The sequence below is a fragment of the Oryzomonas japonica genome (assembly GCF_008802365.1).
GTDB classification, from domain to species: domain Bacteria; phylum Desulfobacterota; class Desulfuromonadia; order Geobacterales; family Pseudopelobacteraceae; genus Oryzomonas; species Oryzomonas japonica.
On sequence record NZ_VZQZ01000009.1, the window covers coordinates 115,343 to 163,276 of the forward strand.

At 60.1% G+C, this 47,934-nt stretch carries 45 protein-coding genes, 1 tRNA gene, 1 rRNA gene and 2 riboswitches; of the genes, 18 read left to right on the forward strand and 29 right to left on the reverse strand.

Annotated elements, in window-relative coordinates:
• Positions 1 to 282: 282 nt before the first annotated feature.
• The 4 genes from F6V25_RS13960 (at position 283) to F6V25_RS13975 (ending at position 5,014) form a co-directional block, all read left to right on the forward strand.
• Entirely contained in the window at positions 283 to 1,707 is a 1,425-nt protein-coding gene (locus F6V25_RS13960) for an efflux transporter outer membrane subunit (RefSeq protein ID WP_246167054.1), read from the forward strand.
• On the forward strand, positions 1,704 to 3,887 hold the full coding sequence (locus F6V25_RS13965; RefSeq protein ID WP_151129166.1) for an FUSC family protein: 2,184 nt from the start codon (positions 1,704 to 1,706) through the stop codon (positions 3,885 to 3,887). The genes F6V25_RS13960 and F6V25_RS13965 overlap by 4 nt, the downstream gene beginning before the upstream one ends.
• Positions 3,877 to 4,077: a DUF1656 domain-containing protein gene (locus tag F6V25_RS13970; RefSeq protein WP_149308822.1), complete on the forward strand. Its 201-nt coding sequence runs from the start codon at positions 3,877 to 3,879 to the stop codon at positions 4,075 to 4,077. Before F6V25_RS13965 ends, F6V25_RS13970 begins: the two co-directional genes overlap by 11 nt.
• A gap of 133 nt (positions 4,078 to 4,210) precedes the next feature.
• On the forward strand, positions 4,211 to 5,014 hold the full coding sequence (locus F6V25_RS13975) for an efflux RND transporter periplasmic adaptor subunit (RefSeq protein ID WP_246167049.1): 804 nt from the start codon (positions 4,211 to 4,213) through the stop codon (positions 5,012 to 5,014).
• A gap of 239 nt (positions 5,015 to 5,253) precedes the next feature.
• Here F6V25_RS13975 and F6V25_RS13980 read toward each other — a convergent pair whose 3' ends face one another.
• The 3 genes from F6V25_RS13980 to F6V25_RS13990 all read right to left on the reverse strand — a co-directional run bounded on the left by F6V25_RS13980 (position 5,254) and on the right by F6V25_RS13990 (position 8,405).
• The gene (locus F6V25_RS13980; RefSeq protein ID WP_246167050.1) at positions 5,254 to 5,916 is read right to left on the reverse strand and encodes an acetate uptake transporter; all 663 of its coding nucleotides are present in this window, start codon (positions 5,914 to 5,916) and stop codon (positions 5,254 to 5,256) included.
• Between the two features lie 17 nt (positions 5,917 to 5,933).
• Positions 5,934 to 7,529, reverse strand: a complete 1,596-nt coding sequence (locus tag F6V25_RS13985; protein ID WP_151129170.1) for an acetyl-CoA hydrolase/transferase C-terminal domain-containing protein — start codon at positions 7,527 to 7,529, stop codon at positions 5,934 to 5,936.
• A 171-nt stretch (positions 7,530 to 7,700) separates the two neighbouring features.
• Positions 7,701 to 8,405: a GntR family transcriptional regulator gene (locus tag F6V25_RS13990; protein ID WP_151129172.1), complete on the reverse strand. Its 705-nt coding sequence runs from the start codon at positions 8,403 to 8,405 to the stop codon at positions 7,701 to 7,703.
• Between the two features lie 301 nt (positions 8,406 to 8,706).
• Positions 8,707 to 8,783, forward strand: a riboswitch (cyclic di-GMP riboswitch).
• Between the two features lie 146 nt (positions 8,784 to 8,929).
• Positions 8,930 to 9,006: riboswitch (cyclic di-GMP riboswitch) on the forward strand.
• A 121-nt stretch (positions 9,007 to 9,127) separates the two neighbouring features.
• Here F6V25_RS13990 and F6V25_RS13995 point away from each other — a divergent pair.
• From F6V25_RS13995 to F6V25_RS14005, 3 genes are all read left to right on the forward strand, one after another.
• A complete protein-coding gene (locus F6V25_RS13995; RefSeq protein ID WP_151129174.1) occupies positions 9,128 to 10,447 on the forward strand; it encodes a L,D-transpeptidase family protein in 1,320 nt (439 codons plus the stop codon).
• Positions 10,448 to 10,526: 79 nt separating this feature from the next.
• Positions 10,527 to 10,829 (forward strand): Lpp/OprI family alanine-zipper lipoprotein, encoded by a 303-nt coding sequence (locus tag F6V25_RS14000; RefSeq protein WP_149308834.1) that lies wholly within the window; start codon positions 10,527 to 10,529, stop codon positions 10,827 to 10,829.
• Between the two features lie 225 nt (positions 10,830 to 11,054).
• Positions 11,055 to 11,966, forward strand: coding sequence for a L,D-transpeptidase family protein (locus F6V25_RS14005; RefSeq protein WP_246167051.1), 912 nt, complete (start codon positions 11,055 to 11,057; stop codon positions 11,964 to 11,966).
• Positions 11,967 to 12,092: 126 nt separating this feature from the next.
• On the opposite strand, the gene F6V25_RS14010 is transcribed toward F6V25_RS14005, so the two are convergent.
• From F6V25_RS14010 to F6V25_RS14100, 19 genes are all read right to left on the reverse strand, one after another.
• Entirely contained in the window at positions 12,093 to 13,046 is a 954-nt protein-coding gene (locus tag F6V25_RS14010; RefSeq protein WP_151129178.1) for a helix-turn-helix domain-containing protein, read from the reverse strand.
• A gap of 403 nt (positions 13,047 to 13,449) precedes the next feature.
• A tRNA-Asn gene (locus F6V25_RS14015) sits at positions 13,450 to 13,525 on the reverse strand.
• A gap of 137 nt (positions 13,526 to 13,662) precedes the next feature.
• Entirely contained in the window at positions 13,663 to 14,283 is a 621-nt protein-coding gene (locus F6V25_RS14020; protein WP_151129180.1) for a V-type ATP synthase subunit D, read from the reverse strand.
• Positions 14,280 to 15,602: a V-type ATP synthase subunit B gene (locus F6V25_RS14025; RefSeq protein WP_151129182.1), complete on the reverse strand. Its 1,323-nt coding sequence runs from the start codon at positions 15,600 to 15,602 to the stop codon at positions 14,280 to 14,282. Before F6V25_RS14025 ends, F6V25_RS14020 begins: the two co-directional genes overlap by 4 nt.
• A 25-nt stretch (positions 15,603 to 15,627) precedes the next feature.
• Complete coding sequence (locus F6V25_RS14030) at positions 15,628 to 17,244, reverse strand: V-type ATP synthase subunit A (RefSeq protein WP_151129183.1); 1,617 nt, start codon at positions 17,242 to 17,244, stop codon at positions 15,628 to 15,630.
• Between the two features lie 67 nt (positions 17,245 to 17,311).
• Positions 17,312 to 17,635 carry a V-type ATP synthase subunit F gene (locus F6V25_RS14035; RefSeq protein WP_149308846.1) on the reverse strand — a complete coding sequence of 108 codons (324 nt, stop codon included), beginning with the start codon at positions 17,633 to 17,635 and terminating at the stop codon, positions 17,312 to 17,314.
• Positions 17,632 to 18,594 carry a V-type ATPase subunit gene (locus F6V25_RS14040; RefSeq protein ID WP_151129185.1) on the reverse strand — a complete coding sequence of 321 codons (963 nt, stop codon included), beginning with the start codon at positions 18,592 to 18,594 and terminating at the stop codon, positions 17,632 to 17,634. The genes F6V25_RS14035 and F6V25_RS14040 overlap by 4 nt, the downstream gene beginning before the upstream one ends.
• 3 nt (positions 18,595 to 18,597) lie before the next feature.
• Positions 18,598 to 19,161 carry a V-type ATP synthase subunit E gene (locus tag F6V25_RS14045; RefSeq protein WP_151129187.1) on the reverse strand — a complete coding sequence of 188 codons (564 nt, stop codon included), beginning with the start codon at positions 19,159 to 19,161 and terminating at the stop codon, positions 18,598 to 18,600.
• A 155-nt stretch (positions 19,162 to 19,316) separates the two neighbouring features.
• Entirely contained in the window at positions 19,317 to 19,529 is a 213-nt protein-coding gene (locus F6V25_RS14050; RefSeq protein ID WP_149209253.1) for an ATPase, read from the reverse strand.
• A gap of 51 nt (positions 19,530 to 19,580) precedes the next feature.
• A complete protein-coding gene (locus F6V25_RS14055; protein ID WP_246167052.1) occupies positions 19,581 to 21,470 on the reverse strand; it encodes a V-type ATP synthase subunit I in 1,890 nt (629 codons plus the stop codon).
• A gap of 1 nt (position 21,471) precedes the next feature.
• Positions 21,472 to 21,792 (reverse strand): hypothetical protein, encoded by a 321-nt coding sequence (locus F6V25_RS14060; RefSeq protein ID WP_151129189.1) that lies wholly within the window; start codon positions 21,790 to 21,792, stop codon positions 21,472 to 21,474.
• Positions 21,793 to 21,862: 70 nt separating this feature from the next.
• On the reverse strand, positions 21,863 to 22,252 hold the full coding sequence (locus F6V25_RS14065) for a hypothetical protein (protein WP_151129190.1): 390 nt from the start codon (positions 22,250 to 22,252) through the stop codon (positions 21,863 to 21,865).
• A gap of 29 nt (positions 22,253 to 22,281) precedes the next feature.
• Positions 22,282 to 23,598, reverse strand: coding sequence for a Ni/Fe-hydrogenase cytochrome b subunit (gene hybB, locus F6V25_RS14070; protein ID WP_151129192.1), 1,317 nt, complete (start codon positions 23,596 to 23,598; stop codon positions 22,282 to 22,284).
• Positions 23,599 to 23,600: 2 nt separating this feature from the next.
• A complete protein-coding gene (gene hybA, locus F6V25_RS14075) occupies positions 23,601 to 24,518 on the reverse strand; it encodes a hydrogenase 2 operon protein HybA (protein WP_151129194.1) in 918 nt (305 codons plus the stop codon).
• 35 nt (positions 24,519 to 24,553) lie between these two features.
• A complete protein-coding gene (locus tag F6V25_RS14080) occupies positions 24,554 to 26,275 on the reverse strand; it encodes a cytochrome b/b6 domain-containing protein (protein ID WP_191966200.1) in 1,722 nt (573 codons plus the stop codon).
• Positions 26,276 to 26,550: 275 nt separating this feature from the next.
• Positions 26,551 to 27,978, reverse strand: a complete 1,428-nt coding sequence (locus tag F6V25_RS14085; RefSeq protein ID WP_151129198.1) for a sigma-54-dependent transcriptional regulator — start codon at positions 27,976 to 27,978, stop codon at positions 26,551 to 26,553.
• Between the two features lie 229 nt (positions 27,979 to 28,207).
• Positions 28,208 to 29,485 carry an acetate kinase gene (locus tag F6V25_RS14090; RefSeq protein ID WP_151129199.1) on the reverse strand — a complete coding sequence of 426 codons (1,278 nt, stop codon included), beginning with the start codon at positions 29,483 to 29,485 and terminating at the stop codon, positions 28,208 to 28,210.
• 78 nt (positions 29,486 to 29,563) lie between these two features.
• Positions 29,564 to 30,898: a dicarboxylate/amino acid:cation symporter gene (locus tag F6V25_RS14095; protein ID WP_151129201.1), complete on the reverse strand. Its 1,335-nt coding sequence runs from the start codon at positions 30,896 to 30,898 to the stop codon at positions 29,564 to 29,566.
• 89 nt (positions 30,899 to 30,987) lie between these two features.
• Positions 30,988 to 31,503, reverse strand: coding sequence for a MarR family winged helix-turn-helix transcriptional regulator (locus F6V25_RS14100; RefSeq protein ID WP_151129203.1), 516 nt, complete (start codon positions 31,501 to 31,503; stop codon positions 30,988 to 30,990).
• A 248-nt stretch (positions 31,504 to 31,751) separates the two neighbouring features.
• Here F6V25_RS14100 and F6V25_RS14105 point away from each other — a divergent pair, with 248 nt between their 5' ends.
• The 5 genes from F6V25_RS14105 (at position 31,752) to F6V25_RS14125 (ending at position 34,924) form a co-directional block, all read left to right on the forward strand.
• Positions 31,752 to 32,171, forward strand: coding sequence for a QcrA and Rieske domain-containing protein (locus F6V25_RS14105; protein ID WP_151129204.1), 420 nt, complete (start codon positions 31,752 to 31,754; stop codon positions 32,169 to 32,171).
• A gap of 16 nt (positions 32,172 to 32,187) precedes the next feature.
• Positions 32,188 to 33,291: a cytochrome b gene (locus F6V25_RS14110; RefSeq protein ID WP_151129206.1), complete on the forward strand. Its 1,104-nt coding sequence runs from the start codon at positions 32,188 to 32,190 to the stop codon at positions 33,289 to 33,291.
• Positions 33,292 to 33,308: 17 nt separating this feature from the next.
• A complete protein-coding gene (locus F6V25_RS14115; RefSeq protein WP_151129208.1) occupies positions 33,309 to 34,106 on the forward strand; it encodes a cytochrome c3 family protein in 798 nt (265 codons plus the stop codon).
• Between the two features lie 196 nt (positions 34,107 to 34,302).
• Positions 34,303 to 34,581 (forward strand): type II toxin-antitoxin system RelE family toxin, encoded by a 279-nt coding sequence (locus F6V25_RS14120; protein WP_151129210.1) that lies wholly within the window; start codon positions 34,303 to 34,305, stop codon positions 34,579 to 34,581.
• Positions 34,550 to 34,924: a helix-turn-helix domain-containing protein gene (locus F6V25_RS14125; protein WP_151129211.1), complete on the forward strand. Its 375-nt coding sequence runs from the start codon at positions 34,550 to 34,552 to the stop codon at positions 34,922 to 34,924. Before F6V25_RS14120 ends, F6V25_RS14125 begins: the two co-directional genes overlap by 32 nt.
• 219 nt (positions 34,925 to 35,143) lie before the next feature.
• On the opposite strand, the gene F6V25_RS14130 is transcribed toward F6V25_RS14125, so the two are convergent.
• The 3 genes from F6V25_RS14130 to cobO form a co-directional block, all read right to left on the reverse strand.
• Positions 35,144 to 35,860 carry an SDR family oxidoreductase gene (locus tag F6V25_RS14130; protein ID WP_151129213.1) on the reverse strand — a complete coding sequence of 239 codons (717 nt, stop codon included), beginning with the start codon at positions 35,858 to 35,860 and terminating at the stop codon, positions 35,144 to 35,146.
• A gap of 161 nt (positions 35,861 to 36,021) precedes the next feature.
• Positions 36,022 to 36,426 (reverse strand): cobalamin B12-binding domain-containing protein, encoded by a 405-nt coding sequence (locus tag F6V25_RS14135; protein WP_151129215.1) that lies wholly within the window; start codon positions 36,424 to 36,426, stop codon positions 36,022 to 36,024.
• A gap of 92 nt (positions 36,427 to 36,518) precedes the next feature.
• Positions 36,519 to 37,046 (reverse strand): cob(I)yrinic acid a,c-diamide adenosyltransferase, encoded by a 528-nt coding sequence (gene cobO / locus F6V25_RS14140; RefSeq protein WP_151129217.1) that lies wholly within the window; start codon positions 37,044 to 37,046, stop codon positions 36,519 to 36,521.
• Positions 37,047 to 37,263: 217 nt separating this feature from the next.
• On the opposite strand from cobO, the gene F6V25_RS14145 reads away from it, so the two are divergent.
• From F6V25_RS14145 to F6V25_RS14155, 3 genes are all read left to right on the forward strand, one after another.
• A complete protein-coding gene (locus F6V25_RS14145) occupies positions 37,264 to 40,239 on the forward strand; it encodes an NAD-glutamate dehydrogenase domain-containing protein (protein WP_151129219.1) in 2,976 nt (991 codons plus the stop codon).
• Between the two features lie 161 nt (positions 40,240 to 40,400).
• Complete coding sequence (locus tag F6V25_RS14150) at positions 40,401 to 40,646, forward strand: YtxH domain-containing protein (RefSeq protein ID WP_149308891.1); 246 nt, start codon at positions 40,401 to 40,403, stop codon at positions 40,644 to 40,646.
• Positions 40,647 to 40,790: 144 nt separating this feature from the next.
• Positions 40,791 to 42,053, forward strand: coding sequence for a lactate racemase domain-containing protein (locus F6V25_RS14155; protein WP_151129221.1), 1,263 nt, complete (start codon positions 40,791 to 40,793; stop codon positions 42,051 to 42,053).
• Positions 42,054 to 42,166: 113 nt separating this feature from the next.
• On the opposite strand, the gene F6V25_RS14160 is transcribed toward F6V25_RS14155, so the two are convergent.
• On the reverse strand, positions 42,167 to 43,402 hold the full coding sequence (locus F6V25_RS14160; RefSeq protein WP_151129223.1) for an OmpA family protein: 1,236 nt from the start codon (positions 43,400 to 43,402) through the stop codon (positions 42,167 to 42,169).
• A gap of 262 nt (positions 43,403 to 43,664) precedes the next feature.
• Between F6V25_RS14160 and hemB the strand changes: the two genes are divergently transcribed.
• Entirely contained in the window at positions 43,665 to 44,639 is a 975-nt protein-coding gene (gene hemB, locus F6V25_RS14165) for a porphobilinogen synthase (RefSeq protein ID WP_151129225.1), read from the forward strand.
• Here the strand turns inward: hemB and F6V25_RS14170 are convergent, their stop codons facing one another.
• Together F6V25_RS14170 and F6V25_RS14175 are read right to left on the reverse strand one after the other, a co-directional pair.
• The gene (locus F6V25_RS14170; RefSeq protein WP_151129226.1) at positions 44,640 to 45,071 is read right to left on the reverse strand and encodes a hypothetical protein; all 432 of its coding nucleotides are present in this window, start codon (positions 45,069 to 45,071) and stop codon (positions 44,640 to 44,642) included.
• A 38-nt stretch (positions 45,072 to 45,109) separates the two neighbouring features.
• Positions 45,110 to 45,991, reverse strand: coding sequence for a L,D-transpeptidase (locus F6V25_RS14175; RefSeq protein WP_151129228.1), 882 nt, complete (start codon positions 45,989 to 45,991; stop codon positions 45,110 to 45,112).
• Between the two features lie 167 nt (positions 45,992 to 46,158).
• On the opposite strand from F6V25_RS14175, the gene F6V25_RS14180 reads away from it, so the two are divergent.
• Positions 46,159 to 47,226 carry a threonine aldolase family protein gene (locus F6V25_RS14180; RefSeq protein ID WP_151129230.1) on the forward strand — a complete coding sequence of 356 codons (1,068 nt, stop codon included), beginning with the start codon at positions 46,159 to 46,161 and terminating at the stop codon, positions 47,224 to 47,226.
• A 25-nt stretch (positions 47,227 to 47,251) separates the two neighbouring features.
• On the forward strand, positions 47,252 to 47,410 hold the full coding sequence (locus F6V25_RS17050; protein WP_191966201.1) for a hypothetical protein: 159 nt from the start codon (positions 47,252 to 47,254) through the stop codon (positions 47,408 to 47,410).
• A 158-nt stretch (positions 47,411 to 47,568) separates the two neighbouring features.
• Here F6V25_RS17050 and rrf read toward each other — a convergent pair.
• Positions 47,569 to 47,685: ribosomal RNA gene (gene rrf / locus F6V25_RS14185) — 5S ribosomal RNA — on the reverse strand.
• Between the last annotated feature and the right edge of the window lie 249 nt (positions 47,686 to 47,934).

Below are 47,934 nucleotides of genomic sequence, written 5' to 3' on the forward strand. Positions count from 1 at the left end.
TATCATATTTTAAGCAACATATTGCAATAAAATTAGCAGCATATTGCTACCACGGGGCAGCATAACAACGTAAAATCTTGATATTGTTTATATTTATGTTTTGGCACGATTATAGCTTTAGCATATAAGCGATATACCCGATGTTGCGATTTTTTGCCCCCGAGACTGAAACAGCCTCGTTACCGATTAAAGAGATGTATCAACCTTCAAGAGCTTTAGGAGATCAGTCTGTTTTTCCATCGAAACAAAATTTGCGTAGCCAATTGCTTGAAAGCGGCACTGGTGCTTATCATCGGCGGCTGTGCCAGCTTACCCCACAATACTCCCAATACCTCACCGCGTTCACGCATGCTCGATCCCAATCAGCTGAATGCAGGCAGCACGCTGAAATCGGCCGCAAAACAGCCGACCCCGTGGCCGTCGCAGCAATGGTGGAAGGCGTATGCCGATCCGCAGCTTGACCGTCTGGTCGAGGAGGCAACCTCCGGGAACCCGAGCATACGCATGGCGCAGGCCCGCGTTGCAAAAGCACAGGCACTGAGCGGGATTGCGGGATCGGCCCTGCTCCCCTCCCTCCAGGCCGACGCCGCCTTCACCCGGGAGCAGTTCACGGAGCATCAATTCATTCCGCCGCCCTATGCCGGCAATTGGTCGTGGAACAATCGGGCGACACTCGATCTCTTCTACGAACTCGACCTGTGGGGGAAAAACCGCAAAACACTGGCAGCATCCCTGGATTACGTCCAGGTGGCAACGGCCGAAGCCCAGGAGATTCGCCTGGCCCTCCAGACAACGATGGTACGGTTTTACGTGCAGCTGTCGCTCCAGCATGTGTTGTTGGACATCGCCCGCTCGACGCTGCGCCAACGCCAGAATATCTTTGATATCACCCGGAAGCGCCTGACCGCGGGGCTCGCGACGGAACTCGACCTGAGGCAGACGGAAACGCCGTTGCCGGCGGCACGGGCGGAGATCGAGCGTATTTCCGAGTCGATCGAGTTGTTGCGCAATCAGTTGAGTGCGCTTACCGGCAAAGGGCCGGGTGATGGGGAGAGTATCCACCGGCCATCCCTGTCCCTCAACGTGCCGATCGGCCTGCCGGCCGTCCTGCCCGCCGATCTGCTGGGACGCCGGCCCGACGTGGTAGCCCAATGCTGGCTGGTTGAGGCGGCCGGTAACGGGATCGACGTCGCCAAGGCGGCGTTCTACCCGAACATCAACCTTACGGCTTTTGCCGGGTGGCAGTCCCTCAGCTTTGCCCAATTCCTCTCCCCGGGGTCATTGATCGCAGGCTTCGGCCCGGCAATTTCACTGCCGATCTTCGAAGGCGGGCGGCTCCGCAGCCAGCTTGCCGTTTCAACTGCCGATTACGACATCGCGGTGGAATCGTACAACAGCACCCTGATCCGGGCCCTGGAAAACGTCGCCAATCAGATTGTTACCCTGCGCTCCCTGGAAACGCAGCGCAGGGAGTCGAACAATGCCCATGATCTTGCAAATCGCACCTACGACATAGCGCTCCAGGCCTTCCGTTCCGGGATGACCGATTACTTCAATGTCCTCAATGCCCAGAACCAGACACTGATCGAAGCCCAGCGCAAGGCGCAGGTGGAGGCGCGCTTTCTCGACGCATACGCCGCCTTGATGCAAGCGATCGGAGGAGGAATACCGGTCACGCCGCCACAGGCGAAGGGGATGCAGCAATGAGCGCTTTCGGGGCGGATGCCGTGAAATCATCGTTCGGCACGGTATGGCGGGAACTGGTCTTTTGGGGCAGGAGCGACGGCTTGGATTGGATATTCGTGTTCAAGATCATCCTGGCCGCTTTCCTGGCGATGTGGATATCCATGCAACTACGGCTCGATCAGCCGCGCACGGCCATGATGACCGCGGTCATCGTCATGCAGCAACAAACCGGCCTGGTTCTGGTGAAGAGCATCTATCGCATCGGCGCCACGATTGCCGGCATTCTCGTCGGTCTCCTGCTTTTGAGCCTGTTCGCCCAGGAGCCGGTGCTCTACGTACTCGGGCTGGCCGTGTGGGTCGGGCTCTGTACCGCCGGCTCGGCTTTCTACCGCAATTTCAGGTCCTATGGATGCGTCCTGGCCGGGTATTCGGCGGCCATGATGGGCCAATTTTCCATACCGGAGCCCACGGCATTCTTCTCCATCGCCTCCACCCGGCTTACCGAGATCACCCTGGGCATCCTGTGTGCCGGCGTCGTCAGCGACGTCGTCTTCCCGCGGCGCCTTTCCGATGCCATTACCAGTAACGTCCAGAACCGCTACAGGGAATTCATCGCTTTCATCCGGGCATCGCTCTCCGGCGCGGCCGGACGCGCCGAGCTCGATAGTATGCGACTCCGACTGGTCGGCAATGTGCTTTCGCTCGAATCGATCCGCAGCAATGCGGTCCTGGAAGACCCGGAGATACGGGGCCGCGATCTCAGGCTGCGGAAGCTCAACAGTGAATTCATGGCGGTAACCACCACCTTCAGTTCCTTCCAGCACCTTTTGAAGAGGCTGACGAAAAACGCAACCCCGGCGGGCCAAGCTCTCACCAGCCTGTGGGAATCATTCGGCGAGACGGTCGTTACCAAGGGCGAGATCCCGGCGAATGCCGATGCGGCGCATCAGGCCGCACGACGAATCGCCGCTTTCCGCGCAGTGCTGGGACGCCGCATCGAGGAAGTGCGGAAAAACATCGCGGCTGATGGTGACCCCCAAACAGTGCTGGATTTTGCGACAGCCGTGGAACTTCTGCATCGCTTCCTGCGAGAGCTGCATGCTTACACCAGAACCTATGCCACACTGCCAAACGCTGAAAACGAACCGAATACCCCGGACGATATCGACTTTTCCGTTCGAACTGACCCGGTAGTCGCTCTCTTGTCGGGGGGAAGGGCCTTTGTCGGGATCATCGTGATCGGGTGGTTCTGGATCGCTTCCGCATGGCCCTATGGTACCAGTGCCCTCACCTTTGTCGCCATCGCAAGCGCCCTGTTCGCCTCGGCCCCCGATCCATCGAGAAACACCAACCGGATGTTCATTGGCCACCTGGCCGGCCTCGTTGCCGCATTCGTGTACAAGTTCCTTGTCATGCCCGACATGGACGGATTTGCACTCCTCTGCGCAAGCATGCTTCCTTTTCTGATGGTCGGGCTGTATATCCGCACCCGACCCGGCCTCGTCGATATCGGCTTCGGTTACACCGTTTTTTTCATCCAGATGACAAACCCCAGCAATACCATGCAATTCAACCCGGTGGACTTTATCAATGACGGTTGTGGCGTTCTCGTGGGGGTGGTGGTGGCGGGGGTCATGTACCGCACGATGATACCCGTGGCCGGTTCCTGGCTCAAACGGCGCTTGGCCCGCCAGATTCGTCATCAGGTGATCATGGCCTGCTTCGATCCCCTGGCCGGTCTCGGGAATCGCTTCGAAAGCAGCACTCGTGATTTGCTGCATAAGCAGGCTGCCGTGCAAAAAATAGAGAACGAGCAAGACCGGCGACTGCTGACCCTGATGTTCTCGGTCGTCGAAATCGGCCGGGCCGTAATCCATCTGCGCCAGGATGCCGTGGCTCTTCGGATGCCTCAACCGCTGGCCGACAGCGTGCAGGAAAGTCTGTCCGCCACGGCGCTGTTTTTCAGACGGCCGTCTGCAACCTTTCATGATGCCGCCCTTGACCGCGTGACCAACGCCATCAAAACGATCTGCCTCGAAACAGAATCAGCAGCATGTGCGTGCCCCCAGAATGTTCTGAATCGCATGCTTACTTCGCTGCACCTCATCCGGACTGCGCTGCTGGACGAGGATGTCCTTGTCGCCGTTACGACCGACGGTCCGTCGACCAACCTTTTAGGAGTAATTCCCCATGCCGCGTGAATTTGCCCTGCTTGACGCACTTGTGCCCACCCTGTTCCTCGCATTTCTGGTGAGCGTCGTTTCCCATACCTTACTGGACAGGATCATGGGGCGATGCGGAGTCTATCGGCATGTTTGGCATCCACCGTTATTCCGGCTCAGCGTCTTTGTCTGCATCTTCGGCGCGTTCGGGCTGCTGATCCTCCGCTAAGGCCGCGGTGCGTTACGACACAATTTAATTAAAGAGGTTTCCCATGAAGCTAAGGCCGTTGTTTCAACTTACGTGCACGATTCTCATTCTTGCTGCAGCCGTGCTGTTCAGCAGAGCGTTGTGGAATAGATACATGAACTCCCCCTGGACCCGCGACGGAAGGGTTCGCGCCGACGTGATCAAGGTCGCGGCCGACGTGTCCGGCATTGTTGTGCATGTTGCTGTCAAGGATAACCAGTTGGTTCACAAGGGGGACCTCCTGTTCACCGTTGACCGGGAACGCTACCGCTTGGCATGGGACAGGGCCAATGCCGTCCTTGCGGCCCGCAAAGCGGATATGTCGATGCGACAGCAGGAAGCGCGGCGACGCGAGGGCTTGGAAAACGTCGTAGTTTCCACCGAAATCCTTGAAAATTCCAGGTCTCAGGCCGATTCTGCCGCGGCGCTGTATCAGGAGGCCCTGGTGATGGCGGAAACGGCAAAACTGAACCTCAACCGTACGGAAGTGCGCTCACCGGTGGAGGGCTACATCACGAACCTGGGCGTTCATCCCGGTGACTTTGCGACGGCAGGGGAGGCAAAGCTGGCCGTTATCGACAGGAATTCGTTCTGGGTCTACGGCTACTTCGAGGAGACAAAACTCCACCTGCTGCACCTGGGGGATCAGGTCGATATCCGTCTTCTGGGCAACGCACCGGTTCTGAAAGGACATATCGAGAGCCTGGCCCGCGGCATCTCCGACCATGATAATCCCACGAGCCGCGAACTCCTCTCCGACGTAAATCCTGTTTTCAACTGGGTGCGGCTGGCACAGCGGCTCCCGGTACGGATCCGGCTCGATCCGCTTCCCGCGGGAGTTCAGATCGCAGCCGGCATGACCTGTACCGTCATCGTGTGCCCCACCCTTCCTCCCCAAAAGGCCGCATCGTCCCACTAGCATTCTGTTCGGATGATCCGCGGGCTCCTCTCGTAGCGGCCAGTTTCCCCATCGGGCAACTGGCCGCGAAATTCTTGTATATTCATGGTATGCCCTTCCTTGAGGAACATGCCGCAACAACCGGATGACAAGGTAATAATCTGCCGTCAAAGGCCCCAATGACGCGAAAGCCTTCTCGTTATGACACCACGAGAAGGCTTTGGAATTCGGCATGAAGAAGGACCCGACGAACTGCGATTTTAGCCCGGTTGCCGGACCAGTCCAAGAGGGGCGACCGTTCTGCCATAGACCTCGTTAATCACCTGCGCCAGTCCGGCGTACACGGCAGATATGCCGCAAAATATTCCTTCGCAGCCGGCAATGAATTTAATCATGTGATTTCCGGTCATATCTCCGGCCGCAAGGAGAAAAAACAGTACCGTCAACGAACCGAACACGACCTGCATGGCCCGGTTCATTCGAAAGGTGCCGATAAAGAGAACGCCGGTAAAAACACCCCACATCACGAGGTAGGCGGTCATTGCCGAGTCGCCAGGCGCCTGGATGCCTCCCGTCTTGGGCAGGATGATCAGGGCCACCAGGGTCAGCCAGAAAAGGCCGTAGGATGTAAATGCGGTCGCACCAAAGGTATTGTTTTTCTTCCATTCCATAATGCCGACAATGATCTGACCGAGGCCTCCGTAAAAGATGCCCATACTGAGTATCATGGAATCCATGGGAAACAGCCCCGCATTGTGCAGGTTAAGCAGAATGGTCGTCATGCCGAAGCCGAGCAGTCCGAGGGGGGCCGGATTTGCCGTAGTGTCGTTGATTGCAACAACGTTGGCAGCATCTTGCGTGTTTGCGGTCATATCAATGAGTCTCCCTTTATGTCGTTGTTGTGCGAAGTCCTGCTTGACCATCCATCCGTGCCCTGATCTTATTCACACAAATCTATTTTCACGTCCCAGTTCTTTATTTTCATGGTGCCGTTTTGGGCCAGATTCAGCTGCATCTTGAAGGCCTTATCCCACAACTGGGGTTCATGGCCGACTTTCCGTGCGATACAATCTTTGGTCGCAATCTCCAGGTACTCGGAGAGGATCGGCTTATAGTCGGGATGGGCGCATTTTTCGATGATGCGTTTTGCCCGCTCTTTCGGAGCCATCCCCCGCACATCGGCCAGTCCCTGCTCGGTTACCACACAGTCGAGATCATGTTCGGTGTGGTCGATATGGGAGCAGTGGGGCACAACGCAGGTGATACCGTTCGGATCGGTTTTTGATGGCCGGCTGGACGGGGTATGCATGATCTTCAGGAAACCGTTGCGCAGAAAATCGCCGGAACCGCCGATCCCGTTGATCATCCTGGTTCCGCCGACCAAGGTGGAGTTGGCGTGGGCGTAGATATCGATCTCCACCGGGGTATTCATGGCGATGACCCCCAGGCGCCGGATCGGTTCCGGTGCGTTGGAGACCGCAAGCGGCCGCAGGAGGATCTTCCCGGAATATTTGTCCATGTTGGCAAAGAAGCGCGGGAAGCCTTCATCTTTTGAGAGGGAGAGCGAACAGGATGAAGCGCAATCCAGCTTGCCCGAGTCGATCAGATCCAGCATGGTGTCCTGCAACACTTCGGTGTAGACACTGAGGTTGGTGAACGGCCCCTTGGCCAAGCCGCCGATAACCGCATTGGCGATGGACCCGACCCCGGACTGGAGCGGCAGGAGGTTCTTTGGCAGCCGCCCTGCCTTTACTTCATGGGTAAAGAAGTCAATGATATGGTTTGCTATCGCCTCGGATGTCGTGTCCTGTTCGGAAAAGGCGCGCCCGTTGTCGCGATATCGTGATTCCACGACCGCAATGATCTTGGCCGGATCACACGGGACGTAGCTGGTGCCGATCCTTGAATCCGCCCTGGTGATATCGAGGACCTGACGGTGCGGGGGGGTGTTGCAGACGATGTTGTCATGCATACCCTCAAAGGACGGTTGCCCCAAATTGACCTCGACGATGACGCGATCACACGCCATGAGGATTTCCGGGATAACCCCGCCGGATGATGTCGGTACAAGCCCGCCATCTTCCGTGATGGCGGAGACCTCGATAATGGCCAGGTCCAACTTTCCGCTTTGAGTATCCTTGGTATAAAACCCATAGCCGAGATCCTGGGCAAACAGGGAGAGGTGTTTGTCGCCCATCCGGATACGCCCCTCATTGATGCCCGCCGCAATGTTCTTGCCGGTCTGGTAGGGCCAGCGCCGGTCAATCATATCGAGGGTCGCCCAGCGGTCCTCCGTTTCCGCACCGACGGATGCGCCGCTGAAGATACTAAACCGCATTTTACCCTGAAGATTGTTCTTTTCCACATGGTCCGCAAGGGCGATCGGTACCGCCTTGGGATAGCCTGCCGGGGTGAAACCGGACCAGCCAAGACTCATCCCATCCTTGAAAAACTGGATGGTTTCCTCCGGTTTCATCACCCGGTCCAACAGCGATCTACAGCGTACCCGTTCTTGCAACGTCCCGTATTCAGGCATGTTTCGCCTCCCGTTCTATTTTGGTGTATACAACAAAGCAACTAATAAACTGCGGCTGAATTCAAGCAGATCAATATGCTGGTGCATCGGCGGAAATCCTCAATCATCCGCTTGCGTGTTTGTTGTTCTGAGGCGATTGCCCGCCTGAAAAGGTTCCCCGCGGAGTTTTGATCAGCCTTTGTCCGCCCCCTTGGTCATCGCATTCTTGTGCCGTTCCTCAACGTTTATGCGTGCGGTTCTTATGTGGCGACGCATCAGGAGGTCGGCAAGCTCGGAATCCCGCTCTTCGATTGCATCAACGATGCGGCGATGCTCTTTCAAGGCCAGATAGGGCCGGGGACTTGCCGTGCTGAACTGATACCGGTACATGCGGATCAACTGGTAAAGACCGCCATCGAGGATGACGAGAAGTTTTTTGTTGCGGCTCCCCTGCAAAATCCGGTAATGGAAGTCAAGCTCGCCTTCTTTCTGATAATAGGAGAGCCCATGGTCCTCCTCGATACTCTTCTCATGCTCATCAAGAAGCCTTCTCAGCTCTCCGATTTCATCCCCCGTCATGTTTTGGGCGGCGAGACTGCACGCCAACCCTCCCAGAACTTCACGGATCTGGTAGGTATCAATCAGTTCCTCATAAGAAAACGATATGACCCTTGCCCCATGGTTTGGCGACCGAACGATGAGATGCCGTTCTTCAAGGCGGCTCAAAGCTTCGCGTAAGGTCCCGCGACTGACACCATACGCCTTGGCCAGTTCCGGTTCTGAAATTTTGCTCCCCGCGGGGATCTCTCCCTTGATTATCGAATCCTGCAGCAGATCAAAAATACGATCGGTCAGGGGGGCTGATAGCGGGCTCGTTTCGTTACTTAACGTGGTCATACTGTCGACACCTCTCTCTTTTAAGAAATACTATACCTCAAAAAACGTCTTATCAAGACAATTATGTCGACACTTTTATTTTAAATAAAAAAATATGTTTTTGTTGAATTTGCAAGGTGAACTCCTGGCCGCGATCCAGGAGTCATCCGGCGGACCGGTGGCGAGAGAGATGGCCACTATCCGAAAGATAAGGATATTTTGGTTACCGACGTTTACGGCGGGTGCGTCAAATAAACCTTATTCTTAGAATAAAATTGACAACGCCCCATGGAACTGGTAGAAAGGCCCAAATTTTAGAGATAGACGATAATACTTAACCATTCGCAAGGATGGGGCGGAAAGCCTATAGGGTCTTACTGAGACAGCCGGGTTGCCGAAATATCACGAGATATTCGGCAACCCGGCTTTTTTTTGTCATCAAAACAGCACTGGAGGTCGAGTCAACACGAGGTGCATCTTTATAGGGCGTCGTCGTATGCCGGTTCGCGTCGGTGGCGGAAAACGGCATACACCTGCTTGGTGGTACACGATAATACTCAACCATCCGCGAGGATGGGGCGGAAAGCCTACAGGGTCTCACTGAGACAGCCGGGTTGCCGAAATTCACCTCTTTTCCGGCCCCGGCTTTTTTGTGCCCGGACCCGGACATTGCGGCCTTCCCCCCAAGGGGAAGCTGTTGTCAGCATAACGTATAGACCAGTGAGAAAGGTATCATATTACCCATGCGCCGAATCGTTGCCCCGTCACTCTTACCCCAGTGGTTTCGCCTTATAGCTCTATGGTTATTCATCGTAGCTCTCCAGGGATGTGCGGCGGTAAAAGCTCCCCAGGAGGACTCATGGCTTGCCCCGGACCACATGGAAAAGGAGATCGAACGAAACAGGTTTCCGGTCGCCAAAGGGGACGACGTCATTGGCCGGCTGGCGGTCGTCAGACTTGAAAAGGGGGATACGCTGCCGGATATCGCCCGCCACTTCGGCTTGGGGCTCAATGCCGTCAGCGCCGCCAATCCGGGGGTGGATGTCTGGGCGCCCGAGGCCGGTGTGCGTACCATGTTACCCCTGAGCTTTATCCTGCCGAACGCTCCGAGAAAAGGCATTGTGGTCAATCTGGCCACCATGAGGCTCTTTCAGTATAGGGGGGATGGCACGTCGCCGGTGGTGGTCACCTACCCGGTCGGGGTCGGGACCAGAGAACGCCCCACCCCCCAAGGCCCCATGCGCGTGGAGCGCAAGGCAGCCCGGCCGACCTGGCATGTGCCCGCTTCGATTGCCGCGGATCATAGAAAAAAAGGGGACATCCTGCCCGCGGCAGTCCCGCCGGGACCTCAGAACCCCTTGGGAGAATACGCGCTCTATCTCAGCAAATCGGGTTACCTGATCCACGGCACCAATAAACCGGCCAGCATCGGCCTCAAGGCGACCAACGGCTGCATGAGGCTCTACCCGGAAAACATCAAGACGCTCTTCAGCGACACCCCGGTTTCTACACCGGTCGTCATTGTCAATCAGCCCTACCTCCTTGGCCAACGCAATGGCGTGCTGTACCTGGAAGCCCATACGCCCCAGGAGGACTCGGGCGCCGCAGAGTTGCAGAAAATCTATGAAAAATTGAAAACCATTGAAAAAAAGTCGGCGCGACCGCTCGACTGGGAAAAGATCAAGAAGGTACAGGCCGAAGCCAGGGGGATTCCGGTTCCCATCTTCGAAATGAGCCCAGGGAGTGAAGAAGGGATTCCCAAACTGGTGGAGGTCGAGCACCCGGCAAAACTGTACGGCAAGCCGGAACCGCCGGAGCTGAACATGGCAGCATGGTATGTGCTGGCGGCCGATGTGCCTGACGAGATCGACGCCCGGAGAATGGCCGCCATTATCAACCACCAGGGACCGCCAATCCCGGCGCAGGTTATACCAAAGAGCAACAGTTACCGTGTTATCGCCGGTCCCTTCAACACCGCCGGCGAGGCCAGGGAGGCGACCAGACGCCTGAAGCTTGATCTGGATATGGACGGTATCGTGATTGAGCCGGTCAGGAAGATGTGAATCGTGTTTATGGAGCAGGGCCTTGTTTTGAAGTCACATATTGAAACAGGGCAAACCAACGAAAGGGAGGTAATGGGAGATGAAGAAAAGTATTTTACTGGTGGCAATGATGTTTTTCCCCGCGATAACGTTGATGAGTTGTGCCACAACCGGTGACCTGGAGAAAATGCAGGCCCAGCAAAAACTGATTGATGCGAAGGCTGATCAGGCATTGCGGGATGCGCAGGCTGCCAAGGCGGCGGCCGATGCGGCCAAGTTAAATGCAGATGCCGCCGCAGCCCGCGCCGATGCAGCGACCAAGGAGGCTGAGGCACGGGAAAAGATCGCCGACGAGAAGGCCAAAAAAGCCGACGCGGTGTTCCAGAGATCCATGAGGAAATGAGTCGATTCCAGATGACTGCTTAGGATGATGAAGCGGCAGGGTCTCCCCCCCTGCCGCTTCATCATTCGCCATGTACGCGTATCGGGACAGGATGGTCCGTTGTATCCGCCCGGGGGTGAAAAGATGGGGCAACCGAGAGCCTGCCAAATCATACAGTCTGCGGTTTTCAGACGTTCTTCGGCATCTGGGGCCGGGAAACAGGGGGAGAGGAATGGACGCCTTTTCTTGTTCCTTGTCTGCATCGTACTGACGCCGATGCTCATGGTCGGATGCAGCGGCATGAAGGGAGGATTTCACGACAAGGCCGCCTTCGAAGAAGCCAATGATCTCTTCAGCCAGGGGAAGTACCAGGCATCCCTGGACAAATACGAGCACTTGATAGAAAAAGAGCCCACAGCGAGAGACCGGGTCCTGTTTGAAATGGGTATTATTTATTCCCACCCCAAGAACGAACACAAGGATTATGCGAAATCTCTGGACTGTTTCCAAAAGCTCATCACGGGATATCCGGGGAGTGACTACCGGCCAAACAGCGAAATGATGGTCTTTACCATCAACAATGTTATTTTCAAGGACCGATTGATTGCCGAGCAGCAGGCACAAATAGGGGTTCTCCATCAAGAGGCAAAAGGCAAGGATAATGAAGTAGCTACGCTGCACCAGCGGATAATGGCGCTCGAGCAGAATGTTCTGGATTTTGCCACCCGGAAGAGATCGGTGGACAGGATCGTGATAGAAAAAAAAGAACGGCGGCTGATGCTGATCTCAACGGGCGAGGTGCTCAAAACCTACAAGATCGCCCTGGGGGGAAATCCGGATGGCCCCAAGGAGCGGCAGGGGGATAACAAAACCCCCGAAGGGACCTACGTCATCGATGGGAAGAACAAGAACAGCCAGTACCACCAAGCCCTCCATGTCTCCTATCCAAACGAGCGGGACAAAAAGCGGGCAAAGGAGCTGGGCGTTTCTCCGGGCGGCGACATCATGATCCACGGGATCAAGACAGGTTTCTCGTGGGTTGGCGATCTTCAGGCAAACAAGGATTGGACGAAAGGGTGCATCGCTGTAACCGACGAAGAGATAGAGGAGATCTACAAGCTGGTGCCGCTCAATACGGTTGTTGAGATACGGCCGTAGGGGGCTGTACCAGGGTGATCGGATTGAAACAGAACGAGAAACACCCGGAATCGGTGATAAAGATCACAGCCATTCCGGGACGGCCGAGCCGAATAGTGATCACCACATTTGGCTCGCAGCCTGGATTCATCTAATCCGAAGTTCCGATTCGTCCAATACAAACTCGTCGTATATCCCAAGTTTCTTCATTATTACCGGCAGCACTTGGTGAATCACTCTCATACCGCAGAGGAGTTCATTCATGTAAATATCTGGGTGTACACGCGAGGAGTTAAACCCGAAGCTCTCTGCTTCTGCCTCATGCCCAAGCTCGTCATGGGACTTATAGACTAACTCGAGAAGCTCTGCCCTTAGTGGAATGCCGACGCGGAAGGCTGTCTCTTTGACAAAGTTGATCCATTCTTCATAATCCTTCATAATATGATGTTTGAACTCCCTAAACTTAGACGCCAATCCTTTATCGTCTTCAATCTTACAAGCAGCCAATTGCATGAGACAAGGCTCAATATTGTCAGCTGCTGTCCCTACTAACTCATCGTCACTCAGCATGTCGGAGAGGTACGCAGCGTAGAACCCATAGGTATCATTTAGAGATTTATATATACTGTAAATAAGTGACGAATAGGGGTTCTCCTCAAGTAAAACTGTCATTACATCTTCATGGTCAACCTCATCGCTCTCATAGTCAATGTTGAGTTGTTTGGGGAATTTTTTAGGCAACTCAACGCCCATCTCCCTGAGAACAGAGAATGTCTCCCTGCACAAAAGACCCACTTCGTCATGAAGTGGATAGGTGTCATATCCTGTTTCAGCATTATCTATTGCCACCTCAGCCAAGAAATGAATGAGCTTTTCCCACTTGTCCGCATCTTGAACGGAGCCTGCCCACAACACGAATCCAGGGTTTCTATCACCGATCTTCACGATTTTACGAATCTTTTCTTCCATCTCGGCTGACATGTGTTCTCCTTTCTTCCACTTGCTAATTTGCGTCGGTGAAACTCCGAGGCGAAGAGCAAGTTCCTTCTGACTGCATGACAAATTTTCCAACGCGAGTTGCACCAAAGCTTCGCTGTCCATATTCAATACTCCTTCAAGGTAGTTTAGTAAAATCATGAGACCATTTAGGTTAGTTAATTTTAGCCATAATTTAGTATAATGCAATAATATTTAGTAAATTTTTTTTAGCATACACCATCACTGTGTTTCTCGCCTTGCCAACATTTTATCCTAATGGCTGGCGAGAGATGTACATCGAGGTGCTGATGCATGGATGGGGAGTTCACCGCTGATCCATTTGGTCTCTGCGAAAAATAGCTGGGCCGGCGCGAGCGCTGAAAGCCAGGGTTCGATGACGCAAACCAGATTCGAACTTTGCAAGTGGCTAGAATTGCGAAGATTAGATCGGAAGGAGTTGGGACGTAATTTTGTGATGCAATAGAAAAGGGTCGATTTTCTGGAGAAAATCGACCCTTGTTTTGTTTGGCTCCCCAACCCGGACTCGAACCAGGGACAAGGTGGTTAACAGCCACCTGCTCTACCAACTGAGCTATTGGGGAATAGCGATGTAGAGCCGATTTTTTAGCATGGAATTATCGGCTGTGTCAACTCAAAATGTACGCAAAAAAATTACCGCTCGGAGGTCACGGTCAAAGCAATTGATATCATGTTATTTATCCCGCGTGCCCCGCCCGGCTCATCCACTCCGCTGTTCCTTGAAACGCTTCAGGCGGTAGAAGGATTCCCGCTCCCGCTCGCCGATATAGTGGGCGATATCCTTGATCTCGCTTTGCAGGCCGGGGAGCACCCGCTCCTCCAGCACCCTGATCCGTCGCGTCACCCGGACCACCTCCTCCCCCAGCCGCTTCATGCGCACCTCGAAGGCGGCTATCTCCAACATCTCCGCCACGATCTCCTCGAAGAGGCCGATGGCCTCCTCCAGGTGCGGCGTGGTGAAGCGGCAGTCGTAGCCCCGCTCGTCCGGGGGGCGGCGTACCTCGCCCTGAATCTGGATATCTCGATAACGGAGCCCCATGACGTTCCGCTCCCCTACCTCCACCCCCACATCCCGGGCAGTCCCCATGGGTAACGATCCGACGAAATCGTCCCCTTCCAGGCCGCTGGCAAGCGCCATCTCGGTCAGGGCTCTGGTGTAGGCCTTTTTCACCTCTGCCCGGGATTGGAGGAAGGGGGTGGAGATGGCCAGGATCTCCCGGATCAGAGCCAGGCGGCGGGCCGTGAGGATGCCGACGCTCCCGGTCACGGAGCGGGCCTTTTCCTTGAGCAGCAGCAGGTTGGTGCGGGTCGGATGGATCATGGCGGCTCCAAAGAGAAGCGTTTCAACAGGGCCAGGCCGGCGTCGAGGCTCGCGCCGATCCCCCGCCGGGCCTCGCCCTGGCCGATGACCTCGGCCTCAAAGGCGTCGGCGAAATCGAGCATCACCCGGTCCGCCTCCATCATCCCCTCCCGCCCCACCACCGCCTCCAGGCCGCGCACGTAGCGCCCCTTGGCGTAGTGCCGGTACAGGGCGTCGGCGATCCGGCGATGGTCATCCCGCGTGTGGCCGGGGCCGATGCCGCGCTGCATGAGCCGGGACAGGCTGGGGAGCACGTCCACCGGCGGGAAGACGCCCCGCTGGTGCAGTTCCCGGGAGAGCACGATCTGCCCCTCGGTGATGTAGCCGGTCAGGTCCGGGATCGGGTGGGTAATGTCATCCTCCGGCATGGTCACCACCGGCAGCATGGTGACCGACCCGGCCGTTCCCTGTATCCGCCCGGCCCGTTCGTACAGGGAGGCCAGGTCGGAGTACATGTAACCGGGATAGCCCCGCCGTCCGGGGAGTTCCTCCCGGGCCGTGGAGACCTCCCGCAGGGCGTCGCAGTAGTTGGTGATGTCGGTCACCACCACCAGCACGTCCATGCCGCAGGAAAAGGCCAAGTATTCGGCGCAGGCCAGACCGAAGCGGGGCGCCAGGAGCCGCTCCACCACCGGCTCGTCGGCCCGGTTCACGAAGGCCACGAACCCGGTGCGCATCTCCTGGAGCGCGTCCATGTAAAAGGAGTAGTCGTGGTGGGTCAGCCCCAGGGCCACGAACACCACCACGAATTCACCCCCGCCCGCCAGGCGCGCGTTGCGCAGGATGCCGGCCGCCACCTCGCGGGAGGGGAGCCCGGCGCAGGAGAAGATGGGGAGCTTCTGCCCCTTGACCAGGGTATTGAGGGTGTCGATGGCCGTAAAGCCGGTTTCGATGAATTCCTCGGGGCAGGCCCGGGCCGTGGGGTTGATGGGGAGGCCGTTCACCCCGCCCCATTGCTCCGGGATAAACATGGGGAGGCCGTCTATGGGTTCGAAGGAGCCGTTGAAGACCCGACCTACCATGGAGCGGGACAATGGAGCCCGGCGGACCGCATCGCTGAAGATCACCTCGGCCCCCAGGTCGATGCCCGCGGTCTCCCCGAACACCTGGATCAGCACGGTCCGGCCGGAGATCTTCAACACCTCGCCGGCCACGGCCGTGCCGTCCGGGTAGATGATCCGCACCATCTCCCCCATGCGGCAGTTCACGACCCCCTCCACGAAGAGGAGCGGCCCCCCCACGGAGGCAACGGTACGGTATCGGTGTTCGCTCAGCCTCATAGCCACCTCGTGTCGTCAGGGACGATTACGCCCCGCCCGCCAGCGCCTCGTCCAGGGAAAGCCCCTGCTTGAGTCCGGCCTCGGCCCGGTCGTGCAACGCCAGGATGGCGCCCATCTTTGCCGCCGTCCGTTCCGGGGCGCAAAAGGCGTCGTCGCCGTAGGCGTTCTGGCAGAGAAACTCGTTCCTGATCCGCTCCGTGGTCATCATCAGGAGCCGGTCCCCATCCTGCAACCCCTCGGCCCCCACGATCTCCGCCACCTCCCGCAGGGTCTCCTCCCGCTGCAACAGCTCCCGGCAGCGCTGCTGCATCTCTCCCCAGGCAGGGGCCACCCGGGCGGTGAAGTGCCCCGTCACCCCGGCGGCGTAGAGGGAATAGCTCTGGGCCCAGTTGATGGCCGGATAATGGCGGCTGTGGGCCAGGGCGGCGTCCAGCATCAGGAACACGCCGGTGGTGCGGAGGCAGGCCTGGGTGACCGGCTCGGAGAAGTCCCCCCCCGGCGGGGAGACGGAGAGGATCATGGTGAGGGAGCCGATGGCGCCGTTCAGGGTCTCCACCGCCCCGGCGCGCTCGAAAAAGGCCGCCAGCCGGGACGAGAGATAGGTGGGATACCCCTCCTCGCCCGGCATCTCCTCCAGGGAGGAGGAGATCTCCCGCAGCGCCTCGCCCCATCGGGAGATGCTGTCGGCCAGGAGCAGCACGTGCAGCCCCAGGTCCCGGTAGTATTCAGCAATGGTGACGGCCGTGTAGATGGACGCCTCACGGGCGGCCACCGGCATGTTGGAGGTGTTGACCACCACGATGGTGCGGGACAGGAGCGAAGCGCCGGTGCGCTGATCCTTCAGGGTGCGGAACTCCTCCAGCAGTTCGGCCATCTCGTTGCCCCGCTCGCCGCACCCCACGTACACCACCAGGTCCGCGTCGGCGAACTTGGCGATGGTCTGCTCCAGGATGGTCTTGCCGGTGCCGAAGCCGCCCGGAAAGATGGCGGTGCCGCCCCGCACCATAGGGAAAAGGAAATCGATGACCCGCTGGCCGGTGACGAGCGGCAGCACCGGGGGGAGCTTGCGCCGGAAGGGGCGCGGCCGGCGCACCGGCCATTTCTGGAGGGCAAAGATCCCGCTGCCGTCCTCATAGTGGGCCACCGGCTCCGCCAGGGTACAACTCCCCGACCGCACCTCCCCCAGCCTGCCGGGTACCGGGGCGGTTATCAGGTGGACGAACGCCCCCTCCCGGATGCGCCCGATCACCTCGCCCGCCCCTACCTCGTCCCCGGCCTTCCGGTCCGGCTCGAATCGCCATTCCGCGGCGGTGTCCAGGGGGGGGATATCCCGGCAGGGCCGGATAAAGGGGCCCACAGCGGCGCGCACCCGTTCCAGGGGCCGTTGCAGGCCGTCGTACATGGTGGAGACCAGCCCCGGCCCGAGGGTGACGGTGAGTTGCCCCCCGGTCCCCACGACCGGTTCCCCGACCCCCAGCCCCAGGGTATTCTCGTAGACCTGGACGACGGCTTGTTCCCCCTCCAGCCGCACCACCTCGCCCACCAGCCCGGCATGGCCCACCAGGACCATGTCGCACAGCTTCACACCGCCGATCTTTGCGGTGACCGTGGGGCCGGATATGCCGGTGATGAGTCCGTCCATGGTAAGGTCCTTTTCAGTGAGGATAGCTACTCCGGTCTTATGAGACCTATAGGTCCCGCTCCTGCCCCTACCGCTGCAAGCGCACGTGATACCCGATCGCCTTCCTGATGATACGCAGGGCGTAGTCTTCCTCGCTCTCCGCCCCCTTCTGCTCCGGCGCCGGGAGGACCACCAACACCCCGGGCCACCGGGCGCCCATCTCCTTGAAACGCTCCTCGCTCATGCCCGGCAACAGCCGTTCGTCCACCACCGCCACCCTGGTTTCCGGGTCGGCCAGCACGCTGCGCAACGCCTCCTCGACCCCGGCGACGGTGGTCGTGTGCTGCTGGAAACCGGCCAGGGCGAAGCCGGGCCGGGCATCCCCAGGGGTGATGAAGACGATCTTCTTCACAGCACCATCTCCCTTCCCAGGGTCTCGCGCTCCAGGTCGCTACCGTGGAGGAGCAGGGACAGGTTGCGCGTCTCGGTCAAACGCCGCCAGAGGTAGTCCAGGATCAGGCCGACCCCGTCCGGCTCCCGCCCCTGTCGACGCAGGGTCAGACCCAAGCGGGCCGCCAGGAGCGGGACCAGCTCGGCGGCGGTGGGGTCCAGCTCCATCCCCAGCACGCGGGCCGTGAGACGGCGCGCCTCCCTTCCCTCCCGGTCGTGGGCCGCCTCCCGGAGGAGCGCCACACCGATACTTCCCCCCGCCACAAAACCGGACTCCCCCATCCTCCAGCGCAGCTGCTTGGCCAGGGCGACAAAATTCTCCATGTCGATGAGCCGGGTCACAAACAGGGTCACCGCGGGATGGAGGCGACGAGCGGCCGCATGTTCCAGACAGGCGTCCACCAGGCGCTCCTCACACCCCCGCATCCCCTGGCGCCGCAGGATCTCCGGCAAGGTTCGCCCCGCGTCCGGCCAAAACGACGCGTGCGCCCCCACCCCGGCCAGGATTGCCGGCAAGTCCTCCCCTTCGCAGAGAAGCCTTTTTACCGGGGCGCAGAGCAGGCTGAAGCGGAGCAGCTCCTCCAGGGTGCGTCCCTCTTCCCCCCGGAACCGGAGGCGCAGCGCCATGAAGAGGGTGCGCAGTTCCAGGGTGAGGAAAAAAGGCTCGAAGATCCCTTGGAGGCTGCGCCCCATCTGGCGGTGGACCCAGGCGAACTCCCGTTGGAGACCGCCCCACAGCCCCCCGTCCGCCCCCCCCTCCGGGCCCTGGCGATAGGGGGACGGGGGGAGGGAGGCCAGGGGTTCGGCCGCGGCCAGCACCCGCTGCCAGTCAGCCACCAGGTAGGCACGCCGCCCCATGATACGCGCCAGGAGGTAGGGGAGCGGCACGCCGCTCCCGCCATGTTCGACCAGGAGCCCCATGGGTCACACCGTGGGCAGGACCGCCGCCACCACCTGGGAGGCGAGCTCGGGCCAGCATCGTTCCAGCCGTTTTTCAAAGGTGTTGTCGATGGTGAGCCGCCCCCCCTCCCCCGCAACCCTCAGGCCGCCGGAGATGGCACTGTCGGGTTCTATGCGGGCGCCGGGAAAGTGCCGCCGGGCCAGGGCCACGTCGGCCGGATTGACCCACACCGTTTCCCAGGCGCAGGGGAGGAGTTCCCCGACCAGGCTGGCGAAATGCGTTGCATACTCTTCATCTCGCAGTTCGGGCAACGAGGCCCTGGCCACGGCGTAGAGCCGCTCGGCCAGAGAGCTTTCGGCATGCAGCCTGATCCGTTCGGCCCGGCGCCGCCCCTCGGCCGCCAGCTTGCCGGCCGCAGCGGCAACGGCGTCCGCCCGGCGTCGGGCGTAGCTCTCCCGCAGCGCCTGTAGCTCCAAGGCGGCATCCCCCCTGATCCGGTCGGCCTCCGTTGCGGCCGCCAGCCGGATGGCGGCGACCCGTTCCTCACCCTCCCGCCGCAGCGATGCGACGAGTTCATGGTATCCCATGGCGCTCCCCCTTAGCAGGCTGTTGAAAAATTCAGGTTGTTCAAAAATAGTCAGATCGTCGCACCCGCAGAAGGCCCTGAGGAGGCGTAGCAGCGCTACGCCGCACGAAAGGGCTTTCGAGGACGAAGGCCTGATGGCTGTTTTTCAACAACCACTTAGAGATAGAGAATCATGGCGGCGACCACGAAGCCGAGTATGACCATGGTTTCGGGGATGGCCAGCAGGATGATGATCGTTCCCGACAACTCGGGCTTCTCGGCCAGGGTGCCGGCGCCGGCCGAGCCGATCCGGGACTGGGCCCACCCGGTGGCGATGGCGCAGAGTCCGACGGCAAGAGCGGCGGCAAAACCGAGCAATACCTTTTCCATTTTCATTCCCTCCTTTCGAACGCAGGAACCCGCAAACCGCCCCGAGTGCAGCTATCCGGACGGTTTTTTGAACGGCTCGAACCTCCGGCCGCCATAGACCATGAACTTGTCGAAAAACTCCACGTAATGGAGCCGCAGGCTATGAATGGTGGGGGAGAAAATCCCCAGGGCGATATTGATCAGGTGGAGCAGGCCGCCCGCCACGGCACCGGTCAGCACATCCCCGGTCAGTCCCGCGAACCGGTTCGCCACCTGGGCGATGAGCACCGAGGCGAGCCCGATGGCCATGATCCGGGCGTAGGAGACGATATTGCCGATGTTCTTCATCATCTCCAGCGGCGCCAGGAGCCCCCCCGTCAGGAGCATGAGCGGGATGGCCACCAGAACGGCCGCGTTGAGGCTTTTTCTGACCGGAGGTGGAAAGGGGCTGAACAGGGATACGGCCAGGGCAGCGAGACAGAGCAGGAGCAGGATGTTCACGAGCTTTGCCAGGGATTCCCTGACCAAGCGCCTTCGCAGGGTCGACCAGAAGCCTAAGCACAGGCCGAGGGTGACGTGGGCGACGCCGATGGAGAGGGAGAACGCCAGCATCGGCATGATCGAGCGACTACGCTCGATGACGCAGGTCTGTTCCAGGAGCCGCCACCCCCCGGCCGTCCCGCCGAAGCATTCGCCGTACAGAAAGCCGAACACCACGGCATAGCAGGAGGAGACCAGCAGGATCAGGGCGGCATCGTGCAGGTCGCGCCGCGTGCGGAACAGCTTCAGCATGACCAGGGCACAGGCCAAAAGCAGCAGGCCGTACCCCACATCCCCCAGGATCATGCCGAAGAAGATCGGGAAGAAGATGCCGATGAAGGGGGTCGGGTCGTAGGAGCGGTACGAGGGGAGCGGCAGGATACGCGTAAAGAGTTCGAAGGGACGAAAATAGGGAGGGTTCCTGATGGCGATGGGGATGTCTTCCATCTCCTCTTCCAGGGCCTCCTGCTCCTCCACCACCACCCGCCCCTGGAACTCCCCGTTCAGGGCGGAGCGGAGCCGCGGCACGTCCGGCGAGGGCATCCAGCCGTGGATAAAGAAGCAGAGGTCGGTTTTGTGGATGGCCGCGGTGGTGGTGAGCAGGGCCAAGCGGTCCAGCAGCCACTCCCGCACGCACTGATAGGTGGGCCACCAGCGGAAGGCAAAGCGCTGCAGTTCGGCGTTCACCCGGTCGAGTTCCCCCCCGATGTCGCCGATCCGGCGGCGCACCGCTCTCACCTTGTCCGGGAACGGAAGCTGACCCAAGGAGGCCGGGAAGGCCAACTCCGGGATGCGTTCCCCATTCAGCACGTCCCGAACCTTGGCCCCCAGCTCGACCGGTAGGGTGATGAGCACGATGATCGCCCCCTCCGGGCCGCTGGTCGTGACGAATTCAAAGGTGTCGCCCGTCAGGCGGGCGATCAACTGGTAGAGGTGATCCACCGCCTCGCTGTTTTTCAGGGACACACCGATGAAATCGAGGTCGGTCCCCTCCCCGGCCGTCTTGAAGAGCGGTTCCAGGGCGTCGAGGAAGGCGGTCTGTCGGAGCAGTTCCCCCCGCTCCCCCTCCAGGGCGTCCCGCCGGCGGCAGAGCCCGCTGCACAGGAGTGTGTGCTTGTCCACCACATCGGCCACGATCCCCACGGCGCTGTGCGGCTCAAGGTAGCTGCACCGGGTGGGCAGCTTGGGGAGGAAGCCGGCCAACTGGTCGATCTTTGCCAGGAGGTCGTCGAAGTACAACCGTTCCGCCAGGGTCTTCTTATCCAGCCGGACCGACCGGAACGCCTTTTCATCCTCCCGGTCCACAAAGCCGCGCATCTCCTGTTCCACCTGGAACAGCCCCAGGGCCCGGACACGGTCCAGCGCCGGGAGCAGAAGCTCCATCGGCCCTATGATCTCAACCTTGGACATGGCGACGATCATGTCATTCACCCGGTAGTATGGTCCTGATCCCTTGCTGCACAAACCCCGTAAGCTGGTCGTCCCCGAGCCGGGCCAGCCGCCCGGCCCTGGCCTCGGCTTCCGTCACGGCGGCATCGGCCTGCCGGCGCGCCTCGCCCGTCTCCACGGCCGCAACCCCGGCGGCCAACTCCTCTTGCAGCCTAACCTCCTCCCCTGCCGCCAGGTCCGTGCATTCCCGGCGCAGGGCTGCCAGTTCCCCATCCGCTCGCAGTTGCTCGGCGGCGACCATCTCCCGGATCTCCCGCTCCACCTCAAATACCGTGTTCAGGATCTCCTGTTCCATGACGGCTCCCCTGTGGACACATCATCCTCCCCATGACGCCCCGGCGGCAATCGCGGTGCACGGTGGCTATTCAACCACCGGGGCGGTGTTCCGCCCGGTCCTTTTCCTGCTGAGCCAGCATCTTGCACAGCACGGCGGCGATCTCCTCCCCGTCGTCATCCAGGCACCCGAGAAAACGTGGGTGGAGACGGTGCCCCGCCGCCACGGTCTCCGCCTCCCGGTCGGGCAGGACCAGGACGGTGCGGCAATCGTGCAGTATCCCCTTCATCTGCCGCAGAGCGGCGAGCTCGTTCAGGGAGCCGACGATCAGCACAGCCACCACCGGTTCCCCGGACGGGCACCGGAACCGACTGACCAGGTCGTCCATGGCGCTGAAGACCTCGGTTTCAGGCACGGTTCGGGTCACGGCGTTGCGGATGTGGTCGCCGACCCCGTCCCGTGCGAACAGGAGTATCTGCATGGCGTTACGATCCTTTCACCCTGTCGGCATCATGCCCTGGCCACGGCCGGGGCCGCCTTGGGCGGCTTCACATGGGCGATATCGCGGTGCATGTGAGGATTGGGGAGCACCGGCAAAAACTTGATCAGCACCTGGTACCCCAGGATTTCGATGGATACGATGCCGACCGAGATCATCAACTCCGCAAAGGAGGGGAAATAGCGCCACCCGGTGCCCGGGATGAACCCGATCAGGTAGACGTTGAAACGGTACAGGGCGCCGCCCAGGAGCATCATGGCGGCGGTGGCGAAGAGCCAGCGCGGCGACCGCCACCGTTTGCTGTCGAAGAGAAGCAGGGAGCCGCCGGCCAGGAGCAGGAACTCCAGCAGGAAGAACAGGGAGTACTTGTCCCCCTTGAAGATGAGAGCCACCTGGTCGCGCTGGATGAGGTCGCCCAACCGCACCGACAGCCAGACGGCGGCAAGCCAGGGGATGATGTGGGCCAGCCCGGACAACTCATCTACTTCGTACTCCCGCTTGAGCAGGTAGGAGGAGACCAGGGATTCCAGGATCACGATGGCATACCCCATGTACATGCAGTTGATCAGGAAGAGCAGCGGCAGGAAGCCGGTATGCCAGAGCGGGTGCAGCTTGGTGGGGGCGATCAGCATCAGGGAGCCGAGGGACGACTGGTGCATGGTCGGCAGGACGAGGCCGAGCGCCACGATAAAGATCAGGATATTGTTGAACTTGGGATGAAACCAGGCGGTGGCCGAGTGAACCCATTCCACGGTTGTCCGCACCAGGGCTTCGTCCTGGGGGGTGTGGCGCGGATGGAAGTGGTAGATGGCCTTCTGGAGCCATTTCAGCTTGCTGTGTTCCAGAACGCAGAGCAGGGAGGGGAAGAACTCGATGATCTGCACCACGCAGTACCCCATGATGCAGAGGGCCACCTCGAACATGGCCGAATTGGGCTGCCAGCGGGACGGCATGAAGAACCCATAGGCGTTCCAGGGGCGGCCGATGTCCACCATGACCGAGAAGCCGGCCAGGCAGTAGCCGAACAGGCTGGTCAGGATGGCGGAGCGGATGAGCGGATGGTACTGCCAGCGGTTGCGGATGTACACCAGGATGGCGACGGCATAGCCGCCGCAGGCGATGGCGGTGCCGGTGGCCACGTCGTAGGCGATCCAGATCCCCCAGGGATAGCCGTCGCTCAGGTTGGAAACCGCCCCGATCCCCTTGACGAACCTGAGGATGATGAAGTAGACCCCCACCAGGGAGAGCGCCAGGAAAAAATAGAAGGGCTTGGTCAGGATCGGGCTGTGTACCCGGACGAATTCCTTGCTGTGTTCGTGCTCCTTCATGGTCATTCCTCCTCTTCCTGGATACCCTTGCTCTCCCGTTTTTTCCGGTTCCTGAGCGCGATGACGCAGAGCATGCCGTAGAGCGCGACCGGGGCGATGAACCCTTTGTAGATGGTGTGCTGGATACGTTCGGAGAATTCGGCCGGCGCCTCGGCCGGCAGCCGGGGGAGGCCAAGCCTGGGGAACGACACCCCTGCCAGGTAAAGATGATTGGTTCCGCCCACCTCATGCTCGCCGTAGATGTAGTTGACGTACCGGCTGCCATTGGCGTCGATCCTGCCGCGCGCATCCCGCAGCAGGTCGCCGCGCCTGCCGAAGGTTATGGCCCCCACGGGGCAGACCTCGGCGCAGGCCGGTATCCCCTTGCCCCGCAGGTTGGTGTTGCGGCACAGGTCGCATTTGACGATCTGGGGGGCCTTCCGTTCCCACTGGAAGCGGGGAATGCTGAAGGGGCAGGCGATCTGGCAGTAGCGGCAGCCGATGCACTTGTTCTTGTCGTAATCCACGATGCCGGTCGCCTTGTCCTTGGTCATGGCGCTGACCGGGCAGACCGACACGCAGGAAGGCTCCTGGCAGTGCATGCAGGAGTACTTGATGTACGACCAGTGGTTTTGCGGTCCCTTGTACAGCTTGATCAGGGTCCGGGTGTTGCCCGACAGGTCGGCCGGCGCATCCCACAATTTATCCTGATCGAACGGGGCCCGCTCGTAGGCGAGGCCGCCTGAGTCTCGGTTGACCCGCTTGCAGGCCGCCATGCACGCCTTGCATCCCACGCAGCGCGTGGCGTCGTAGAGCATGCCCAGTTCGTCATTGTTGACGGCCCGCTTCCCCTGGGCGGCGGCACACGGCCGGCCGGCCAGAAGCCCGGCGCCGGTTGCCCCGAGCAGCTTGAGAAATTGTCTTCTGCTGGTCGTTCTCATAACACTCGACCTCCCTTTTACAGCCTGAACGGAAATTACTTGGCCGTTGACGGCTCACTCTCCTCCGGTTCCTCCTCCTTCTCCCATCCGGTCCACATGGTCCTGATCTCGGAGAACGGGGTGGGGCCAAGAGTCGTCAGATAAAAATGGAAGAAGGTGAAGGCGCACAGGCAACAGGCGGCAAAGAAGTGCAGCCCGTCGATCAGCTTGATCCCCCCCAGCAGGAACAGCATGTTCCGCAGGGGCTGGATATCCAGCAGCAGGAAGCCGGTGACGATCACCAGCGGCATGAAGACGAGCATGATCACCAGATAGGCCGTCTTCTGGAGCGCGTTGAATTTGTTTTCCGGGGTGGCGTGGAAGGGATTCGGCTTGCCGCGGAAGTAGTTGAAGGCATAGAAGACCGCCTGCCGGATGAGCCCGTGCCTCACCTCGTCCCCGGTGGGGAAGTAGATCCTGCCGATGGCATGGGAAATCACAACATAATAGAGAATCCAGTACACCATGGAGAGCGCCACCACAACCCCGGCCACGTTGTGCAGCGTCACCGCAGCCCGGTAGCTGCCGAACAGGTTGACGACCTCGGGAAAGCGGATCTGCACCCCGGTGACGCAGAGGGTGACGATGCTTAAGGCATGAATCCAGTGCCAGATCCTGACCGGTGTCGGCTGCAGGTAGACGATGACCTCATGGGCGGCCTGGTCATGGTTGTGCTCCCGCTTCCTGCGGGTCAGGAAGCGTATGAACCCGTGTCCCAGGGGGATGACGATCCCGCAGGCGATGATGAGGCCGCCTATGATGCTGACCCCCTTGCTGCGGGTCGCGCCGGTCATATAGAAGTCGGGGGTGCCGTAGAGGACATCCAGGATCGCCCCCTTTTCAACGGCTACGCGGCTGTAGACCCCGTTCTTGCCGGGGAAGGAGACGAAGCTGGTCTGCAATCCCTTGGTCCCGGAGACGTGACAGAAGGTGCAATCCCAGCGATTGTCCAGGATCTGGTAGCTGTGGGTCATCACCTCGGGCATCATCATGCCCCGCAGGCGCATCCCGTCGTCACGAGCCTTTTTGTTGAATTTCCGCAACTCCAGGAGCGAGATATAATTGTCGCCGTTGGTATCCACCAGGGAGGCGATGCCGTTCTCGCCGGTCAGCCGCGCGAGTTCGTCGTAGGTCGCCAGGCGGAAAGCGCCCTTCCGGTCCTCCTTCTCCACAAACAGGTTGATGTAATACCCCTTTGACCCGGTATGGCAGGTGATGCACGGCATGGCATGCAGGTGCCGTCCCGCCTGGGGGAGCCATTTTTCATGGCTCTTCAGGGTCGCCGGAGGCAAGTGGCAGCGGGAGCAGACGGCATTGATCTCCACACCCGACACATCGGCCGGTTTCCGCGCCCGGTGCGGGTTGTGGCAGTCGGCGCAGGCGGCATTCCTGCCGTGCAGGCTTTGGGCGTACTCCTTGGCAACCGCGTCGTGGCATTCCTTGCAGGTGGCGTGTGAGGGCTTGGTCCCGTCTTCGGGATGCCTGCCGGTCACGCTGTCGTGGCATGAGGTGCAGCCGACGACCTTGTGACTGGTGTCGGCGAATTTCAGCGGATCGACATAGAGGCGGGCGCCCCCCTGCTGGATGATGGACTGCTCGCCGTGGCATTCGAGGCATTCGCTGTTGTCCCGCGCGCCGAAGGAAGCGGGCGCAAAGAGCAGCGTCGCCAGTACCGCCAGGAAACATCTCCGTGCCATGTCCGTGCCGTTGGTTCCCATAGCCCCTCCACATGTTGCCGTGATCCGTTTGTTGCGGCTGCTGCCCAACTGCACTTGGGGCGCAGGCCCGCTACCGTTAGCCATAGCATCAGGCGTACCGAAAAGGACGGTGCAAATAGGGGGGAAATTATCGAATCATTTCGTATTGTTGCAAAACAGGGGCGCGACGATGCGTGGAGAATTTTTTCTTGCGGGACAAGAGAATTACTGCGGAACAGTAAAATGTGCTACCGGGCAGGAAATTGCGGCGTTGTTCCCCTCCCCGATGTCGGGGGTCATTCCCCCTCGGCATCGGGATCGAAATAACGGCGGTGGATACCATGGCTTTTCATCAGGGCATAGAGGCGCGATGGGGAAAGCCCGGAGATGCGGCAGGCCTCGTTGATATTCCCCCTGGTGAGGGCGATCAGTTCGTGGAGATAGTTGTTTTCGGCCCTTTGCACCGTCTCGTCCCGGAAATCGTGCAGCGGGGGGAGCCCGTGGAAGGCAGCCCGAGGGGCGTCGCCCTGCCACTTATGGCCGTTCGCGGCCCTGGCCGCCTTGATGCGGATGTCGCTGGGGAGATGCTTGGGAAACAGGGTAGGTTCGTAGCGCGCGGAAGCGATGACCCGGTCCAGGGTATTGATCAGTTCCCGCACATTGCCCGGCCAGGCATAGGCGGCCAGGCTCTGGAGAAACTCGGGGGCAACCCCCTTGTGGGCCAGGCCGTAGCGCTCGCACAGCCGGTCCATGTGGTAGCGCACCAACTCCTTGACGTCGCCATCCCGGTCGCGCAGGGGCGGAATCTCGATGGTAAAGGAGCGGAGCCGGAACAGGAGGTCGCTACGGAACTGGCCCCCCTGCGCCATGGCGTCCAGGTCCCGGTTGGTGGCGGACACGAGTCTAAAATCGCTCTCCACCTCCCGGCTTCCCCCCAGGGGGCGGAAGCGATGTTCCTGGAGCACCCGCAGAAAGGCCCGCTGTACGGAGACGGACAGCTCCCCCACCTCGTCCAGGAACAGGGTGCCGCCGTGGGCCTGGAGGATCAGGCCGTCGCGCCCGTGTTCCGCGCCGGTGAAGGCCCCCTTTTCATGGCCGAACAGGAGGCTCTCCACCAGGGTGTCGGGCAGGGCGGCGCAATCCACCACCACGAAATTGCCCGCCGCCCGTCCGCTGTTATGGTGGATGGCCCGGGCAAAGAGTTCCTTGCCCGTGCCGGTTTCACCCGTGATCAGGATGGGGATGTCGTTCACCGCGGCCTGGGCGACCAGGTCGAGGCAGGCGGTCAGCTTCCGGCTGCTGCCGACGATATCGTCCCGCTTCAGGGAGGTCACGTTCTTCCGGGAGCAGTAGAGCTTCTCCTGCCGGTACTGGATCGCCCGTACCAGCGGCAGCTTGACCTCCTCCGGGGCCGCCCCCTTGGTCACATAATCCCACGCCCCGCTCTTGATGGCCGTTTCAGCGGCGTCCGGTTCGTCCGCCCCGGTCATGATGATAATCTCCGGGGTGGAGGGGGTCGCCTGGATGACCGGCAACAGGTCGAGCCCGTTGCCGTCAGGCAGGTGGATATCGAGGAAAACGACATCGAACGGCTGGGAGACGGCCAACGGCACCCCCTCCCGCAGGTTTTTCCTCCAGGAGGCGTCGTGCCCCATGTCGGTCACCGTCCGGCAGAGTGCGGAGCCGGTCGCATCGTCGTTATCGATGATCAGGACGTTCGACATGCATGAATCCTTTGGTCGGCGCTGTTGCCTGGGCTCGCCCGACGCGCGCCGGAGCTTCCCTTCCGAAAAGTCCCCTCAGCCTGGAGGAGCGGGCCAGGGGGGCGGAGGATGACGTCCTCCCCAGGGGAGAAGGTTTCAACGGGCAATCGCTGTCCATCAACAGAGTAAATTATAGCGCAAAAAAGCGAAAAACATAGCAGGGGCAGGAAGCCGGGGACCAGCCTGCGGTCTATGCCGCAGGCTGGAGGGGGACGAAATCGGGGCGGGCGAAGGAATAGTCGTAGTGCTGGTGGTCGCTGTACTCCCCGGCAAGGATGGCGGTCACGTCCTGGGCAAAGACGAGCTCTTCGTCGGTGGGTATGACAAAGACCTTGACCGGCGATGCGTCGGTGGTAATGAGCGCCTCCTCCCGCTCCGAGCGGACGGCGCGGTTTCTCTCCGGGTCGGGCAGGATGCCGAAGCATTCCAGCCCTTCCAGGGTCAGCTCCCGGGCGAGCCACTCCCACTCGGCCACACCGGTGGTGAAGACCACGGCATCCAGCGGCCCCACGGCGGCCAGATAGGCGCCGATATACTTCTTGAGGCGGTAGGCTTCCATCTTCAGGGCCAGCTTGCAGCGGGCATGCCCGGTCGAGGCGGCTTCCAGGATATGCCGACGGTCCGTATTCAACCCGGTTATGCCCAGCATCCCGCTCTTCTGGTTGAGGATGCTCTCCATCTCACGAGCCGAAAGGTTCAACTGCTGCATGATGAACGGGGTGATGCCGGCGTCGAAGTCGCCGCTGCGCGTTTCCATGACCGCCCCCTCCAGGGGGGTCAGCCCCATGCTGGTATCGATGGAGATGCCGTTTTTGATGGCACACAGGGACACGCCCTTCTCGATATGGATGGTGATCAGGTTGCAGGCGGCTGCCGGTTTGCCGAGCAGCATGGCGGCCCGCCGGGAAAGATAGATGTGGGACGGCCCGTGAAACCCGTAGCGCCGCACGCCGAACTTTTTGTACCATTCGTACGGCAAAGGATAGATATAGGCGAAATCCGGCATGGTGACGTGGAAGGCGGTATCGAAGATGGCCACATGGGGGATATGGGGCAGCAACGCTGCAGCGGCCTCGATCCCGGCGATATTGGCGGCATTGTGCAACGGCGCCAGTTGCTGGAGGTCCCGGATGGCGTCAAGCACTTGGTCGTCGATCACCACGGAGTGGCGGAATTGTTCCCCGCCATGGGCCACCCGGTGGCCCACGGCTCCGATCTGTACCGCTTCGTCCCCGATGCCGTGCCGGGGATCGTCCAAGATGGCGAGGATCAGGGAGACGGCCCCGCGGTGATCGACAAACTCCACCTCCTGGGTTTCATTCTCCCGCCCCGTCACCTTCAGGCTGATGGACGTCCCGCCGAGCCCGACCCGCTTGACATCCCCCGCCGCAAGCAGCGACTCGCCGCCCCACGTGAAGAGATGAAATTTTATGGAATGGGTCCGGCAACTCAGGGTCAGAATATTCATGTACTCTCCGCTTTCCCTGCCGGCACAGAAATTTCGGGGCATCCGCCCCATGCATTGAATGCCGGCTCCATCCCTATCTTACTCTTTAACCGGCACCTGCTCAAGAAAAGATGCATCCTCCTCCACCAGGGCCTCCTCATCGGCCTCCGTCGGGCATGCCTCACGGTTCAGGACGCAGTGCAGCCGCTCCATGTCCATCTCGTTTTCCCACTTGGAGACGACCACGGTGGCGACGCCGTTACCGATCAGGTTGGTGATGGCGCGCGCCTCGGACATGAAGCGGTCGATCCCCAGTATCAGGGCCAGGCCGGCCACCGGAATGGTCGGGATGGCGGCAAAGGTGGCCGCCAGGGTCACGAAGCCGCTCCCCGTAACCCCGGCCGCTCCTTTGGAGGTCAGGAGAAGGATGGCGAGCATGGTCAGGGTCTGGGTCCAGGTAAGATGGGTATTGGTGGCCTGGGCCACAAACAGCGCGGCCATGGTCAGGTAGATGGAGGTGCCGTCCAGATTGAAGGAATAACCGGTGGGGATGACGAGCCCCACGACCGACTTCCTGCACCCCAGATTCTCCAGCTTGGACATCATGCGCGGCAGCGCCGATTCGGACGACGACGTGCCGAGCACGATGAGGATCTCCTCGCTGACGTAGCGGATGAACTTGAAGATGCTGAAACCGGTGACCCTGGCAATGGTGCCGAGTACCACGAAGATAAAGATGATGCAGGTGAGGTAGAAGCTCCCCATGAGCATCCCCAGCTTGGACAGGGAGCCGACCCCGAACTTCCCGATGGTGAACGCCATGGCGCCGAAGGCGCCCAGGGGGGCGAGCCGCATGATGATGCCGACAATGCCGAACAGGATATGGGATATCTGTTCCACAAGCCTGCACACGACCTTTCCCCGCTCGCCCAAGGCCGAGAGGGCAAAGCCGAAGAGCATGGAGAAGAGGAGCACCTGGAGGATGTCACCCTTGGCAAAGGCATCGACCACGCTCGTGGGGATGATGTTCATGAGAAAATCTGCGGTATTGCTTGAGTGGGCCTGGGTGGTAAAGGCGGTCAGGGCTTTGGTGTCGATCTTGCTGACATCGGCGTTGAAGCCGGCGCCCGGCTGGATAGCGGTGACGATGGCCAGGCCGATGATAAGAGCCACCGTGGTGACCATTTCAAAGTAGAAGAGCGCCTTGACCCCGACCCGGCCGACCTTTTTCATGTCCTCCATGCCGGCGATACCGGTCACGACCGTACAGAAGATGACCGGAGTGATGATCATCTTGATCAGCTTGATGAACCCGTCGCCGAATGGCTTCATGGCCACGCCGCTTGCGGGGTAGTAGTAGCCGAGCAGCACGCCGGCGGCGATTGCCGTCAGAACCTGAAAATAAAGATGCTGGTAAATCCTCTTTCCTTTCATCCTGGTTCCCTCTCAAATTGGTTTTAGGGACGTGGCATAAGCGTGCCGCGGGTCTATTCCCTGGACAGGGGGGAGGCCCCTCCCTGTCGTTAACTCTTATCTTCTTTTTTCTCTGCCTTCTTCGCCTGGGCCAGTTCCTCTTCCCGCGCCAGGATCAACCTGGGGGGGATTTCCTGGGCGCCGAGTATTTTCACCAGTTGTTCCATGCCGTCTTCAATAAGCAGGAGCTTGTGCGCGGACAGGGTTTCCAGCCCCTTGACCAGATGCCCCTGGACGACCTCCGGGGCCTCTACGACCAGATCCTTGCCGGCCTTGGTCAACTCGATGGTTACCACCCGGCGGTCTTCCCGCGACCGGGTCCGCTCTGCCAGCCCCTTTCTTTCGAGACGGTCGAGGATGCCCACGACCGTGGCCGGCTGGACGAACATGAGCCGCGCCAGATCCGATACCTTGACCGGCGCATTCTCTGCAATCATCTTGATCGCCCAGAGTTGGGGACCGGTCAGGCCGGTTTCCCGTTTGGCCTTTTTGGAATAGTCGTTGAAAACCTGAAATACCCTGCGGATATTATTAATGATCTCTGCCACTTTGGCACTTTTGGTCATACCTCTCCCTTCCTTCGTAGAAAAACAATTACCAGTGCAATAATTTTAATATAAATAATTCTAGCATAAACAAATTTGAGCGACAATTGTAAATTGCCCGGCATGCAATTTTGTGTAAACAATTTCACGCGCCCTCCGCAACGGCACCAACCCGGCGGCAAAATCGGGCCGGCGCCGAAACTCTCGCCTTGAAAAAAACGACAGGGTTGCTATAAGTAATCATCCACGTCTCACTCGGGAGGAATCTAATGGAACATAACGGCAGGAGAACATTCCTGGGAGTGTGCCTGGGCGGACTGGCGGCGGCCGTTGCCGCCGTGACCGTCTGGCCGGTGTACCGCTATCTGGCGCCCCGCTCCACCAGGGCCACGGCCGCCAGGGTCGATATCCCGGAGAAGGAGATCCCGGAAGGTGAGGCAAAATTCTTCGAATTCAACGGCGCGTCGGCGGTTCTGGTGCGCAAACGGGGCGGCGGCCTGATCGCCCTCTCCGCCGTCTGCACCCACCTGGGGTGCATCGTGCAGTGGGAGAAGGACAAGCAGGACTTCCTCTGCCCCTGCCACGGCGGCCATTATACCCCCGACGGAGTGGTCACCGCCGGCCCCCCACCCAAACCGCTCGCAAAACTTCCCTTTAGCGTCGCCAACGGCGTCATCACCGTCGGCTGAAATACCAGGAGGCTGCATGGCTCTCTTCAAACGGCTTATTGATTGGATCGACGTGCGCATCGGCGCCCGGGAGATAGTGGCGAAGGAACTGACCGGCTACCTCCTGCCCCGCAACATCAACGCCTGGTATTCCATGGGGAGCATCCTGCTCTTCATCTTCGCCATGCAGGTGGTCACCGGCATCCTGCTGTTGATCTACTATGTGCCGGATGCGGACAAGGCGTTCAAGAGCGTATCCTTCATCATGAACGAGGTTCCCTTCGGCTGGCTCATCCGCACCTGCCACGCCATCGGCTCCAACATGATGGTGCTGGTGCTCTTCCTCCACATGTTGTCCGTGCTCTTCATGAACAGCTACAAGAGCCCGCGGGAGTTCAACTGGCTCACCGGCTTCATCCTGTTCACCCTGGTCCAGGGGATCTCTCTGACCGGCTACCTGCTCCCCTGGAGCCAACTCTCCTTCTGGGCCACCACCGTGGCCACCAACAGCGCCAACGCCATCCCGGTGGCGGGGCCGTACCTGGTGGAGTTCCTGCGGGGGAGCAAACTGGTCGGCCCGCCGACCCTGGGGCGTTTCTTCGCCCTGCACGTGGCGCTCATCCCGTTGGGGATGGCGGCCGTGGTCGGCGCCCACCTGTTCTTCCTGCAACGCACGGGCGTCTCCACACCCCCTTTCGGGCAGAAGGAGACCGCCAACCAATGGCAGGGGGACGGCTACCGCTACGAGAGCCATCCGGGGGGCATCCCGTTTTTCCCCAACTATGCCCTGGAAGACCTGCGCTCCATCTTCATCTACCTGGCCTGCTTCCTGGCGGTGGTGTTCTTCGCCCCCAACCTGTTCTTCACCAGCGATTCATTTCTCCCGGCCAACCCGCTCCAGACCCCGGCCCACATCAAGCCGGAATGGTACTTTCTGGCCAACTACCAGACCTTGAAGATCTTCCCCAACGAGTTCATCGGCCTGTCGGTGCAGGGGGCCGCCATGACCTTCCTGGCCCTGCTCCCCTTCATCGACCGGACCAGGGAGCGCCACCCCCTGAAACGGCCATTGTTCATGATCTGCGCCGTGGGGGGGATCCTGCTCTGGGTCGGGCTGAGCGTCTGGGGGCACTACTCATGAGATACCGGGAGACTGTCATGAACCTGTTGGGAAGCCTGCTCGTCCTGCTCTTACCCCTGGCCGTTCTGTGGCCTTTGGCCTCATTCGCCGCGGAACCGCAGGAGATCGTCTGCATCCAGTGCCACGGCGCCATGCCGGGCAAGATCGGGGAGCCGGTCAAGCTCTGGAAGGGGAGCATCCATGCGGAAAACGGCATCGCCTGCAACGCCTGCCACGGCGGCGACCCCAAGGATGCGGCCAACGCCATGAGCCCGGCCCGCGGCTTCCTGGGCGCGCCCAAGGAAGCGGCCATCCCGGCCTTCTGCGGCCGCTGTCACGTGGGGGTGTTGAAGGACTACCTGGCCAGCGCCCACGGCAAGGCCTTGGGCAAGGGGGGTCCGACCTGCGTCACCTGCCACTCCAACCATCTGGTGGTCAAGGCATCGCTGGATATCATCAACGAAAAACGGTGCAGCCAGTGCCACAGCTACGAGCGGGCCAAGGTGATCCGTGCTGCCATGCAGGAAACCGAGGCCATGATCGTCGCCATCGACAAGAGGATCGCGGCCTACAAGGTGCAAGGGACCGATACGGAGAGCCTGGAGAAGGGGTTATTCGCTGTGCGCAACCGCTTCCACACCCTGTTCCACAACGTGGACGTGGGGATGGTGAAGAAAGAGTCGGCCGGGATACAGGCAGACCTGAAGAAGATCCAGGACCAGCTCGCGGCCCTGGACGATTCGCGCCAGAAGCGGAAGATCGCCGGGGCGGTCGTCGTTTCGGCCATGTTGCTGTTGGCGTTGTTCGCCCATCTGCTGAGGAAGACGTTTGATTAGATGATTGAGGGGGGCCGGGGAGTTGAGACATAATAGGTCGGATCGGCTTTCAGTTTCTGTGGGAGCTTTTGAGGAAAAATAATGGGGGGCGAGGCGCAGGTGCGGCCTCGCCCTTTTACATTGCTACAACCGGGATTTGGTTAAAAAAAGGTCGCATGATATTGACAATATACCAATAAATGGGATAAATTGAATTATGATGTGGACCGTGCATCTCACAAACAAGGCAGCAAAGCAGGCAAAGAAGCTGCCAGAGAGTGTTCAGGACAACCTCAAGCTGTTGTTGAAAGAGATCATGGTGTCAGGTCCGGTTCGGGGCAATTGGCCGAACTATTCCAAGCTGTCGGATACCGAGCATCATTGCCATATCAAAAAAGGTCGTCCGACATACGTTGCCGTATGGCGTGAGGACAAAGGACACGTAAAACTGGTGGAGGTCATATATGCAGGCACTCACGAAAAAGCGCCCTATTGAAAAGCAGGTGGAAGTCCGTTTCAGGGGAACCCCGGAAAACGTGATCAAGTTGCGCCGCATGGCACAAACTCTGAAAGTGAAGGACATAACCGAATGGGAGTTGGAAGAAAAGGATTTCTATACCATTGAAGAGGTGTTTCCAGAGATGGCCTGGAACAGTGGCGGTGTTTCTATCCGTGGCGGTCGCGGCAAGGAAGGGCTGACACAGAAGCAGCTTGCCGAACTGACCGGCATTGCCCAGCATCATATCAGCGAGATGGAAAACGGCAAACGCTCTATTGGCAAGGAAACAGCCAAAAAATTGGCGGCCGTGCTGAACGTCGATTATCGAACATTTCTCTAGTTTACAAAAGACGAATGATAAATAGTTATGGCGGCCCTGTATTTTCCTAGGGTAGCCGAATGAAATTAGAGCGAGGGCGTCAGCATCAACACCCTTGCCGCAACCTACATCGCGGAGGGCCTTGCCCGCAAAGCAGCCTGATACAACCTTTGTCTATTCGAACAACAAAACCGCCCCGGTGATCCTGGGCGGTTTTGCTGTGTATGAACCAGCCCCCAATTACATGCCTGAGAACTGGCGCTCAAGGCCTTTAGGGTCTTTCGCCCACAATTCGCCCACCTGCGCGGACATGGGATCGGGAAAGATATCCTCCTGGTCCGCCAAGATACCTTTGACAATGTTCTCCGCCGTTTCCTGCGTGCTGGCCTTCGGCATGTCGAAGTCGCGGGACATGTCGGTATCGATCGGCCCCGGGAAGATGCCGTGGACAAAGATGCCCTTGGCCTTCAATTCCCCACGCATCGCCTGGGTTGCGGAAAAGAGCGCCGCCTTTGAAGCGCTGTAGCCGCCTACGGCGGACATGCTTGCGAGGCCGAGAACGGATATGACATTGGCAATGGCGCCGCCGCCTTTCTTCTCCAGTACCGGCGCAAAGGCGCGGACCATGTTGAGCGTGCCCAGGTAGTTCACTTCCAGATCGTGTTTCAGCGCGTCGGGATCGCCTGTGACAACGGACGAGAATGCGGCAACGCCGGCATTGTTGATGAGGACGTCCACATCCTGCGCCAGGCCGACGGCCTGTTGGACGAGGTCCAGGTCGGTAATGTCCAGCTTCAGCGGCACCACGCGGCTATCGCCGAATGCCGGGATGTCTTCGGTCTTGCGGGCCGCCGCATAGATCCTCGTGACCGGGTGTTTGAGCAACGCTGCAACCAAGGCCTTGCCAATGCCTCTATTCGATCCGGTTACCAGAATGGTTTTGTTTTCGAGTTTCATGGCTTTCTCCGTTCATGCATAAGGGAGTCGATGCTGCATCATAATAAGACTATAATAGTCTTTTGCGGCAACATCAAGTGACATTCGCGTTCCTCATTCGACAAAAAAACCGCCCCGGTAAATCCTGGGCGGTTTTTTCATACATAAAGAACCGACGGCCGCTATGCTCGCGGTATGACGTTGTCCTTCACCCAAGAGACGATGTCGTCCGTGGAGGTGCCGGGAGTGAAGATCTCGCAGATGCCGGCCGCCTTGAGGCCGGGGATGTCGTCCTCGGGGATGACGCCGCCGCCGAAGACCTTGATGTCGTCGGCGCTCTTCTCCTTGAAGAGCTGGCAGATACGGGGCAGGAGGGTGTTATGGGCCCCGGACAGGATCGACAGGCCGACGCAGTCCACGTCCTCCTGGATGGCGGCCGAGACGATCTGCTCCGGCGTCTGGTGCAGGCCGGTGTAGATGACCTCGAAACCGGCGTCGCGGAAGGCGCGGGCAATGATCTTCGCCCCCCGGTCGTGACCGTCCAGCCCCGGTTTGCCCACAAGCACGCGTAATGTTCTTGAAGCCATGAAAGGTACCTCCGACTTGAAATTTATATCAGAACCCTGTTAACGAATTCGCAAAAAGCTCCAGCTGGCAGGCGCGTGAAGTTTGAGAGCCGTCACATCTCTATTCCCGTGCGGGCCGGTACCCCGGCCTTATAGTAATGCTTGATCTCGCGCATCTCGGTCACCAGGTCGGCTGCTTCGATCACCCGTTCATGGGCGTTGCGACCGGTCAGGACCAGTTCGGTCTTTTCCGGCTTGAGGCCGATGAGTTCCAGCACCTGATCCACATCCACCAGCCCGAACCCCACGGCGCCGTTGATCTCGTCCAGAACCACCAGATCGTACTCGCCCGAGGCGAGGATGCCCTTGGCCCGTTCCAAGGCTTCCTGGGCCACCTGGCGGTCCTCGGTGATGTCCTTGGTATTGACCCAGCCGGGCCGGCCGGTCTGAATGATGGTGAACAATGGGGCCAGCTTGCCGGCGATCAGATGCTCACCGTAGGGGCCGCCCCCTTTGATGAACTGGAAGACGCACACCTTGAGCCCGCGGCCTATGGCACGCAGGGCCAAGCCGAGAGCCGCGGTGGTCTTCCCCTTGCCGTTGCCGGTGTACACCTGTATGCAACCCCGCTCCAACGTCATGCGCCGCTCCCGGTCCGAATCCCGCCAACCCCCTGTCGATGTTGGGTTCCTGGCGATTACAGCAGAATAAAACAACGGTGTTTGACTATAGCAATTTGGCCGAGCGCGGTCAAGCAAAGGATTGCCGCGGCAAATTGCGAGCGAGGCATTGCGGAGCGGCGGAGAGACGGTATACTATGGGGCACAGACCACCAATCCACACGTCAGGAGCAATCCGATGAACCTTCCTTCCCTTATCCGCCATTCGGCCAGGGCCGAGCGTGAAATCACCGTACAAAACGCCGATTGGCTCCAGCGGCACATGAGCCCCTACTTCTTTCAAGCCATGGCCGACGAGCAAGAGGCGTTGACACTGCTGGCCCGCGAGATGGGCCGTTTGCGCGACAACCGCAGCCTGATCCTGACGGACCGGGAGAAACGCCTGGTGATCGCCTGCGTCAATCAGCCCGGCTCCCTCTACGAGACCTTGCGCCGGGTGGGAGAGCAGGAGATTTCCTATGCCATGTTCTCCCATTCCAATGCGCCCATGCCCGCCATGGAAAATGAGCTGGAGGTGCAGCGTTTCGAGTTCGACCGCCGCCAGAACCACGAGATCGACCTGAACAGGCAGGTGGCAATTCCCCCCGCGTTGACGCGTAAGATCCGCGCCGAGCTGCGCTGCTCCTTTCCGGAGTTCGACCCGAAAAAGCTCGACCACCTGCTGAAGATACTCTGGCTCAATGACGAGGATTTTGTCCGCATGACGCCGCCATCGCGGCTGGCCTGGCTGATCTGGCTCTTTGAACGGGGCAACGCTGCGGGCGGCCTGTTTTTGGACATCAGAGAGGTCATGCGCGAAGACCGCCCGGAAACGCGGGTGCTGTTCGCCGTGGGCAACCCGCCCCAGAATGAATTCCTGCTCCAGGTGCTGGAAATCTTCAACCGCCTGGATATCGGTATCCGCCGGGCCTATTGCCACACCATCTCCAACGGTATCCATCCGTACTTCCTGGGGGCCTTTTTCGTCATCAACCGCCAGGGGGAGATCCTAGCGCCGGAGAGCGAACTGGCGGCGCGCCTGACCCGCGAGTTGTGCACCACCCAGATCATCGCCACCTCCTCGCCCGCCTACCGGGATTATGTCACCGAGGGGCAGATGTCGGGCGAGGACGCGGCCCTGGTCAACGCCTGCATCGCCTTCTGCCACACCAGCCTGGCCCACAGCCAGCCCGACCGGTTCGGCCTGGAGGATGTGCAGAAGGCCTTCTACGACCATCCCGAGATGGCCCAGAGGTTCATCAGCCTGTTCAGGGCGCGCTTCGACCCTGACCTGGCGGGGCGGGAGGCGGTCTACGGCAACCTCCTGACCGAGACCCGGTTGGCGGCCGAGGAGTACAACACCGGCCACCGCTGGCTGGACGACATACGCCGGGCCGTCTACCGCTGCTGCCTGCTGCTGGTCACCCACACCCTCAAGACCAACTTCTTCGTAGTGGCCAAGCAGGCCCTGGCCTTCCGCCTCGACCCCGCCTACCTGCGCGAGTTGGGGCGCGAGTTCACCGCCGACCTGCCCGAGACCCTCCCCTTCCGGGTGACGTTTTTCTTCAGCCGTTTCGGCACCGGCTACCACGTGGGGTTCTCGGATATCGCCCGGGGGGGATGGCGCACGGTCATCGCCCGGAGCGCCGACGACTACACCACCGCCGCCAATACCCTCTTCCGCGAGGTGTACGTCCTGGCCAACACCCAACACTTCAAGAACAAGGACATCTACGAGGGCGGTTCAAAGATGACCCTGGTGCTGGACGCCTCGGACCTGGATCAGGCGGGGGGCGAGGCGGAGAACTGCCGTCTTTACAAGCTGCAATACGGCATCGCCAACGCCTTCCTGGACATCTTCGTGACCGACCGCGGCCGGGCCCGGGACCCGCGGGTGGTTGACTACTACGGCGACGATGAGCCGATCGAGATCGGGCCGGACGAGAATATGCACGACGGCATGATCGAGGCCATAGCCAACCTGTCGAAAAAACGGGGGTACATGCTCGGCATCGGCATCATGTCCAGCAAGCGGATCGGCATCAACCACAAGGAATACGGCGTCACCTCCACCGGCGTGGTCAAATTCGCCGAGATCACCATGGCCGAAGCGGCCGGCATCCATATCTACAAGGACGCTTTCTCCCTCAAGATGACCGGGGGACCCAACGGGGACGTGGCCGGAAACGCCCTGCGCATCATGCTGGAACGCTGCCCGCTCATGCAGGTGCGCCTGATCCTCGACGGCACCGCCGCCCTGTACGACCCCAGCGGCATCGACCGCGGGGAACTGCGGCGCATCGTGCTGGCCCACGATCTGGACGCCTTCAACCCGGACGCCCTGGGAGAAGGTGGCTTCATCATCTACCGTACCGGCCGGCGGATCGAGGGGCTCAAGGAGACCCACCGCAAGGTAACCAGGACAATGGGCGGCCTCGTGGAGGAATGGCTGGAGGTGGACGACTTCTACCGCGAGTACAACAGCCTCGTCTTCACGGTAAAGGCAGATCTCTTCATCCCCGCCGGGGGGCGGCCCGAGACCATCGACGGCCAGAACTGGCGTACCTTCCTCGACGCAACGGGGGCGCCTTCGTCCCGGGTGATCGTGGAGGGGGCCAACTCCTTCATCACCCCCGAGGCCCGGACCAGCCTCCAGAAGAACGGGGTGGTGATCATGCGCGATGCTGCGGCCAACAAGTGCGGCGTCATCTCCTCCTCCTACGAGATCATCGCCAACCTGCTCCTGTCCGAAGAGGAGTTCCTGGAAAACAAGGAGGCGTACGTCAAAGACGTGCTGGCCATCCTGGAAAAACGGACCGAGGACGAGGCGCGCCTGATCCTGCGGCGGCGGCGCGAGTCCGGCGACAGCCTGCTGTACACCGAGATTTCCGACACCATCAGCCTGAACATCAACAGTTTCTACACCCGGCTGTTCGACTTTTTCTCCGCCCGGCCGGAACTCTGCCTGCAACCGCCCTTCCGGAAGGCGATCCTCAACCACCTGCCCCGACTCCTGCGGGAGACGCCGGCCTTTCGGAAGCGCATCAGGAACCTGCCCCGCAAATATCTCTGTGCGATCCTCGCCGCCGAGATCGGCTCGTCCCTGGTCTACACCGGCAACCGCGATACGGATTTCGAGGAGATGGTGAGAAGGCACCTGGCGCGAACGCTGTAAAGACCGTCCCCCAAAAGAACCGGGAGGAGAGGCGCCGAAGGTAGGCATTTTATGGCCCGGGAAAATTTTGCTTTATGTTGCAGCGCCTGCTGTGCTAGATATGGAGTCGATCCATTGACGATTTTACCCATCACGATTGCCACGCGATAAAGGAGCCTGCCATGTCAACCACTAACGATAATGCCGCAGCAGCAGTCATTGCCTTTGTCTCCGGCGCCGTCATCGGCGCTGCCGCCGCGCTTCTCCTGACCCCGAAACCGGGCCGCGAGGTGCGGGAGAAACTGACCGACCTGGGGGAAAACGCTGCCGAGAAGATGCGGCGCCTCGCCCGGGAAGCGAAATTCAAGGTGTCACCCAAGGCAAAGAACGGGGACTTCCAGTACGACGGCGGCGACGCCTGGATCTAAGCGATCCCTTTCCGGCATGCTTGCCAGGGAGATAACCAGAGGAAAATCCTTTTTACAGGGATGGACTGGATAGACAGGATGTTTGCGCATCCCCCTCGTCCCGTTCATCCCTGTTTGATTATGGGGGGCAAAGGAGGCACATCAGTGGACCTCAAATACGGATCAACCTCGTTTCCGTTCCAGCTCCCACCGGAGCGCCTGGCCGGCGTCATCGAGCCAACCATCCCCCCCTCCTCCCAATCCCCCGAAGAGGTCATCTCCGGGGCGCTCGACGATTGCGAACCCATGTTCGCGGACTTTGCGCCGGGAGATCGGGTCGTCATCATTACGTCCGACATCACCCGCTACACCGGCAGCGAGGTTTACCTCCCCCTGCTGGTGGAACGGCTCAACCGCCAGGGGATACCGGACCGCAACATCGAGATCCTGATCGCCCTCGGCATCCATCGCAAACAGACCACCCATGAGCATGAAAAGATTCTGGGCCCGCTCCATGGCCGCATCAGGGTCAGCGACCACGACTGCGACGACCGCGCCGGACTGGTCACGGTGGGGAAGACCTCCGCCAACATCGAGGTCAGCCTCAACCGCCGGGCTGTGGAGGCCGACCGGCTCATTCTGACCGGGGTGATCGGCTTTCATTACTTCGCCGGGTTCGGCGGGGGGCGCAAGGCGATCCTGCCCGGCATCGCCAGCCGTCAGGCCTGCATGGCGAGCCACTTCTGCGTACTCAACCCCCAGCCGGGCAGCGGCAAGAACCCGCTGGCCACCACCGGCAACCTGGAGGGGAACCCGGTGCACCAAGCCATGGTCGAGGCCTGCGCCATGGTCGAACCGGACCTGCTCCTGAACACGGTCCTCTCCCCGGACAAGCGCATCCTTGCCGCCTTTGCCGGGCAGTGGCGCGAAGCCCACGAACGGGGATGCCGCTCCTACCGGGAGTTGTTTTCCTACCCGGTGGCGGCCAAGGCCGATCTGGTCGTCGTTTCCTGCGGCGGCTTTCCCAAGGACATCAACCTCATCCAGGCGCACAAATCCATGGAGTACGCCTCCCAGGCCCTCAAACCCGGGGGCGTGATGATCCTCCTGGCCGAGTGCCGGGACGGTTTCGGCAATGCCACGTTCTTCGACTGGTTCCGGCATCGCACTCTTGACCGGTTCGAGGCCGCCCTCAGAGAGCAGTACGAGATCAACGGCCAGACCGCCTATTCCCTGCTACAGAAGGCGCAGCGCTTCACCATCATCCTGGTATCCCGGTTCCCGGACCACCAAGTCAGGGAGATGGGCATGGCCCCCGCCCCCTCGCTTGCAGCAGCCATGGAAAAGGCCGGAGCCCTGCTGCCGCCCCGATGGCAGGCCCTGGTCATGCCCGATGGCGGAAGCGTACTGCCGGTGGCGGCGCCCTGATCCCTCCCGCCGTTCCACAACAACCCGCAAACGCACAAACGCCCTTCCGGGATAATCCGGAAGGGCGTTTGTGCGTTCATACCGCGGCTAGGTTAGGGCCGCAGACTACGGGATCACTTGCCGTCGCAGGTGAAGTTTGCGTCGATGCGGCGGTTCTTCTGCTTGCCGGCGGCGGTTTTGTTGCTGGCAACCGGCTTGGTGGGGCCGTACCCCTTGGCGCTGATCCGCTCCGGCGCAATGCCGAAGTTCTTGATGATGTACGATCTCACGCTCTCGGCGCGGCGCTGGGAGAGGTCCATATTCATCTTCTGGGAGCCGACGTTGTCGGTGTGTCCTTCGATGACACCCTTGGCACCCGGGTTCTCGGTGAGGAAATCACCCACTTTTTTCAGCTCGTCATGGTACTTGGGCTTGATGTCGGACTTGGCCGTGTCGAACTGGATCCCCAGCGTTGTGGGGCTGCACAGCTTGGCAACCGGTTTCGCCACGACTACCGGCGCAGTGACCGCGACCTTGGCCGCGCTGGTGACGCTACCGCCTGCGCCGGTACAGGTCAGGGTGTAGTCGGTGTTATCGGCAGGCGTGATGCTCATGGAACCCTGGGGCTGGACAGCCCCAATGCCGGGTTGGATATCGCAGGCGGTTGCATTCTGCGAAGTCCAGCTCAGGGTGGCGGGCTCTCCCTTGGTGATGGCCGTGGGCGCAACCGACAGGCTGCTCGTGGGTGCGACAGGAGCCGGGGCTACCGGCGGAGGTTCCACCGCCTTGGGGGGCTCGGGCGTCGGAGCAGGAGCAGGTGCCGGGGCCTCAACCGCCTTTACGACCGGTGCCGTCCCGCCGAAGGGGATGTAGGCGCCAACCGTGTACTCGACGTTATTGATGGTCTTGCTTTCGAAATTGTAGAGGATATGGCGCACATCGCCACGCAGGGCAAAGTTGTCGGTGAGGAAGTACTTCAAACCTGCGCCGTAATCAAAGGCGCCCTGCGGCTTGTTGTCATTGAAGTTGAGACCGGCATAGCCGGCGGCCACATAGGGGACCAGGTTGTTGTCCGGGAAGAAATGATACAGCAACTCTCCGCCGTAGCGGTACATGTCGAATTTCTGTGCCGTCCTGGTCGACTCGGTATGCGCATAGTCGAAAAGCCCCTCCACGCCGAACGCCTTGGTGAAGTTGTAGCCGAGCCGGGCGCCGAACACCGGGGTGGTGTCGCGATGCTGTACCCCGTCATAGGTGTAGCCGCCGATCACGGGGGAGAGTGAGAACGCCCCCTCCTTGTTTCCGGCTGACGCGGCTGTTGCAAGTGCTGCTATGGAACCGACCACAACCAATGCAAGTCTTTTTCTCATAAACGTACTCTCCTTTCATAGCATTCATAATAGCACGACATTGTTTACCACTAACTGCGGCGTGACACAATACAAAAGACAATTTCAATCTTTTGCACCGCTACGTTCGCTTTTGCTGATTATAACGCAAAACCGCCTCATGGCAAGGAGGATAGGACTATTTTTCGCTGCCGGACCAGTTGACGAGTCGTGCTGCTTGCATTATGACCGGACGTTGCAGTATTATTTCCAGATACATCTTGTCGAGGAAAGGGAGGCAACCATGTTTTTCCCCCAGTTCAGGGCACGCAGGATTCGCGGCAGCGAGATATTCCGCAGGATGGTCCGCGAGACGAGCCTGTCGGTGAACGATCTCATTTACCCCATGTTTTCAGCATTCGGCAACGGCCCACGGAAGGAGATATCCTCCATGCCGGGCATCTATCAGCAGTCTATCGCTGATATCGTTGTGGAGGCCCGCGAGGTGTACGCCTTGGGCATCCCGGCGGTGATACTCTTCGGAATCCCGGAGACCAAGGATGCTGTGGGCAGCGATGCCTACTCGGATACCGGCATCATCCAGGAGACGATTCGGGCGTTGAAAAAGGAGGTGCCGGGGCTGGCGGTCATCACCGACGTGTGCATGTGCGAATACACCGACCACGGCCATTGCGGCATCATCAAGGACGGCGACGTGGACAACGACGCAACCCTGGAACTTCTGGCAAAGGAGGCGCTTTCACATGTCCAGGCGGGCGCCGACATGGTGGCGCCTTCGGATATGATGGACGGCAGGGTGGCGGCCATACGCGAGATCCTGGACGATAACGGTTACGATGCAATCCCGATCATGAGCTATGCGGTGAAATACGCCTCGGGGTATTACGGCCCCTTCCGCGAGGCGGCAGACTCGACCCCCCAGTTCGGCGACCGCCGTTCCTACCAGATGGATCCGGCCAACCGGCTCGAGGCGCTGCGCGAGGCGGCGGCGGACATCGAGGAGGGGGCCGATATCATCATGGTCAAGCCCGGCCTCCCCTATCTCGATATCCTGCGGGACCTGCGCAACGACTACAACCTGCCCCTGGCGGTGTACAACGTCTCCGGGGAGTACAGCATGATAAAGGCCGCCGCTCTGAATGGCTGGATCGACGAGGAGCGGGTTGTCATGGAGACCATGCTCGGATTCAAGCGCGCAGGCGCCGACATCATCATCACCTACCACGCCAAGGATGTGGCCCGCTGGTTGAACAAGTAGCTATTCATTCAGCCGTTCCTGCATCTCTCTCTTCTGCTTCCTGATGGTCCCCTCCTCTTTTCCACCAAGAGAGGGGGGGCTCATCTCCGGCAGCTTCGTCGGCAGCGACGGCAGCGAAATGCCCTTGCCGTTTTTTTTCTGCGGTACGGCCGCCTGTATTGGCGCTGCGGCGGCCGTTCCCTTATGCGGGATCACAGCATGGGGGTGGCGGCGCACGACGTGGTGCCGTGTGGGAAAGGTCCGCTTCATGTCGATCTCGGACGGCGCATACTCCGTCAGGGTATCCCGGTTGACCAGCACATGAACCTTGCCCGGGGAACGCCAGACCGACCGTGCGCCGATTACCCCGCCATCCTTCAGATAAACCTTGGCCGCCAGGGAAGGCGTCGCCAGGCCCAACAACACCAAAGCCGTAATAATCATCCGCATCATGTTACCCCCCGCTTTCAGGATTATCCTCTGCCAAAGTGCTACCGCCGGAACGGACTCTGGGGCAGATACCGCGGCAACTCTCCGCGGATCTCGACCACCGGCGCATCTTCCAGTTCCTCAAGGTTGCCGCTGTCGTCCTCGTAATCCGCCTCCCCCACGGCCCACGCATACACCTTTTCAGAATCCAGCAACACCGGCTTGTCCGGGGCCCCGAAGACCCGTTTCTGCATCGCCTCGTCATAGAGCCCGATACAGCCGTGGGAGGCGGGGCGTCCCGGCAGGTCCCGGGCATGAATCCAGTAGCCGATGCTCTTCTCGTCGACATGAAAGCGCATGGCGTTGTCCATGGGATACTGTTCCTCATCGTTCTGGGTCTTGTAGAGGGACGAGGTGTGGTTCTGATCCCGGGCGCTGATGCGGAACTGCCCCGTGGGGGTTGGCGCTTCGGCCCTGCCGGTGGCGGCCGGAACGGATATGACGAGTTTCCCGTGTTCATAGCCGCCCAGCCACTGTTCGGTAAGGTCCACAAGGATATATTTGTCGTGGCTCCGGGCAGGTTCGTAGAAGCGCGGCAGCGGCGTATAGCCACGGATATCGGCAATGTTGTCCGGTACCTTGATCGTCATGCCGGGATATACATGGCGCCGGTCAATGCGATTGAAGCGCGCTACCCAAATCCAGTCATTTCCAAAGAGCGATTCCAAGGTCTGATTCGGCTGGATGAAATGGGGATGCCATTTGATGTTCTTGAGACTGGGGTACTCCACCCGTGAGAGGTCCTCCATCGCCTTGTCGGCCGGCGAAGCGCCCGGCTCGCTGGTTTCGGAGGGGGTACGCAGTACGGTGAACCCCACCAGCAGGGAGGTAAAAATGAACACCAGGACGATCTTGTGAGAAAGTCGCATTCGGCTGGGATGCATGGGAAATCCTTCCATTCTTGAAACGTAAAATGCTTATAATATTCGTTTGCCGCCAGATATTCAACCCCTTGCTGTTTGTTGGACAATAAATCTCTGGCGGCACGCCGGCTCTCCATGCTATTTAGTTTTCATCAGTACACCAGACAGGCGGTTTATAGGAGGACGAGATGCCATCGGACGACCAGCACACCTCGCAACCGTTATTCAACCAATTCGCCAGCGACAACTATGCCGGTATCTGCCCGGAGGCCTGGCACGCCATGGAAGAGGCTAACCACGGGTATGTCTCCTCCTATGGCGACGACTCCTGGACCGAGCGCGCCTGCGAAAGCATCCGCCGCCTGTTCGCGACCGACTGCCAGGTGTTCTTCGTCTTCAACGGCACAGCGGCCAATTCACTGGCCCTGGCATCCTTGTGCCGTTCCTACCATAGCATCGTCTGCCACGACATGGCCCACATCGAGACCGACGAGTGCGGCGCCCCGGAGTTCTTTTCCAACGGCACAAAGATCCTGCACACCAACGGCACCAACGGCAAATTGGACCTGGATGCGGTTGAGCTTGCCATCACCCGGCGCAGCGACATCCACTATCCCAAGCCGCGGGTTTTGAGCATGGCCCAGTCGACGGAATTGGGTACCGTCTACACGCCCGGCGAGATCGGCGCCGCCTGCGACCTGGCCCACTCCCACGGCCTGCGGGTCCACATGGATGGAGCCCGCTTTGCCAACGCCGTGGCAACCCTGGGCGTAACCCCAGCGGAAACGAGCTGGAAGGCCGGGGTCGATGTACTCTGCCTTGGGGGGGCCAAGAACGGCATGGCCATCGGCGAAGCGGTGGTTTTCTTCGACCGACTGCTTGCCGAGGAGTTCGAGTACCGCTGCAAGCAGGCCGGGCAACTGGCCTCAAAGATGCGCTTTATCTCCGCCCCCTGGATCGGGATGCTGGAGAGCGGGGCCTGGCTGCGCAACGCAGAGAACGCCAACCGCCAAGCCCGGCTGCTGGCCGACGAACTGGCCAGGATCCCCGGCGTGCGCCTTATGTACCCATGCCAAGCCAATGCGGTCTTTACGGAGATGCCGGAACAGGCGACCACGGCGCTGCGTGCGGCGGGGTGGCACTTCTATTCCTTCATCGGCACCGGCGGCGCCCGCTTCATGTGTTCGTGGCTGACCACGGAGCAGGATGTGCGCAACCTGGTCGCAGCGGTCCGGCAAGCCTGCGGGGAACAGTAAGATATAGGACACGAGAGGGGAGATCATGGTCAAGACGGCGACATTCGAGGCGCTGCTGGAGGATGCGGTGCCGGACGGCAACGGCGGCTATACCTTCACGCTGGAGGGGAAAACCTATACGCTCAAGGATAAGGACGAGGTCCGGAGCATAGCGGAATCCCACGGTTACATCATCATTTACTAGTGGCGGGATATCTTTTCTGTGAATGGTGAATAGTAAGACGTGAATGAAGAGCTGGCCGTGCCCCATTCACCATTCACGATTCACGCTTCCCGATTTCCGTGAGTCCAAACGCAAGCGAGCCCTTCAGAAGAATCTGAAGGGCTCGTTGTTTTAATTATTCCCGGCGGCGACCTACTTTCCCACACAGCTACCCGTGCAGTATCATCGGCCCTGAGGGGCTTAACTTCCGTGTTCGAGATGGGAACGGGTGTGACCCCCTCGGCATAGCCACCGAGAAATCGTTTGTGGATGGCGGATGGTGAAGGGTGAATGGTTTCATTCACGTCTCACTTTTCACGATCCACAGATCGTTATCAATTGCATTGTGGTTTTTAGTTTAGGTTGTGTGTACGGCTTTGCAGATTTATATCCGGCCTGGGGGAAGGAGAACCTTCCCCCCGACCGTATTTTATTTTTATGGTCAAGCCTCACGGCCGATTAGTACTGGTAAGCTAAACACATTGCTGTGATTACACACCCAGCCT

Coding starts and splice junctions, on each gene's coding strand:
- F6V25_RS13990 (WP_151129172.1), bottom strand. CDS start 8,405: ATGACCACGTTAAGTAACGAAACGAGCCCGCTATCAGCCCCCCTGACC.
- F6V25_RS14060 (WP_151129189.1), bottom strand. CDS start 21,792: ATGGAACAGGAGATCCTGAACACGGTATTTGAGGTGGAGCGGGAGATC.
- F6V25_RS14125 (WP_151129211.1), top strand. CDS start 34,550: ATGCAGGCACTCACGAAAAAGCGCCCTATTGAAAAGCAGGTGGAAGTC.
- F6V25_RS13980 (WP_246167050.1), bottom strand. CDS start 5,916: ATGGTCAAGCAGGACTTCGCACAACAACGACATAAAGGGAGACTCATT.
- F6V25_RS14065 (WP_151129190.1), bottom strand. CDS start 22,252: ATGCAGATACTCCTGTTCGCACGGGACGGGGTCGGCGACCACATCCGC.
- F6V25_RS14050 (WP_149209253.1), bottom strand. CDS start 19,529: ATGGAAAAGGTATTGCTCGGTTTTGCCGCCGCTCTTGCCGTCGGACTC.
- F6V25_RS14115 (WP_151129208.1), top strand. CDS start 33,309: ATGAACCTGTTGGGAAGCCTGCTCGTCCTGCTCTTACCCCTGGCCGTT.
- F6V25_RS14120 (WP_151129210.1), top strand. CDS start 34,303: ATGATGTGGACCGTGCATCTCACAAACAAGGCAGCAAAGCAGGCAAAG.
- F6V25_RS14025 (WP_151129182.1), bottom strand. CDS start 15,602: ATGAGGCTGAGCGAACACCGATACCGTACCGTTGCCTCCGTGGGGGGG.
- F6V25_RS14160 (WP_151129223.1), bottom strand. CDS start 43,402: ATGAGAAAAAGACTTGCATTGGTTGTGGTCGGTTCCATAGCAGCACTT.
- F6V25_RS14150 (WP_149308891.1), top strand. CDS start 40,401: ATGTCAACCACTAACGATAATGCCGCAGCAGCAGTCATTGCCTTTGTC.
- F6V25_RS14030 (WP_151129183.1), bottom strand. CDS start 17,244: ATGGACGGACTCATCACCGGCATATCCGGCCCCACGGTCACCGCAAAG.
- F6V25_RS14135 (WP_151129215.1), bottom strand. CDS start 36,426: ATGGCTTCAAGAACATTACGCGTGCTTGTGGGCAAACCGGGGCTGGAC.
- F6V25_RS14095 (WP_151129201.1), bottom strand. CDS start 30,898: ATGAAAGGAAAGAGGATTTACCAGCATCTTTATTTTCAGGTTCTGACG.
- hybA (WP_151129194.1), bottom strand. CDS start 24,518: ATGAGAACGACCAGCAGAAGACAATTTCTCAAGCTGCTCGGGGCAACC.
- F6V25_RS17050 (WP_191966201.1), top strand. CDS start 47,252: ATGGTCAAGACGGCGACATTCGAGGCGCTGCTGGAGGATGCGGTGCCG.
- F6V25_RS14080 (WP_191966200.1), bottom strand. CDS start 26,275: ATGGGAACCAACGGCACGGACATGGCACGGAGATGTTTCCTGGCGGTA.
- F6V25_RS14145 (WP_151129219.1), top strand. CDS start 37,264: ATGAACCTTCCTTCCCTTATCCGCCATTCGGCCAGGGCCGAGCGTGAA.
- F6V25_RS14105 (WP_151129204.1), top strand. CDS start 31,752: ATGGAACATAACGGCAGGAGAACATTCCTGGGAGTGTGCCTGGGCGGA.
- F6V25_RS14020 (WP_151129180.1), bottom strand. CDS start 14,283: ATGATCCATCCGACCCGCACCAACCTGCTGCTGCTCAAGGAAAAGGCC.
- F6V25_RS14045 (WP_151129187.1), bottom strand. CDS start 19,161: ATGGGATACCATGAACTCGTCGCATCGCTGCGGCGGGAGGGTGAGGAA.
- F6V25_RS13985 (WP_151129170.1), bottom strand. CDS start 7,529: ATGCCTGAATACGGGACGTTGCAAGAACGGGTACGCTGTAGATCGCTG.
- hybB (WP_151129192.1), bottom strand. CDS start 23,598: ATGAAGGAGCACGAACACAGCAAGGAATTCGTCCGGGTACACAGCCCG.
- F6V25_RS13995 (WP_151129174.1), top strand. CDS start 9,128: ATGCGCCGAATCGTTGCCCCGTCACTCTTACCCCAGTGGTTTCGCCTT.
- F6V25_RS13970 (WP_149308822.1), top strand. CDS start 3,877: ATGCCGCGTGAATTTGCCCTGCTTGACGCACTTGTGCCCACCCTGTTC.
- F6V25_RS13975 (WP_246167049.1), top strand. CDS start 4,211: ATGAACTCCCCCTGGACCCGCGACGGAAGGGTTCGCGCCGACGTGATC.
- F6V25_RS14130 (WP_151129213.1), bottom strand. CDS start 35,860: ATGAAACTCGAAAACAAAACCATTCTGGTAACCGGATCGAATAGAGGC.
- F6V25_RS14090 (WP_151129199.1), bottom strand. CDS start 29,485: ATGAATATTCTGACCCTGAGTTGCCGGACCCATTCCATAAAATTTCAT.
- F6V25_RS14180 (WP_151129230.1), top strand. CDS start 46,159: ATGCCATCGGACGACCAGCACACCTCGCAACCGTTATTCAACCAATTC.
- F6V25_RS14175 (WP_151129228.1), bottom strand. CDS start 45,991: ATGCATCCCAGCCGAATGCGACTTTCTCACAAGATCGTCCTGGTGTTC.
- F6V25_RS14055 (WP_246167052.1), bottom strand. CDS start 21,470: ATGATCGTCGCCATGTCCAAGGTTGAGATCATAGGGCCGATGGAGCTT.
- cobO (WP_151129217.1), bottom strand. CDS start 37,046: ATGACGTTGGAGCGGGGTTGCATACAGGTGTACACCGGCAACGGCAAG.
- hemB (WP_151129225.1), top strand. CDS start 43,665: ATGTTTTTCCCCCAGTTCAGGGCACGCAGGATTCGCGGCAGCGAGATA.
- F6V25_RS14040 (WP_151129185.1), bottom strand. CDS start 18,594: ATGGGGCTCCTGGTCGAACATGGCGGGAGCGGCGTGCCGCTCCCCTAC.
- F6V25_RS14000 (WP_149308834.1), top strand. CDS start 10,527: ATGAAGAAAAGTATTTTACTGGTGGCAATGATGTTTTTCCCCGCGATA.
- F6V25_RS14170 (WP_151129226.1), bottom strand. CDS start 45,071: ATGATGCGGATGATTATTACGGCTTTGGTGTTGTTGGGCCTGGCGACG.
- F6V25_RS14085 (WP_151129198.1), bottom strand. CDS start 27,978: ATGTCGAACGTCCTGATCATCGATAACGACGATGCGACCGGCTCCGCA.
- F6V25_RS13965 (WP_151129166.1), top strand. CDS start 1,704: ATGAGCGCTTTCGGGGCGGATGCCGTGAAATCATCGTTCGGCACGGTA.
- F6V25_RS14110 (WP_151129206.1), top strand. CDS start 32,188: ATGGCTCTCTTCAAACGGCTTATTGATTGGATCGACGTGCGCATCGGC.
- F6V25_RS14010 (WP_151129178.1), bottom strand. CDS start 13,046: ATGGACAGCGAAGCTTTGGTGCAACTCGCGTTGGAAAATTTGTCATGC.
- F6V25_RS14100 (WP_151129203.1), bottom strand. CDS start 31,503: ATGACCAAAAGTGCCAAAGTGGCAGAGATCATTAATAATATCCGCAGG.